This is a genomic window from Streptomyces sp. NPDC055243 (assembly GCF_044544025.1).
Lineage (GTDB): Bacteria > Actinomycetota > Actinomycetes > Streptomycetales > Streptomycetaceae > Streptomyces.
Genome location: NZ_JBITWR010000005.1, coordinates 1 through 55,631, shown reverse-complemented (window position 1 = coordinate 55,631; position 55,631 = coordinate 1). Strand labels below are relative to the sequence as shown.

Sequence of the window (55,631 nt, the reverse complement as noted above, 5' to 3'; positions counted from 1 at the left end):
AGCCCAGCGACTTCACTCTGCCGCGATGAGTTCCGGCCCCGTCACGAGTCTGTTCTGGTGACCGCCCGGAAACTGCGTACGACACTGCCCGGCACGCGACACCTTGGAGGACGCCGTGACGACCACGCCCAGTGACCCGACCAGCACGCACCCCGGCCGCCCGCCCGTCGTCGATCTGGCCACCTGGCAGGCCGCCCGTGACGAGCTCCTGGTCCGCGAGAAGGCCCACACCCGTGAGGGCGACGCGATCGCAGCGGCTCGCCGCCGACTGCCGATGGTGGAGTTCGACGGGACGGTCGAAATCGTCGGCCCCGACGGCCCGGTCCCATTCCTTGACCTGTTCCAGGGCCGCGACGAGCTCGTGATCTACAAGCACATGTGGTACGACGGCGCGCCGCACCAGGGGCAGTGCGAGGGCTGCACCACCACGGTCTGGCACCTGAAGGACGCCCTCTACCTCAACGCCCGCGGCGTCTCGTTCGCCGTCGTGACCACGGGCCCGTGGGACGAGGTGGCCTCCTTCGTCGAGTTCATGGGCTACACCCAGCCCTGGTACTCGGTGCGCGACGTGGACGAGCCGGTCGGCGGCAGCATGGGGTACCTCACCTGCTTCCTGCGCGACGGCGACCGCGTGTTCCTCACCTACTCCACGACGGGCCGCGGGACCGAGCCGGTCAACGGGTCCATGCGCCTGCTGGACATGACGCCCTACGGTCGCGGCGAGGCGTGGGAGGACAACCCCAAGGGCTGGCCGGTGATCGGCGACGTCCGCGCCGGGGACCCGTCCGAGGGCGGCCAGGCCTGCTGGTACTGGCGCTCGGACGCCGACGGCGTCGCCACCTGGGGCCCGACCAGCCGCCCCGTGCCGCAGTGGACCCGCCCCGGCGCGACTCCCGTGAAGACGCTGGGCCGGCACGGCGACTACCACTGACGCGCCTCCGTCAACGTGACAACACTTCTCGGCCGGGTCACCGGGTCAAGCGAAAACGCCATCCTTTGTGACTGTTTCTCGCAAGGAGAGGTAGTCGCGCGCCGAAGCACTGCAAGATGGGGTCTGTGGTAGGCAACCTTCCCGCAATGACGACCACCTTCGTCGGCCGCGACAATGAACTGGACGTCATCTCAACGGCGTTGACCGAACACCGCTTGGTCACCCTCACGGGTGGCGGCGGTGTCGGCAAGAGCCGTCTGGCGCTGCGCGTCGCCGAGCGATCACGGAACGCGTACGCCGACGGGGTGTGGTGGGCGGATCTGTCCACCCTGTACGACGACCGGTTGCTCACCGCCACGGTCTGCGATGCCGTCGGCCTCCTGGACCACAACCCGCGTGCGCCCATCGAGGGGTTGTGCGAGTGGCTGACCGGCCGGGAGGTCCTGCTTGTTCTCGACTGCTGCGAGCGGGTCCTGGTGCCCTGTCTGCACCTGGTGGGCGAACTCCTGGCCTCCGCTCCGCAGTTGACCGTCCTGGCCACCAGCAGGCAGCCTCTCGCCACTCGCGGCGAACACTGCATCGAGGTCGCGCCGCTGTCCACGGACGACGACGGGGAAGCGGTGCGCCTCTTTCGTGAGCGATGCGCCACGGCCGCCCCCACGGTGTCGCTCGACGCCCCCGGCGCCTCAGAGGTCGTCTCCGGTATCTGTCGCCGCCTGGAGGGAATCCCCCTTGCCGTCGAGCTCGCCTGCGCACGTCTGAACGAGAACAGCCTCGTGGAGATCGCCGAGCGGCTGAGTTCGCGGCTCGACACCCTGGTCGACGAGACGGTGTGGCCCACGCGCCACCGAGCCCTTCGCACCGCGATCGGCTGGAGCCACGAACTGTGCGCCCCGCTCGAACGCCTGGCGTGGGCCAGGCTCTCCGTCTTCCACGGCCCCGTGGAGGAGGCGGACGCCCAGTCCGTGTGCGCGGGCGGGCCCCTGAGCGCCGACGACGTCCCGTTGATCCTGGACCGGCTCGCCGAGCAGTCCGTCCTCCAACGGGACGGCACCCGCTACCGGATGCTCGACACCCTGCGCGAGTACGGAGCGATGTGGCTCGAAGAGCTCGGTGAGAAACGCATCCTCACCCAGATGCACGCCGTGCACTTCGCCACCGTGATCGCGCAGGCCGAGGCGGGCTGGCTCAGTGACCGGCAGGTCGCCTGGTACGCCCGCGTCTCCGTCAGCCACGCCGACGTACGCGCCGCACTCGATCACCTCATCGCCGAAGACCCGTACGCCGCCCTGGAGATGGCCGGACGAACGGGCCTGTTCTGGCCCTGCTGCGGGCACCTCCACGAGTCCCGCGACTACCTCGAACGCGCGCTCGCTCTCGACACCCCCGAGGGGCCTTCGCGCACCCGCGCGCTGTGGGCCCTGGGCATCACGCTCACCCTGCAGGGCGACCACCAGAGCGCCCTGCGCATCGGGGAGGAGTGCGCCCTGGCCGCGGAGAAGGACCACACCCCCGAATCCGCGCTCTTCGCCGCTCACACCCTTGGCCTCACCCATCTCATGGCCGGCCGCCCCCAGGCGGCGTACGACGTGAGCGACCACGCCCTGATCACCCACGGCAGTTCGCCCCCGGCGGGCGCGCCGCAGCTGTGCTGCATGGTGATCAGGATCTTCGCCCACTCCGCGCTGGGCCGGCTGGACGAGGCCTACGAAGGGGCCGCCGCCCTGCTGCGGCTCAGCCGTCAGTACGGCGAGCACTGGGCCCGGTCGTACGCCTTTCACCAACTCGCCTTCATCGACCTGCACCGGGGCCGCCCGCAGGCTGCCGAGAACCACGCCCGGGCCATGCTCACCAGCAAGCACAACCTCAACGACAACCTGGGCATCGCCCTGGCGCTCGATCTCCTCACCGGCGCGAACGCGGCGCAGGGCAACGGAATCCGGGCGGCACGCACCTCCGGCACCGGGCACACCTACTGGCGCATGCTCGGCCACCCCAATCACGGCACGCCCGAACTCTCCGAGATCCGCGAGCAATGGGAGCAACAGGCCCGTGAAGCGGCCGGGGCCAACGCCTACGACAGGGCCTTCCGCGACGCGTTGAACGACGACGCCGAGAGGGGCCTCACCCTCGCGCTGCAGGTGCCCCCCACCTCCTGACCGGCTGCCGGGTCCCGCACGCGCCGTGGCGGTCCGGGAAGCGCGGTGACTTCCCGGACCGCCGGGTGAAGCGTGCGGTGTCGCATCAGGCGGCGAGCACCGTGTGCTCGCGGGAGGCCAGCAGGCCGGCGACGAGCTGGACCGCCAGCACGGCTCCCAGGACGACCATGGGCGCCGTCCAGCCGCCGGTGAGGCTGTGGATCGCGCCGAGGCCGAACGGGCCCAGCGCGGCGACCAGATAGCCGGTGCCCTGCGCCAGCGTGGACAGCGCCGAGGCATGCGCGGCATCCGGTGCGCACCAGACGATGAGGCTCAGCGCCAGGCTGATCGCGGCCCCCTGCCCCAGGCCCAGCAGCACCATCCACAGGTAGGCGAGGGAGACCGGGGTGGTGGCCAGTCCCACGTAGGCCGCCCCGCACAGCACGACCGTGGCGATCACGGCCGGGAAGCGGCCGGCCGGGCGCCGCGCGAGCGCGGGCGTGAGCAGGGAGGCGACGACACCGGGAAAGGTGGAGAAGGACAGCATCCAGCCGGCCTGGCCGGCGGACATGCCCGAGTCCTGGAGCAGTGAGGGGATCCAGGACAGCAGGGCGTAGTAGCCAAGGCTCTGGGTGCCCATGAAGACGGTCACGGCCCAGGCGGTCCGGTCGTGGGCCAGCGCTCGCAGGCCGGGCCCGCGTCCCGCCGCACGGGCGCCGGGCGCTGCGGGACCCTCGGGCGCGGAACCGTCGGGGGCGAGCTGGTGGTCGGTTGCTTGGGCGGCCCGGCGGCTGCCGGTCTGCGGCAGCCAGAGCAGGAACGCGGCGATCGCCGGCAGCGCCCACAGCGCGAGGGTGTGCCGCCAGCCGGTGCCCAGGGCGTTCTCCAGCGGGACGGTCAGTCCGGAGGCCGCCGCCGCGCCGATGAACAGGAAGGTCGTGTACAGGCCCATCATCAGGCCCGAACGGTGTGCGAAGTCGTGCTTGATCAGCCCGGGCATCAGCACGTTGGCGACGGCGATCGAGGCGCCCGCGACCACGGTCCCGGAGAACAGTGCGGCTGTGGACGGCTGCAGGCGGACCAGCACGCCGGCCGCGAGCAGCAGCATCGTCACGCCCAGCAGCCGGTGCATGCCCCAACGGCGGACCAGTGCGGGGGTGACGAAGGCGAAGCCGCCGAAGCACAGGACCGGGATGGTGGTGAACACTCCGGCTGCCGTGGAGGACAGCGGCTGGCCGTGCTCGATGTCGTCCAGGACCGGGCCGACGCTCGCGATGGCGATGCGCAGGTTGAGCGCGGCCAGCAGCAGGCCCGCCGCCAGGAGGATCGGACCGCCGCGACGGCTCGGGGTGGAGCGGTGGCGCGGGGCGGCATTCGGTGCGGCGTCCGGTGCGAAGGAGACGGTCCGTGGTGGCGGGGGCGGGGCGGCGGTGGTGGTGGCGGGCCGGGTGAGGGTGCCGGGCGCGGTTTCGGGTTCGGGATTCGCGGACTGTTCGTGCATAGGGCCAGTTCAGCGGCGACCAGCACCAGCGGTCGACCGTTATTCTGCTCAATTATGCCGATCTTCCGCCACGCGGCCGGTGAGCAGACCCACGACCTGGAACACCGTGAGCGCACCCCGGTCCACCGCCACAGCCAGGGCCATCTGATCTATCCGGCGCGCGGGGTGCTGTCCGCATCCGCGTCCGGGCAGACCTGGATCATCCCGGCGAACCGCACCGCCTGGATCCCGGCGCACTTCGACCACTACCACCGTGCGCACGGCCGCACCGACATGCGGATCGTGTTCGTCACCGCATCGCTCGCGGTCCAACTCCCGGACCGCCCAGCCGTTCTGTCGACCACGCCGCTGGCCCGCGAGGCGCTGCTGTCGCTCACCTGCCCGCACCCCGTCGCACGTTCGCGCGAGGCCAGGGACCGGCTGCGGCACGTCGTCGTGGACGAACTGGGGCCGGCCCCCGAGGAACCGCTGCACCTGCCCGAGCCGCAGGACCCGCGGCTGCTCGAGCTGGCCCGGATCATGGAGAAGGATCCGGCGAGCACGGCCACACTCGCCGATCTGGGGCGGGCCATCGGAGTCGGCGAGCGGACCCTCAGCCGGCTGTTCCGCGAGGAGATGAGCACCGGATTCACTCGCTGGCGGACTCAGCTGCGGGTCCACCGGGCGCTGGTGATGCTCACTGAGGGCGCGGGGGTGCTGGAGACCGCACACGCGTGCGGCTGGTCCAACCCCAGCACGTTCATCAGCAGCTTCACCGCCCTGGTCGGCCAGACCCCTGGCCGGTACCGGCGCAACCTGCCCTCGGCGTGACTGGGCCAGGCGGCGTCCGGGGAGGCGCCGCGCAGGCTGGCCGAACGGCGAGGAGCGGCTCCGGTCGGCCCTTGCGAGGGTGACCGGAGCCGCTTCTTGAGGGCGAGTGGATCTGGCGACCGGCTCAGGCGACCGGCGTCGGCGCGGTGTCCTTGCCGGCGCCGTCGGGCCGCGCACCGCTCTCGTCGCTCTCCCTGCTCTCCTCGCTCTCCTCGCTCTCCTCGCTCTCCTCGCTCTCCTGGGCGAGCCGTTCCATGCCGCTCGTCGTCTGCAGCGGCTTCTCCTTGATGAAGATCACCGCGACCAGCGCGAGGGCCGCGAACGGAGCTGCCAGGAGGAAGAGGTCGGCGGTGGCCAGACCGTAGGCGTTCTCCACGATCTCCCGCATCGGAGCGGGCAGTTGCGTCATGTCGGGTACGGCGCCCTCGCCGCCACCGGAGTCGCCGGCGGCCGAACCTCCTGCCGCGCCCACGCTCTTGGAGATCTCCGAGGCCACGCGGTTGGCCAGGACGGCGCCGAGGACACTGGTGCCGATGGTGCCGCCCATGCTGCGGAAGAACGACAGGACGGAGGTCGCCGCGCCCAGCTCGGCGGCCGGTACGTCGTTCTGCGCGGCAAGGACCAGGTTCTGCATCAGCATGCCGACGCCGATGCCGAGCACGGCCATGTAGAGGCTGAGCAGTCCGAAGCCGGTGTCCGCGTCGATGGTGGACAGCAGGCCGAGTCCTGCGGTCATGATGACGGCGCCGGAGACCAGGTAGGCCTTCCACTTGCCGGTCCTGCTGATGAGCTGGCCCGCGACGGTGGAGGAGACCAGCAGGCCCAGGATCATCGGCAGGCTCATCAGGCCTGCCACCGTGGGCGACTTGCCCAGCGCGATCTGGAAGTACTGCGAGAGGAACACGGTGCCGCCGAACATGGCCACACCGACCAGCAGGCTCGCGACGGTGGTCAGCGTGACGGTCCGGTTGCGGAAGATGGCGAGCGGAATGATCGGCTCCGGCACGCGTGACTCCACGAACACCGCCGCCACCAGCAGAACCAGCCCCGTCGAGGTGAGCGCCGCGGTCTGCCAGGACGCCCAGTCGAACTGCTGGCCCGCCAGCGAGGTCCAGATCAGCAGCGCGCAGACGCCGGCCACGATCAGGAAGGCACCCAGGAAGTCGATCTTCACGTCGCGGCGCACGGTCGGCAGTCGCAGCGTGCGCTGCAGGATCAGGATGGCCAGCAGCGCGAACGGCACGCCGATGAAGAAGCACCAGCGCCAGCCCAGCCAGGAGGTGTCCACCAGGACGCCTCCGACCAGCGGTCCCGCCACCGTGCCCACGGCGAACACGGCACCGAAGATGCCCGCGTACTTGCCGAGCCTGCGGGGCGGGATGACGGCCGCCATGACGACCTGCGCGAGGGCGGTGAGGCCACCGGCGCCGATGCCCTGTACGACGCGGCTGAAGATGAGCAGCCCCACGCCCTGGGAGAACCCGGCGAGCAGGGAGCCGACGATGAACATGGCCAGGGACAGCTGCAGGAGCAGCTTCTTGTTGTAGAGGTCCGAGAGCTTGCCCCACAGGGGGACGGTCGCCGTCATGGCGAGCAGTTCGGAGGTGACGACCCAGGTGTAGGACGACTGGCTGGCACCGAGGTCGGCGATGATGCGCGGCAGGGCGTTGGCCACGACCGTGCCGGCCAGGATGGCGACGAACATGCCGGCCATCAGCCCGGACATGGCCTGGAGTATCTGCTTGTTGCTCATGGATGTGGGCGCCTGAGCGGGCGCCTCTGTTGTGCTCAAGGTGTCCTTCTCGGAAGTCGATCCGTGGATCGGGCAGGAACGGAAGTCGGGAGTGACGCGGGCTCAGGAGTCCGTTGCGGGGGCGGCAAGGCCTGCGGCCAGGTGCTCGAAGGTGAGGCGGAAGACGTCGACGAAGGCGATGTCCGTCGTCCGCCCGCACCAGTCCTCGATGGCGACCCGGATGGCGGTGGTGGAGACGGCGGCGACCAGTCGGGGGTAGAGCCCGACCGCCTCGCCCGGCGCTCCCCCCAGCCGCTCGGCGATCGCCTGGGCCAGCTCCAACTCCTCGGCCATGTGGGCACCCAGGCCGCGGACGAGGAGGTGCGGGGAGCGCTGGAAGACCTTGGCCCGCAGGCTCCAGATCTCGTGGCGCTCCTCGATGTCCACCAGTTCCGCGGCGAAGGCCTCGCGCAGCACGTCGAGGACGGGCAGCGCGGCGGGCGCTTGGCGCACGGTGCGCCGAAGGCGCTCGCCGACCTCCTCGTCGAGCATGAGGAAGGCATCGTCGTGGCTGTCGAAGTAGTTGAAGAAGGTGCGCGGTGAGACTCCCGCCGCGCTGCTGATCGCCTCGACGGTGACGTTCTCCGCCCCGTGTTCGGCGGCCAGCCGCACCGCCGCATCGGCCAACGCCGCCCGCGTGGCCCGCTTTTTGCGCTCACGGAGTCCGGGCGCGGGGTCTTTGCTCGTCACATCTTGCAGAGTACGCAAAGATGCAGAGCACGCAAAATTCTCCCCACCGGCCAGCGCGCCGACACGGCGGCCTCACCGACTGTTCCCACACCCCCGCTATGGGTTAGGTTAGGCATACCTAAGTTTGAGGCTTGGGACTCTTCAACGGCATGGAGCATTGGGATGCGCCCACACAGCACCCGCATCACGCGGCCGACCCCCGCCGAACGCGTGCACGCGATCCTGCACGCCGCACAGTCGATGACTGTGATCAGCGACGGGTGTCACACCGAGGTCCACCGGCTCGACGGCACCGGCGCGGGGCACATCCACCTGCACGCCCCCGACCAGGACACCCCGGCAGTCCCGCGGGAACGCCGCCCGGTGCGCCTGGAGTTCACCGACATCGCACCCACCGCCGTACGCGACCGTCTGCGCGCCCGCGTCACCGTCACCGGGCTGCTGACGGCCCCGTATAGCGACGAGTCGTCCCGGAGCACCTGCATGGAGTTCGGCCAGGCGCTCCTCAAGGACGCCCAGGGCCGCCACTTCGTCTCCCTGGACCAGCTCTGCTCGGCCACCCCGGATCCGATCACGGGCAACGAGGCGGACATGCTGACCCACCTCGTGGACAGCCACCAGGAGCTCGTCCCCCTCCTGGTGCGTCTGGTGCAACCGCAGCCCGCGAAGGGCATGTTGCGCGCGCTCCCGCTGGCCATGGACCGCTACGGAGTGACGTTGCGCCTGGAGTACCCCACCACGCATGTCGACGTCCGGCTGCCGTTCGCCACTCCCGTCAGCCACATCGACCAGGCGGGGCCGCAGATCCGCGGCCTGTTGGCCGCGGCCCGCCGCCTCTCCCACCGCGGTCGCCTGATCGTGTGACCGACGCGGTCCCGCACGATCGGGTCAGCGGTGGATGTCCGCGCCGGGGCCAAGAGGCAGGCCCAGCCCGTAGAAGAGGCCGAGGACCGCGAGCCAGGCGATCAGGAACGGGACCACGAACACCGAGAGCCGGGACAGGACCGTGCCCAGCTGCGCCCCGGGTTCATAGCGGCGCAGGATCGTCAGCATCAGGAAGACGTACGGATTGAGCGGCGTGATCATCTGGGTGGCGGAGTCGCCGATCCGGAACGCCGCCTGGGTGACGGCCGGTTCCATGCCGAGGAGCATGAACGCCGGGACGAAGACCGGCGCGACCAGGGACCAGAGGGCCGAGCCGGAGGTCACGAACAGGTTCAGGACGCAGACCAGCAGGACGAACAGGACCAGGCCGGTGAAGCCGGTCAGGCCTGCGGACTCCAGGAGGTTCGCGCCGTTGACCGCGAGCAGGGTGCCGACGTTGGACCAGTCGAAGACGCCGATGACCTGTGAGATCACCAGGATCAGCACGATGTAGCCGGACATGCCGGTGATCGATTCGGCCATCATGCGCGGCGCGTCCTCGGCGCGCTTGAGCGTGCCGACGGTACGGCCGTAGACGACCCCGGCCAGGACGAACGCGACGAACAGCAGGGGCACGATGCCGTCGAGGACCGGCGAGGGGACAAGGGCGCCACCCTCGCCGCGCAATGGGAAGCCCGGCAGCAGCCAGCAGGTGACCACGACGGTCGCGTAGAGCAGGACGGCCAGGCCCGAGCGCAGCAGGCCCGTGCGCTGCCGGGCGGTGACGGTGACCGTGACGGCGGAGGGCGCGGCGGCCGCGTCCGACGTCGCCTCGGACTCGATCGCGGGCTCGGTCTCGGTCCCGGCCCCCGGGTCCGGCTGGGGCAGCCGGGGTTCGAGGATGCGGGAGATCAGGAAGCCGCCGATGAGGGCGAGGATGCAGCTGGCGGCAGCGGTGAAGAAGTAGTTGATGAGGATGTGCGTGGGGGCGCTCTCGCCGCCGGGCACGACCGCGGCGGCCTGTTGCGTGATGCCGGTGTAGAGCGCGTCGAGCGCGCCGATGGAGAAGCCGGCCGCGTAGCCGGCGCAGACGCAGGCGAAGCCGCCGATGAGGCCCGCGATCGGGTTGCGGCCCGCGTTCTTGAAGGCGAGTGCGGCCAGCGGCGGGATCACCAGGATCGCCACGTCGCTCATCAGGTGCGCCTGGCAGGACACGAAGGCGACCAGGTAGGGCAGCAGCCGCCGGGGTGCCCGTGCGATGGAGGCGCGTACGGCCGTCTCCAGCAGGCCCGTCTTCTCGGCCACGCCGACCGCGGCCATCATCAGCAGGACGGTGCCCAGCGAGGGGAATCCGGTGAAGTTCGGGATGAAGTTCTCGAGCAGCCAGCGCACGCCCTCGCCGGTGAACAGGCCCTTGACCGCGAGGGTTTCGTCCTCGCCGGGCACCGTGACGGTGGTTCCGGCGACGGAGAGCGCCGTCGAGACGGTGCCGATGATCAGGAAGAGGCCGAGGAAGAGCAGCACCGGGTGCGGCAGTCTGTTGCCCGCGCGCTCGATGCCGTTCAGGACCTTGTCGAGCAGGGACCGCTGGGGCGGTCCGCCCGTCGGCGTCGTCGTCGGGGTGACCGAGGTGCTCATCCGGTGGCTCCTTCCGATGGCGCGCCGCCGCCTGCGGGGGCGCTCTGGGCCAGGCCGAGCGTGTCCTTGCGCACGGCGCCGCGCTGGGCGACGAGCACGATGCGCTCCGGGTCGGACAGGACCGCGATGTCCGCGAGCGGATCGCCGTCGCACATCACCAGGTCGCCGTGTTTGCCCGCCTCGAGGGTGCCGATCTCCGCGGAGAGGCCCAGGAGTTCGGCGGCGCTGCGGGTGCCCGCCTCGATGGCCCGCTCCGGGGTCATACCGAGGGACACGAGGTGGGCGAGCTCGCGCAGATTGCGGCCATGGGGCACCATCGCCGCGTCGGTGCCCATGGCGATGCGTACGCCGTCGGCGATGGCCGCGGCGATGTTCTCCCGGGTGATGCCGGACCAGCGGACCTTCTTCTCGTAGTGGAAGGGCTGCATGGTCGCGCGGTCGATGCCGTCGAAGACCGTCGACAGGGTCGGCACCACGAACGTGCCGTGTTCGCCTGCCAGTTCACGGGCCTGCGCGGTCAGGCCATAGCCGTGCTCGACGCTGCTCACCCCGCCGCGGATCGCGTTGACGATGCCCGCGGTGCCCTGGGCGTGGGCCGCTACGGGGCGGCCGCCGTGCCGGGCCACCTCGTCGACGACCGTGCGGATCTCCTCGACGGTCAGGCCCTCGTCGTCGGGCTGGTCGTAGGGACTGCTCATCCCGCCGGTCGCACACACCTTGATCACGTCGGCGCCGGAGCGCAGCAGCCGGCGCACCGCGACGCGTACCTCGTCCGGGGTGTCGGCGATCTCGCCCACCCCGGAGCTGGGGTCGAAGCCGCACTCCGAGCGGAAGTCCGCGTGGCCGCCGGTGTGGCTGAGGATGCGCACGGCCGTGTGCAGGCGAGGGCCGACGGTGAGGCCCGCGGCGACCGCGTCCCGGTAGCCGGCCGGCAGGCCGCCCAGGTCGCGGGCGGTGGTGATGCCCGCTTCCAGGGTGATGCGCAGCCGCTCGGCGGTGCGGAACGTCTCCAGGGTCGGGTCGCTCTCGTGGCGGCGGACCATCTGCCGGGGCGATTCGATGGCGAGGTGGACATGGGTGTCGATGAAGCCCGGCAGGACCGTGCGGCCGGCCGCGTCCACGGTCCGGGCCCGGGCGGGTGCTTGTGGTGCCGTGGCGGCCAGTCCGGCGTGGACGATCGTGCCGTCCTCGTCGATGTCGATGACGGCGTCGGTGACGGGGGCCGCTCCGGTGCCGTCGAGCAGACGGGCCCGGATGATGCGCAGGGAGGAGAACGGTGCGTGGCTCATGGCCGACGATCCTCGGTATCAGGGATCACGACTGTGTAAAATCGCCGGAATCCTTCACCGCACCGGCCTTCGACGCAGGATTCGGTACCTCTCATGGAAACGCAGCGGACGCACACCCTGGACGAGCTGGATCTGGCGATCGTGCACGCCCTCCAGATCCAGCCCCGGATGCCCTGGGTGCGCATCGGCGAGGTCCTGGAGGTGGACGCGGTGACGGTGGCCCGGCGCTGGGAGCGCCTGGTGCACGCGGGCGTGGCCTGGGTGGACGGCTATCTGTCGCCCGGTCACGACGAGGGCGTCTACGCGCAGCTCGAGATCGACATGGACGGGCGGCCGAGCGAGGACACGATCGGCCAACTCGCCCGCGACCCGCATGTGCTGAGCCTCAAGCAGACCTCGGGCGGGCGCGACATGCTGGCGATCGTCGCCGCCGCCGACCTCGACGGGTTGGCCCGGCTCTCCGGCGACCGGGTCTCGCAGCTGCCGGGCGTGCGGGCCGTACGCAGCCATGTCATCACCGCTGCACCCTTCGAGGGCGCGTCGTGGCGGCTGCGCAGCCTGACCCGGCAACAGCGCGGCGCACTCGCCATGGAGCGGCCCGCGCTGCCCGCCGAGCCGCTGCGGCCCCTGGACCGCCGGATCGCGCTCGCGCTGGGCACCGACGGACGGATGCCCCTGACGGAGCTGGCCGACACCGTCGGCGCCTCCGCCGCGACCGTCCGGCGCCGGCTGCGGGTACTGACCGGCACCGGACGGCTCTCGCTGCGCTGCGCGCTGGCCCGGCCGCTGACCGGATTCCCGGTCTCGGTGGTGTACTTCGGCTCGGTGCCCGCCCAGCATCTGGACGAGACCGTGAGCGCCCTGCGTACCCTGCCGGGCCTGCGCATGTGCAGCATCACGGCGGGCGCGCACAATCTGATGCTCGACATCTGGCTCCCGGCCCTGTCCGAGGTCCACACCACCGAGGCGCTGCTCAACAGCCGTCTCGCCCACCTGGACCTACGGATCACCGAGCGTGCCGTGGTGCTGCGCACGGTCAAACACGTGGGGCGGATCCTGGACCGCAGAGGACACAGCGTGGGCTCGGCGCCGCTCAACTACTGGGATACGTAAGAGCGTTCACGCCTTACAAGCTCCGGCTCCCGCCCGTCTCCCGCTCCTCTCCCGCGCTGCCGCACGTCAGTCGGCCCCGTGTCCGTTGGCCTTCGGGATCGTGCGGGCGCCGCCCGTGGTCCCGGCCTCCGAGCGAAGGGCGTACAGCCGGGTGAGCGGGTGGAAGCGGTAGCGGCCCGGGGCCGGGGACTCCAGGAGTTGCACGTCGACCAACTCCTCCAGGATCGCCTCGGTGGCCGAAGGGGCGCCGCCGGTCGTCGCTGTCGCCTGTTCCACCGTCAACTCGCCCTGCTCCGCCGCCAGCAGGGGCAGCGCCCGCGCCGCGTCCCGGCCGGTGGGGCCCCGGTCCAGCAGCCCGCGGCGGCCCGCTTCCAGGGCCGCCCGTACGTCCAGATCCGCGAAGGACAGTTCCGCCAGGCGCCGCGCGGGATCGGTGAGCCGGTCGGCGAGCGCCCGCACCGGCCAGCGGGGGCGTGCCGCCAGGCGGGCGCCCGCGATGCGCAGGGCCAGCGGGAGGTGGCCGCAGTGGTGCGCGATCGCCTCGGCGGCGCCGCGTTCGGCGCCGAGCCGTCCCGGCCCCGCCCACAGGCCGAGCACCTCGACGGACGCCGGGGGCGGCAGGGGCATCAGGTGGAGGTGGGCGGCGCCGTTCAGGGCGGCGAGGACCCCGCGGCTGGTGACCAGGACCGCACAGCCGTGTGCCGCGGGCAGCAGCGGGCGGACCTGGGCCGCGTCCAGCGCGTTGTCGAGGACGATCAGCACGCGGCGCTCGGTGAGCAGTGTGCGGTAGGCCGCCGCCGCGTACGCCTCGTTGCCCGGATGCGGCTCGGGCGCACCCAGCGCGTGCAGGAAGCGCCGCAGGACGACGACGGGCGGGACGGGGTGCGCGTCGTGGCGAGAGCCGCGCAGGTCGGCGTAGAGCTGGCCGTCGGGGTACCGCTCGGCAAGCCGGTGGGCCGCGTGCACGGCGAGCGCCGACTTGCCGACACCACCGGGGCCGTCCACTGCGACCACCGGAGGGCCGACGCCCCGCCGGGCCGGGCGCAGCGCGTCGAGCCTTTCCAGTTCCCCTGCCCGGCCCGGGAGTTGGGGGATGTCTGCGGGCAGCTGGCGCGGCACGGCGGGACGGCAACCCGCGGCGTCCGTGCCGGGCGCACTGTCCGTGCCGGGCACTTCGTCCGTGTCGGGCGGGTCGGCACGGCGGCCGGTAGCCGTGTGCGCGCGGCGCGCCTCCTCCACCCGGTCTCGGGCCGTCGCAAACAGTCTCAGCTCTTTGCCGGTGGCGCCGAGCAGCTGGACCAGGGTGTCGAAGCGGTCCGTCGGCGGCAGGGTCTTGCCCGCGAAGTAGTCGCCGATCGCCCCGTGCGCCCAGCCCGTTCTCGTCGCCAGCTGGCGGTAGGTGAGCTGGGTGCCCCCGTTCCTGCGTGCGGCGCGTCTGCGCAACTGCCGCAGCAGCGCGGCCAACGCCTGGACCGTGTCCACCGATTCGACCGGGCCGACGTCCGCTGCCGTCTCCCGCACTCCCCCGTCCGGCGGGTGTCCCGCCGCCCCCGTTCCTCCTGGCACCGTTCGCAACCTCCGCACCGGCCCGCACCGGGCGACCGCGTGTGACCGTCGCCTGGCCGAGGCCATCCGGACCTGTCCGGCGGCGCCCGATCCCGGGGATCTCCCTGGAACGCACTGCGAGCATCCCGCTACCGCTCGGATCCCCCGAGCCGGCGACCGGGCACCACACCGGCTGTCACCACGGCATTCGTGGAATATCGCCCTCCGGTTTGGTGCGGTTTCCCGCCGGGCGCCGGAGGCCGGGCTTCGCGAGACCGCGCGACCGACACCGCACGACCGCCGTCGGACAACCTGACGTCAGACAACTCGACGTCGGACGACCAAGGAGGCACGACCCATATGAGCAGGATCTGCAACAAGGCCCCCGCCCCGCCTGACGGCAGCGTGACCGACCAGTCTCTCCAGTCTCTGTACGAGCGCGTCGACGGCCCCATCGCCACCGGCTCGGCCCACTTCATGCGGGCGGGCAGCGAGCTGCACCTGATGCACTCCGACCTGGAACTGGGCGACGCGCGCAAGGCCGCCCTGCGGGTGCGCTGTGCTGCCGCCGCCGTACGGACCGCGCTGGTGGAGTACCGCACCTCGCACCGCGTCGCCCAGGAGCTGGGTTTCTACCCGGTCCACGACGAGCGGCTGCGGCTCGCGGGCGGCGGGGTCGCCCCGGTGCGCGAGACGCTCCGCGCCGCCCGGGAGGCGAACCTGGTCCAGCTGGATCGAGTATCCATCGAGGCTGTCGCGCGGCGTCACGAAGAGGGCGGGGACGAGGCGGCGTTCGGCCACTTCGTGTCCGAGCTGACCGCGTTCTCGGCGGAGCTCGAGGGCTTCGCCGCCCAGGCCACCCAAGCCGGCCCCGCCGACTGGCAGCCCCTGGCGTGGCAGTTGCTCACCGGTTTCGACCGTATCCGGATCTACGGTCAGGCTCTGGCCGTCGTCAACATCCTCGCTATGGGTTCGCCGAGGCCCGCGAGAACCCCGACGGCTTCTACGGCTTCTACCGCTCCATAACGGTTCCAGGTGTGCCGGAGGCCGTCGTCGCGCCGGTCGGTCAGCTGCCGGTGAGACCGCGCCGGCTCGCGTTGACGCCGGCCTGGAACCGCGAGTCGGCCTCCAGGGCGGTCATCAGCTCGGCGACCCGCCTGCGGTAGGTCCGCACGGACATGCCGACACGGCGCGCGCCCACGGCGTCGGTGAGCCCGTCCGCGAGTGCCCGCAGCACGGCGAGGGAGTCGGCGTCCAGGCCCTCGGCCTCGTGGCGCAGGTAGTCCGCGATGGGGGTGCCGGCGTCCCATGTGGCACACATCAGGGCGTGCACACCGCCGACGAGCGCCGGTGCGGTCGTGATCGTGAACTCACGGCCGCGGGCGCCGCTGCGGCCGGCGAGGATCATCACCCGCCGGTCGATGATGATCGTCTCGTGCGGCAGTGCCGCGGCACGGACGCGCACCTGCCCGCCTGCGGCCGCGATGTCGAACAGGTGCAACCGCTGTTCCTCGTCGGCCAGTACGGCCGGTGTGTAGAGCTTGCGTACGACCATGCCGTCAGCGGTCCGGGGGCGCAGGCTGCGCGCGATCGACGCTCTGGCCTCGGGCCGCGTCCAGGTGTGCAGGTCGTTGGCGGCGCAGAAGAACTCCCGCGTCGTCCCGCGGAACAGCTGGGCGGTCCGCGCGGCCAGCTCTCTCTCGCCGTGCACGATCAGCGTGCTGGTTTGGTCGGTCACCCTCCCAGTCTCCGTCATCGCCCGTGGCAACAGATTGCCATCCGGCCTGCCGCTGGCCCTCGCGGGTCGAGGGTGGGGTCATGACCACACAGATCACGGCCGCAGCGAGCGGCCAGTTCATGCTCGGTGGCGACCGCGGCGTCAACCGGCTCGGTTTCGGCGCGATGCGCCTGGCCGCAGGCACTTTCACCGGGCCGGCACGCGACCCGCGGACCGGTGCCGCGGTGCTGCGGCAGGCCGTCGATGCGGGTGTCGACCACATCGACACGGCCGGTTTCTACAACCGGGGGGAGGTACGTGCCAACGATCTGATCCGCACGGCGCTCGCGCCCTACCCGGCCGAGCTGTTGATCGCCACCAAGGTCGGCCCGCTGCTCGGAGCCGACGGCATGCCCACCGGCCAGGCCGGTCCGGAGCAGCTGCGCGGGCTGGTGACCGAAGATCTGCGCGCCCTCGGTCTCGACCGGTTCGACCTGGTCTATCTGCGGGTCGGGGGCATGCGGGAGCCGGGCGGCGAGAGTGTGGCCGACCGGTTCGCGGCACTGGCGGAACTGCGCGAGGAGGGTCTGATCCGCCACCTGGGGGTCAGCAACGTCGATGCGGCGCAGCTCGACGAGGCGCGGGGCATCGCGCCGGTCGTCGCGGTGCAGAACCAGTACCACGTGCATCGCCCCGATGACGCCGCCGTGCTCGCGCGCTGCGAGGAACACGGGATCGCCTACGTGCCGTTCTTTCCGCTCGGTGGCGGCTTCGATCCGATCGAGCACGGCCGCCTGGCACAGGTCGCCAAGAGGCACGAGGCGACCACCGCGCAGATCGCCCTCGCCTGGTTGCTCGCGAGCTCGCCGAACATGCTGGCCATTCCCGGCACGGGCTCGCCTGCCCACCTCGCCGAGAACCTCGCCGCGGCCGGACTGCGTCTCGACGCCGCCGACCTCGCCGAACTGACGGGCTGACGGGCTGACGGGCTGACGGGCTGACGGGCGCACGGCTACGAAGTGCTGCACCGGCTGGTGGCTCGTCGACTCACGGACAGGTCACCGGCCGGTGCGAGTGGGTGACTGACTGAGCCGCGGCGAAGTCCACGTCGGCCGCGGGCAGCACCCGGACGCTCCGCCCCGGGAAGCGGAGGTGCCGGAAGATCTCGTTGTGGTGGGCGATCGACTGCGCGGGCGCGGCGTACTCGCCGCTGTCGGGCCGGACGGACGTGGTGTGCCCATCGGCGACCACCACCAGGTCGTATCCGTGGCTCAGCGCCTGCCGGGCCGTGGTGTCCACGCAGATCTCCGTCGCGAACCCGGTGACGACCACCTCGGTGACGCCCAGCGTCTTCAGGGTCCTGTCGAGATCCGTGCCGAGGAAGCTGTCCGGGCTGGTCTTGCGGACGCCGAACTCGCCATCGGCGGGAGCCAGTTCAGCAACCACCTGCCACCCTTGGGTGCCCTCTTCCATCCCGTTGCCCTGATCCTGGATCGTCACCACCGGCACACCGGCGGCTTTGGCGCGTTCGCGCAGCTCGGCGATCACGGCGACGGTTTCGGCGGCCCGATACGCGATGGCCACCGGAGTGTTCTGCATGTCGATGACGAGGAGCGCGGAGGCGTGTGACATGGGCACACCGTAAAGGACCTTTACCCTTCACCCGGCACTGTTTTGGCGGCCGCGGGTCAGGCAGGTCTCGATCGTGCCGCGAACGCCGAGGATGTCCAGAACCGAGCGGGTGCCGACCGCTTGGACCTCCAAACACCTCACGCCGCGCCCTCTGCGGTGACGGAGGGCGCTCGCGCGTTGATCAGCCCGTAGCCGCTTGCCGTTTCCTCAGGGCCTCGCCGAGAGCCGTGCGGACCGGGTTCGGCAGCGGTTCGCCCTCTGTCGTGGCGATCAACTCTTCTGCCACCGCCCGCAGTTTGGTGTTGGAGTGCTGTGACACCTCGACCAGGATCTCCCACGCCTCCTCCGCGGTACACGGACCCAGCGTCATGAGCATGCCCCGCGCCTGGTCTATGCAGGGGTGGGAGTCCAACGCGCGATGGAGGTCGTTGACCTCGGTGCGCAGTGCCTTGATCTCGGCGACCTCGTCCGCGCATTCGCCGTCAGGAGCCGGCTGCTCGGGAACGGGGCGAGGGTTCAGTGCTGGGGTGTTGAGGGAGTCCGATGAGGAAGCCACCCGCTCTGCCTCTCGTTTACTCGCGCCGCCTCTGTCAAGTCGGCAGGACCGCTGATGAGGTGAGCATCGCAGATCCCGCACATCCATGGCCAGAGTTTGTTGTTTCCGCGCATGCGGCAGCGCCGGTGGCTGTCTGTCCCAACCGACCGGCGCCTACGTCGCACAGCGCTGTGCCTTCGCCGTGATCGAGTAGCCATCTCCGTTGATCTGAAACAGATGCAGCCCTATCAGCCTGTTCCAGGGGGGCTAGTCAGCCAATTACTCGCGGGCCGTCACGCGGTGCCCCCCCCTCACCGACTCACCGACCCGGCAGCGGGCACGGCCAGTGCGCGTGTTCGACTCCCCCCTGGCCCCACCCCGATTTCGAGCGTAGACCGCCCCAACTGCACCCCCGCGGGCCTGGGTGCACGCTAGCGTCGCCGCGACGCACTGTTTGGCGGGAGGGGCAGGGATGCGGCGCTCGGCCGGGCATTACGCGCTGCTGCAATACGTGGCTGACGTGCAGCGCACAACCGATGGATGGGCCACCGCAGGGCCCGGACTCGATGAACGCACCATGGGCCCCTTGGTGAGACTCGGGCTTGCCCGGGTGGCGTCCCGCGAGGACCAGGCGGAGCTCTCCGCGAAGGCGGGCCGACCGGTCCCGTGGGCGGTGCAGCTGACGGACGACGGGTGGGACGGGCTCCTGTACGCACAGGTGCGGGCTGCTCCTCCGGCCGTCGAGGCCCCCGCGCCCGGGCTCCAGCAGGTGGGCCTGCGCCGCTCGGAGCTGGATGCCCTGCGGCGGTTCCTCGCGTTGCGCGGACGGCTGCGGCGCGAGCCCGCGCCGGGTCTGGAGGCGGCGGTGGACGCGGCGCGCTTCAACGCGGCGTCCAACCGGTGGATCGTGTACGTGAGCGGTGAGCAGATGGACTCGATGGCGCGTGCGTTCTTTCTCGAGCGGCTCGGCGGCTCGGCAACGCTCGCCAACCGGTTCGCCCGTGTGTACGGGGTGAGCTATGCGCCCCCGCCTCTCCTCTACGCCTCCGAGTCGGAGCGCGGCGAGGCCGGCTAGCCGCCCGGCGGTCGCGGGAGCCCCGTCGTGCCGCCGCGCGGGGAGTGGGGGTGCGCCGGGGAAGGATCTATAGGCTGCGTGTGTGGCCAGTACAGAAGATTCAGCGTTGAGCGGCATTACGGCATCCGACCCGGCTCCGACAGATCTGCAGTCGTTCGCGGTGCAGCTGCGACGCATGAACGGCGAGATCAACCGGCTGATCCACGGCTTCGCGGCCGGCCACGATCTGCACGCGACCGACGTCCAGGCCCTCGCGGCGATTCTGGACTCGGACGCCCCGCTCACTCCGGGACGGCTGCGTGAGCATCTGGGGCTGACCTCGGGTGCCGTCACCGCGTGTCTGGACCGTCTGGAACGGGCGGGGCACGTTCACCGTACGCGGGACAGCGAGGACCGTCGGGTGGTGCACGTGCACTACGCCGCCACGGCGAAGTCGGCGGCGCGCACCTTCTTCCAGCCGCTGGCGGCGGCGACGGAGAGCGCTCGCGTGCGGTTCAGCGAGGACGAACTGGCCGTCGTGGTGCGCTTCTTGGCCGCCATGAACGAGGAACTCTCCGAGCTGCGGAGTCGTCAGCGCTGAGCTGACGCAGGGCCCCGCCGCGACAGGCCCGGGCGCGCGCCGGGCACCCGCTGGGCAGCTCCACCGGACAAGATGTTTCAATCATTGAGATTCTTATTTATTGAGCTATAGAAGTCCGCGAGGAGATCCATGTCCACAGGCACACGCGTGGCACGCTGGCTGGTCCCCGTCGTCCTGCTCGTCGCCTGGCTCGGCATCGGCGGAACGCTGGGGCCGTACGCCGGAAAGCTCGGCGAGGTCGCCACCAACGATCAGTCCGCCTTCCTGCCCCAGAACGCCGAGTCCACACAAGTCATCGACGCCCAGCGGAAGTTCCGTCAGGAGGAGACCCTTCCCGCGATCGTCGTCTGGACCACGGACGGTGACACGCGGGCCGACGGCATCGATCAGGACCAGAAGGACGCCGCCACCCGGGCGCTGGCAGCCCTGAACGACGCGTCGGGGGTCGCGGGGCCCGCATCCCCGGCGGTGCGGTCCAAGGACGGCCAGGCGCTGCAAGGGGTCGTCCAGCTGCGGCCCGACCTGGGCGAGGAACTCGAAGGAACCCTGGAGCAGGTCAGGAAGGCCGCGGGGCAGGTGCCCGGCACGAACGCCCAGGTGGCCGGCCCCGCGGCCAGCCAGGCCGACCTGTCCGACGCCTTCGGGGGCATCGACGGTCTCCTGCTCGGGGTTGCCCTGATCACCGTCCTGGTGATCCTGCTACTGGTCTACCGCAGCCTGCTGCTTCCGCTGGTGATCATCCTCGGGGCCGTCTTCGCCCTGGGGCTCGCCTGCGGCATCGTCTACGTGCTGGCCGACCACGACATCGTCCGGGTCGACGGCCAGGTCCAGGGCATCCTCTCCATCCTGGTCATCGGCGCCGCGACCGACTACGCGCTGCTGCTCACCGCGCGCTTCCGTGAGGAACTGGCCGCCGACCGCGACCGGGTCGCCGCCATGCGGGCGGCGCTGCGCCGTTCGCTCGGTCCCGTCGTCGCCAGTGGCGCCACGGTCGCCCTGGGGCTGCTCGCCCTCCTGCTGAGCGACCTCACCAACAACCGCGCGCTCGGGCCGGTCGGGGCCATCGGCATCGCCTGCGCCGTACTGAGCACGCTGACCTTCCTGCCCGCTGTCCTGATCCTCCTGGGGCGCGCGGCGTACTGGCCCGCCCGGCCCAAGTCCGCGACGGAGAAGTCCGCGGGGCAGGGCGTGTGGACCCGGATCGCCTCCCTCGTCGACCGCGCGCCGCGCAAGGTCTGGGCGGGCACCCTCGTCGGCCTGTTCGTCTGCGCCGCCTTCGCTCCCACGCTCAGTTCCAAGGGCGTGCCGCTGGACGAGATCTTCGTCAACGACGCGCCCTCCGTGGCCGCGCAGAAGACGCTCGGCACGCACTTCCCCGGCGGCTCGGGCAATCCGGCCGTGGTGATCGCGGACGCGGACCGGGTCGAGCAGGTGACGGCTGCCGCCGAACGCACCGAGGGGGTGTCATCGGCTGCGGCCGCGAGCGCCTCGGGCAGGCCGGGCGCGGGAGAATCGGGCGCGTCAGACCTGCTCGTCGTAGACGGCCGCGTACGCATCGACGCCACCTTGGAGGACGCCGCCGACAGCGACGCGGCGAAGGACACCGTGGCGCGGCTGCGGGACGCCGTCCACGCGGTGGACGAGGCCGACGGACTGGTCGGGGGCTACACCGCGCAGCAGTACGACACGCAGCAAACGGCCGAGGGCGACCGCCTGCTCATCGTGCCGGTCGTCCTCGCCATCATCCTCGTCATCCTGATCGGGCTGCTCAGGTCGCTGCTCATGCCGGTCCTGCTGGTCGCGACCGTCGCGCTCAACTTCCTTGCCACGCTGGGAGTTTCCGCCCTGGTCTTCCAGTACGTGCTGGGATTCAGCGGCACCGACTCCTCCGTACCGCTCTACGGGTTCGTCTTCCTGGTGGCCCTCGGCGTGGACTACAACATCTTCCTGATGTCCCGGGTCCGTGAGGAATCACTGCGCCACGGGACGCGCGAAGGAGTGCTGCGCGGTCTGACCGCGACCGGCGGGGTCATCACCTCGGCCGGGGTCGTGCTCGCGGCGACCTTCGCGGCGCTCGGCATCATCCCCCTGGCCTTCCTCGTACAGATCGCCTTCATCGTCGCCTTCGGCGTCCTGCTGGACACCTTGGTCGTACGGTCGCTCCTGGTGCCGGCCCTCGTCCGCGACATCGGGCCCAGGGCGTGGTGGCCCGGAGCCCTCAGCCGCACGGGGCGCGCCGGGGCGGAGTGATCCGGGCGGGCCTCGGCCGGGTCAGGTGCCCGCCGTCACCGGCGAGTCGGTCCGGTCGCCCACCGAGTCCCGCGTGGCGGACTTGGGGATGGGCCGGTCGTGGCGCAGGGCGGTCCACACCCGCTGCGAGGCCTTCTTCAGCGGCAGGACCCGTCCCGCGTCCTGGGAGTCGTAGGTGACGGGCATCGTGACCATGTCGGTGCGGTCGGGGCTGATGCCCTTCAGCTCCTTGGCCAGGCCGAGGAGTTTGTCCGCGGAGGCCAGCTCGGAGTCCGCGCTGATGGTCTTGGTCGCGGTGTCCGCCAGGTCGTAGGACTTGGCGGGGCTGCCCAGCGGATCGACGGTGTCCGCCTGGTGGATCAGCGCCTTGATGAATGCCTGCTGGAGCTGGATGCGGCCCAGGTCGCTGCCGTCGCCCACGCCGTGGCGGGTGCGCACCAGCTCCAGGGCCTGCTTGCCCTTGAGGGTGTGCTTGCCCGCGCTCAGGGCGAGACCGCTGTTGGGGTCGTGGATCGCCTTGCGGGTGGTGATGTCCACGCCGCCGAGCTCGTCGATGAGCTTCTGGAAGCCCTTGAAGTCGACCTCGAGGTAGTGGTCCATGCGCACGCCCGACATCTTCTCGACCGTCTTCACGGTGCACGCCGGTCCGCCCACTTGGTAGGACGAGTTGAACATGGCCTGCCGCGCGCCGGCCGCCGTGCCGCCGTGCGGCTCGGCGCACTGGGGCCGCTCGACCATCGTGTCGCGCGGAATGCTGACGACCGAAGCCTTCTTGTGGGTCTTGTCGACGTGCAGGACCATCGCCGTGTCGGCGCGGGCTCCGCTGACGCCGGTGCCGTACTTGCCATGAGTTCCCGCCCGGGAGTCGGACCCGAGCAGGAGGATGTTCATCGAGCCGTCCTTCTGCTGGCTGGGCCGGTCGTGCCCCAGGACGGCGTTCATGTCCGTGCCCTGAATGTTGCCGTTGAGGTGCTGCCAGGCATAGGCCGCACCGCCTCCGCCGATCAGGAACACTCCCAGCGCGCCCCACGTGGCGTAGCGCAGGGTCTTCTTCTTCGGCTTGCGCCGGGAGCGCCGTACCCGCGGGGGCCCGTAGCCGGGCACTGCGGGGCCTTCGGCCATGTGCGCCTGCTGCTCGTTGCTGCTCTCGTGCGGCATGCGCTGCCCCTTCTCTGTGACCGGTGGCTCAGTGGGTTGCTCGACCCACGGCTCAGTACGCGGAGTCGACGTTGTCGATCGAGCCGTACTTGTCGGCGGCGTAGTTGGCGGCCGCGGTGATGTTGGCGACCGGGTCGGTCAGGCTATTGGGGGTGCCCGAGACGTGGTAGGCGTCGAAGGTCGGCTGGATGACCTGGAGCAGGCCCTTGGACGGGGTGCCGTTCTGCGCGTTCACGTCCCAGCCGTTCTGGGCGTTGGGGTTGCCCGCGGACTCGCGCATGATGTTGCGGTGCAGGCCCTCGTAGGAGCCGGGGATGCCCTTGGACTTCATGATGTCCAGGGACTCCTTGATCCAGCCGTCGAGGTTGTCAGCGTAGTTCTTGTCGTCCGCGGCGGCCTGGGCTGCGCGGGTGCTCGCCGCGGTCGGCTCGGCGGCCTGGGCGGGCGAGGGGATCAGGGTGAGGGCCGCGGCGGCGGCACCGGCGGTGGCAATGCCCGCGACGGAGATCTTGCGCAGTCGGGTGGTGCGGCTGGTGCTGGTCTGCGTCTGGGTGGTGGCCATGCGGGGGTAACTCTCCAATGCGAAGGGTGTGGGGGCCCGGTCGACCCGAGCGGCATTCGCCCGGTGCGATCCCGGCTCCCCGGAACTTCAGCAAGGGTTAGCGGTGGCCGGAGCGGGACGCAACGATGTGACGTACTACCGCGGTACGCAGGACGCCCTGGTCAGGGCCTTCACAGGGGACGCGCGGCCTTCCGCGGGCGCCTTGAGCCATCTACTACCGTCGTTAGCATGTGACGTGGCTCCTATGGGTGGGCTCACAGCTTCGGCGGCGTTTGACTGCTCTGGGGGGCGTGGAAACGGCGTCCTGGGGAAGACGACCGAGCTCGACGCCACGGGCGACATTATTTGCCGCTTATTCGCCGCGAATGCGCAGGTCAGGACGGTTTCAGCGCCTTCGTGGCGCCGGTCGGGCGTCGATGCGGCCGATGGTGCTCGGCGGCGAAGCGGGACGGGGGCATGCCGAAGGCGCGGGTGAAGGCGGCGGTGAAGGCCGCGGGAGACGCATAGCCGATGCTGCCGCCGACTTCGCTGACCGATGCGGTGCGCAGCAGCGGGACGGCCGCGAGCAGGCGGGCGCGGCCCCGCCAGGCGGCGGGGCTCTCGCCGGTCTCGGAGCGGAAGCGCCGGGTGAAGGCCCGTTCGCTCATGGCCGTGCTTGCGGCCCAGGCGGCGTTGGTGGCGTCGCCGTCCGGGGCGGCCAGATACGCGCGGCACAGGCGCGCGAGGTCGGCGGAGGCGGGAATCCCGACGTGGAACGGGAGCGGGGCGCGCTCGGCGATCTCGTACAGGAGAAGCGCCGCGATGCTTCCCTCGCGCCCGGAGAGGCTGTAGTCGCTCTCGAACTCGACAGCGGCCAGGAGCAGCTCGCGCAGCAGCGGCGGCACGTCCACGACCGTGCAGGTGGCGGGCCACCAGGGGACGGCCGGCGGCTCGATGTACAGGCTGCGGGTGCTCACCCCCAGCATGTGGACCCGGTGCCGCGTGGCGGGCGGGATCAGCACGGCGCGTTCGGGCGGAACGGTCCAGGTCCCCTCGGCGGTGTCGACGACCATGACGCCGGTGGCGCCGTAGAGGAACTGCGCGCGCCGGTGCTCGTGCCAGTCCACGTGGCCGGGCGGGTAGTCGGTGCCGATCGGCAGGACGGCCCGGTCGACGTGGTCGACATCGGCCAGCGGGACGTTCTTCACCCGCACACCTTAGTGGCTGACACGCGAAAGAATGGTGCCGACCATCGCATGCGGGTAGATCGTCACGGCTGGTGGGGTGGGGCCATGGACTTCGCGATGTTGATCGGGGTCGGGCTCCTCACCGGGGTGACGACCGTGTTGTTCGGTTTCGGTGGAGGGTTCGTCGCGGTGCCCGTGGTGGTGGCGGCGGACGCCACACTGGGCGGCGACGCGATGCGGGTGGCGACGGCCACCTCGGCCCTGGTGATGGTGGTGAACGCGGGGTTCGCGACGGCCGTCACACCCCGGCGGATACTGCGCGCGCTGCGCGGCAGCGGCCGGCTGGTGCTCCTGCTGGCGGTCGGCGCCTCGGCCGGTGCGTTCGCCACGCGTCTGGCCCCGGCCGATCTGGCGCACTGGGCCTTCGTCGCGTACGTCGCGCTGACCATCGCCGACCTGCTCCTGCGCCCCGGCTTCCTGCGCCCGCGTCCCCCGGCCGGGCCGGCGTCCGAGGCTCCGCGTCCGCTGTCGACGTGCCTGGGCGCACCGATCGGCGCGGTGGCCGCCTTTCTCGGCGTGGGCGGCAGTGTGATGACCGTTCCCGCGATGCGGCGGGCCGGGCACCCGATGCAGGTGGCCACGGCCCTGGCCAACCCCCTGACCCTGGCCATCGCGCTGCCCGCCACCGTGGTGTCGCTGGGCGTGGCGGCGGTCCCCGCGGCTGGGGCCGCGCAGGTGCACCTGGTGGGCCTCATCGACCTCCGCGCCGCTGCGGCCCTGCTCCTGGGAGCGCTGCCGGTCATCGCCCTGCTGCGGCGCCGCCCGCCGCGCATACCCGACCGCGTCCACGCCTGGGCGTATGTCGGGCTGCTCGGCCTGGTGACGGTGGCGATGCTGCTCATGGCGTGACGGGGCGTTTCATGGCGAGACTGCTGCGCACGGGGTATTCCACGGCGAGGGCGCTCCGTTGCGGGAGATCGCCGTCGGCGACGTCAGGTCCGTACGCGCGTGGGACGGCTGACGAGCTGCCCGCCGCAATTGGGGCAGACGTCCTGCATGGCCTCGGCGCACGGGGTACAGAACGTGCACTCGTAGGAACAGATCTTCGCCGGCGCGTCCCACGGCAGCGCCGCACTCTCGCAGCGCTCGCAACGATCACGCATTTCCAACGCCATGATGTCCCCCGTAGCTGGCCGACCGGTGTCTGCGCGGTAATGATCTCGGGAGCGCGCAGCCGCAGCGACCGGCGCGGCGGCCATACATCGACACGATCGGGCCATGCCCCGGTGGCCGAGCGCCGCCCCGACCGGCCGGTACCGCCGATGGGCGGTACCGGCCGGTCAGGGCGGTCGTGCATCGGCCGCCTACCGTCTGCCGTCGGCCTGACCGCCCGGTCTCACTTCAGGTGCCGGGTGAAGAAGCGGCCCCCGTCCTCCACCTCGAACCACGGGGTGCCGGTGTGCCCGCCCAGGTTGGCGTGCAGCGTCTTCTGTCTGCTGCCGAAGGCGTCGAACAGGTCCAGGGCACGCTGGCGGGGGTTTCCCTCGTCGTCCCACTGCAGCAGGAACAGCAGCGGAACGGTGACCTGCCGGGCCTCCTCGCGCTGGGCGCGGGGCACGTACCCCCCGGCGAAGAGGCCGGCGGCCGCGATGCGCGGCTCGGTCGCCGCGAGGCGGATGCCCAGGGCGGTCCAGCCCGAGTACCCGACCGGGCCGCCGATCTCGGGCAGCGCCAGGAGGGCGTCCAGAGTGGTCCGCCAGTCCGGGACCGCCTTCTCGACCAACGGGCCGATCATGGATTCGAAGATCTCGTCGACCGGCTCGCCGGCCTGCATCGCCCGGCGGAGGTCGGTGCGGGCCTGCTCTTCGGCGGCGGAACGGGGCCGGTCACCGCACCCGGCGGCGTCGATGGTGGCCACCGCGTAGCCGTGCGCCGCGGTGTGCCGGGCCCGGGCCATCAGCCGGGCGTCCCTCTTGGGCAGGCCGTTGTTGTGGGCCATCAGGATCAGCGGGGCCGGTGCGGCGGGTCCAGGCTCCCCCGGTGCGGCGGACTCAGGCGTCCACAGCGTGCCGGGGATCTCGCCGAGGGTGAACTCGCGCTCGAGGACGCCGTCGTCGATGCGCTGTGCGGAAGTGAAATGCATGGTCATGCCTTTCGGGAGTGCTCACAGCGGCGCTCCCGGACGACCTACCGCCCGACCGTGACCCCGGAGGGGAGCACCCATGTCGATACTGCGTTCACGGGTACCACCTCCTCGTTCTCTCGCACGGCCTCCGGGAAAGTAGCAGGGGCCGCCGGGGTCCGCCAACGGGTTTTCGCGCGGGCTCGGCCCGGGGCGGTGGCGGCGATGAGTTCGGGGCGTCCGTCCGGTCTGCCGTGCGGCGGGAGCTTTCGCACCGGCGCGACGAAACGAGGAGCTCCGGATGTTGGACATCGAGCCGCAGCAGCCGCCGGGAAGGTCCTCCTGCACTTCAGCATGTCGCTGGACGGGTTCGTGGCGGGTCCGAACCACGCCACGGACTGGCTGGCCGGGGTCACCGGCCGCGACAGCGTGGAAGAGGAGTACATCGAGACCACCGGCGCGGTCCTGGGCAGGCGGGGCGGCTGGGACCGCGATCCGAGCGCCCGCCCCTACAGCGACGACTGGAACAGCTCGATCTTCGTCCTCACCCACCGCCCCGAAGACGCGACGCCCCCCGACGGCGTCACGTTCCTGAACCGCGACGTGGCCGAGGCGGTACGCATCGGCCTGGAGGCCGCCGGCAGCAAGAACCTCGAGGTCCTCTCCCCCACGATCGGCCGCCAACTGCTCGAACACGGCCTGATCGACGAGATCGATGTGCGTTACCGCCCGGCTGCCGGGGCGTAGGAAGCCCATGTGTCCGGGCCGCGCACCTAGCGCGTCGTGGTGAGCCAGTCCTCGTAGTGGGTGGGAGCCACGCGCGCGTCGGGGCCCGCGACAAGAACGTCGCCGCGGACGGCGGCGAACATGCCCGCCGTCTCGTCGGTGACGACGGTGCGGGGGTCCTTGCGGGCCGACAGCGTGAGGCGGCCGAGTTCGTCGAGCGGGAAGACGTCGGGGCCCGCGACGTCGAGCGTGCCGTTGCGCGGCGGGGCGGTGGCCACGTCCGCGAGGGCCTGGACCACCTCGGCGGTCGCGATGGGCTGGATGCGCGTCGCGGGCAGCCGGACGCTCTGTTCGTCGGCGGTCCACGTCATGACCGCGTCCATGAACTCGAAGAACTGGGTGGCGCGCACGATCGAGTACGCAGTGGGCCCCTGCCGCAGCAGCTCCTCCTGGAGGGTCTTCGCGCGGTAGTAGTCCAGCTGCGGCACCTGGTCGACTCCGACGATGGAGAGGATGACCTGGTGGCGGACGCCGGCGCGCTCCCCCGCGGCCAGCAGGTTCCCCGTGGTGGTGCGGAAGAAGTCCGGGGATGCTTCGTCGAACGTGGGCGAGTTCGACACGTTGACGACCGTGTCCGCGCCCTTGAGCGCCTGGTCGAGGCCCGTGCCGGTGAGCAGGTCGACCCCGGTCGACAGGGATGAGGCGACCACCTCGTGGCCTGCCTCGCGAAGCCGGGAGACGAGCTGGGATCCGATCAGTCCGGTACCGCCGATGACCGTGATGTTCATGATCGTGCCCTTCTGTGAACCGAGTCCCACTGCCGGGCAAACTCGGATATCCGATGTCCGAGATAATACTCGGATACTCTATGTCCGAGTCAACTGGGAGGGCGCATGAAACTGTCCGGCGGCGTGGAGTGGGCGCTGCACTGCTGTGTGGTGCTGACCGCGGCAACCGAGCCGGTCCCGGCTGCCCGACTGGCGCAGCTGCACGACGTCTCCCCCAGCTACCTGGCCAAACAGATGCAGGCCCTCTCCCGGGCGAACCTCGTCAAGTCCATCCAGGGCAAGACCGGTGGATACGTCCTGACCAGGGCGGCCTCCGACATCGCGGTCCTGGACGTGGTGCAGGCCGTCGACGGGGCGAGCCCGGCGTTCACCTGCACCGAGATCCGCCAGCGAGGCCCCTTCGGAACCCCGCCCCAGGACTGCGTCAAGCCGTGCCCCATCGCCCGCGCGATGGCCGCGGCCGATGCCGCCTGGCGCGCGTCGCTTGCGGCGGTCTCCATCGCCGACCTGGTCGGCTCGGTGGAGCAGGACAGCGGGCCCCAGGCCCTGCCGAGCATCGGCACGTGGCTCGACGCGGCGAACGGCTCCGACGGCTGAGGTGCCCGCACCCTGCCCCGGTCGCGCGCCCTAGCTGTCGCCGCTCGGCTGCTCGGCGGAGCGGGAGCGTCGATGGGCCGCCACGCGTTCGCGGGTCGCGCATCGGCGCGAGCAGTAGCGGCGCTCGGGACCGCTGCCCTGACTGATGAAGACGTCGTGGCAGCTGGGTGACGCGCAGACTCGGCCGGGCGGGCGTTGACGGTCCCAGACCAGGACGGTCAGGGCCATGCAGGACGAGGCCAGGAGCCACTCGTCCCAGCAGGCGTCGTCGGCGTGGTCGAGGTGGGGATGCCAGGGGGTGCTGCCGCCGTGCGAGGTCAGGCGGAGCGCTCCGGTGTGTTCCCGCAGGAGGCGGTTGAGCGCGGCTGCGGCGCCGTCGGCGTCCTCGGCGGCGAAGACCTGTCGCAGCAGGGCGGCGGCCGCACGCATCCCGGCGACGTCGCGCGCGGTGAGGTCGATGGGGTCCGCCTCGCCGTAGGCGCGGAGCACTGCGGCGACGTCGGCCGGGTCAGGGCAGTCGCCGGCGAGAGCGTTGACCAGGGCGGCGGTCCGCTGAGCCGTGGTCAGCACCGAGTGCCGGGTGGACCAGTCGTCGCTGTGGGAGGACACCTGTGGAATGTAACGCATCTTGCTGAGTTTTGAGTTACCTGCGTAACGTCCTGAAGATGAAAAGGCGTTACTCGCTCCCCCGCTATCTCGCCGGGGCATCGGCAGCTCGCGCCGGGGACGAGATGTCAGGACCGGCGCTGATGCTGGCGGGATTCGCCCTGACCGGATCGGCCACCGACGCCTCTTCCCTGCTCGCGGGCATCACGGTCTCCGCCGCGGTGGGAGGACCGGTGCTCGGGGCGCTTCTCGACAGGGCAGTGCGGCCCGGACGCGTACTGGCCGGGGCCCTCGTCCTGTATGCGGCGGGGCTGGGGACCGTCCTGGCGGGACTCGGCCGGTGGCCGCTGCCCGTCACCATCCTGATCGCCGTGGTGACAGGGCTCCTGGGCCCGGCCCTGTCGGGGGGATGGACGGCCCAACTGCCCCGCGTGGTGCCTGGCGAGCGCTTGCCCCGGGCGAACACCCTCGACGCCATGACGTTCGGCGGGGCGAGCCTGGCAGGACCGGCTCTGGCCGGCGGTGTGGCGGAGGCGCTGGGGGCATCGATGTCCGTGGTGGTCGCCGTGGCGCTGATCGCCTCGGCACTGCCCGCGGCGTGGCTGCTGCCCGCCCGTCCCGGCCGGGCGCGGGACGCCCGGACCACCTCGGTGATCAGCGACCTGACGGCCGGGATGCGGGTCATCGCCGGAAGGCGGCCCTTGGCCCGCGCGACCCTCACCTCGGTCGTCTCATGCGCCGCCCAGGGCATGCTGGCGGCGTGCGTCCCGCTCCTGGGCGAGCGCGTTTTGGGCGGGGCCGGCCGCGGCGCGCTGCTGCTCTCCTGCGCGGCGGTCTCCGCCCTGCTGGCCAACGCCGCACTCGCCCGGTTTCCGCGGTCGGTCGCCCCCGACACGATCATCTGGGGCAGTGCACTCGTCCAGGCCGTCGCGCTGGCCCTGGCCGCGTGGGGGCAGCCGGTCGTACTCATCGTGGCCGTACTCCTGGCGGGAGTCGGCGAAGGACCCCAACTGGCCGCCTTGTTCGCGGTCCGCCACCGGGAGGCACCCGACCACCTGCGCGGCCAGATCTTCACCACCGGTGCGAGCTTGAAGATCACCGGGTTCTCCCTGGGGGCAGCAGTCGCCGGACCGTTCGCGGCCTGGTCCCTTCCCGGCGCTTTGGCACTCGCGGCAAGTGTGGCCGCCCTCGCCGCAGCGGCCTTCTTCGCGATCCCCTCGGCACCCGTCGACTCGTCCGAGGACCGCGTCATGACGCGTTGATCAGGACCGCGGACACCGCTCACGAGGGCCGGGCCGCCCCGCGGCCGGCGGCAGCCCGGCCGCCCCGACCGTCACGGCCAGGGGATCGCGTCCAACAGCCAGGCCAGTAGGGCACCCACCGCTCCCGACACGGCTGCGGTGGCCATGGCGAGAACAGGGCGCTTGCCGACCTCTTCCTGGACCGGGCTCTTGCGGCTCATACGTGGCATTCTGGATGTCCCCTTGGTGAGATCGGCCTCGTTGCCGGGTGCTTCAACTCTGCGCGGCGGGCCCGGTGTTGCGGGGGTACGCACGCGTTGCGAGTCATCCCAACGCTGCGCGAGTCCGACGGGGGCGGGGCATGGACGAACTGGCGGAGCAGCCCGAGAGCGCGGCACGCGAAGAGCTCGTACCGGAACCGTGGGAGGAGGCCGGCGGGAGCGCCCTGAAACCGATCCCGCCTCATGTGGCGCCCCCGTGCCGCGAGTTGGCCGAGGGGCTGCGCAGCCTCTTCGCCGCTCTGCGGATCTCCGTCCGCCGCTACGCGGTCCGTACGCACTACGACCCCGGCACGGTCTCCCGCTACCTGAACGGCACGGCGGTCGCCCCGGCGGAGTTCGTCGAACGACTGCTGACCGATGCCGCCCAGGCGCTGCGACGGCCGATCTCCGTCCAGGTCACCGACCGAGTGACGGTCCTGCAACGGGCCGCGCTGAAGGCCACGAGCGCATTGGGCTACGAGCTTCAGGTCCTCAAGGACCAGCTGATCGAGGCCGACCGAAGATTCCAGTCCGCCGAGGCCAATGTCGAGGCGCTGTCGCAAGTGCTGCTGGACAAGAAGCGCCGCATCGCCGAGATGGATGCCGAGACGCAGCGGCTGCAGCTGTCGTACACCGCCCAACAGGACGAAGGCAGCCGGGCGTTGCAGGCCCTGCACACCGCGCACCAGCGATTACTGGAGGAGCGTGACCGTCTCCTGGGTGAGATCGCGCAGCTTCGACAGGCCCTGGATCAGGCACAACGCCAGGCCATCGAGGCGGAACAACGGTGCGAGGCGCTGGAGCACCAGATGCTCGCCGCGGAGGAGACCCTGGCCGCGGAGGTCGAAGCGCGCTCCGGCACCGACCCCGGCCGCTTCACCATCAGCTACGCGGGACCGGACCGGCCGTGGGCGGTGTGGATCAGGCACCGCCTCGAGACCATCGGCCACGACGCCGTCATCCAGGGTTGGGACCCGCCCGTCGGCCTGTCCCTCCAGGAGGCGCTGCGGTCGCTTCTGGTGGTGGACGGCACCCACATACTGCTCCTGAGTGAGGAGTTCGTGCTGGCCGGCGGCCACACCGAGGACGGCTGGGCGCAGGCCCTGCGCGGCGCCACCCCCTCGCCCCAGACGCCTCGGCTCGCCGCCTTCACCCTCACCGACCGCGAGTTCCCCCACCTGGTCGCCGTACTGCCGAGCACGCGCCTGCTCGGCGTCGACGCGGACGACGACGAGCGCCGCGTTTTGCAGCGCCTCAACATCGATCCGGACCTCGGTGGTGTCAAGACCGGTGCCAGCGCCCCTCGTTACCCCGCCGAGCCGCCACCGGTGTGGGGCGACGTGCCCCGGCGCAATCCGCACTTCACCGGCCGGGGCGTTCAGCTCGGACAGCTGCGCCATTGGCTGGACGAGGCGCCGTCGGGCGCGGCCATGGCCGCTCTGGTGGGCATGCCGGCCATCGGCAAGACGCAGTTCGCCGCCGAGTACGCCCATCGGTTCGCCGCTCAGTACGACGTGGTGTGGTGGGTCGCGGCGGGGACGCGGGAGGCGTTCCGCCAGGGGATCACCGCTCTGGCTCCGGCCCTGGGGGTGGACCAGGACGGCAACCGGATGGACCCGGTCCTCAAGGCCCTGCGCCGAGGAACCCCCTACGGTCGCTGGCTGCTGATCCTCGACGGCGCCGACGAACCCGCTGACATCGCCGGTTCCCTTCCGGGCGGCCCCGGCCACGTACTGATCACCTCTCAGAACAGCGACTGGGCGGAGCATCAGGTGGAGACCGTGCGGGTGCTCCCGCTCGACCGGCCGGAGAGCATCCGGCTGATCCACCGCAGGATTCCCCGGATGAGGCCCTCCCAGGCCGACCGCCTGGCCGACGAACTCGGTGACCACCCGCTGGCCGTCGCCCAGGCGCTCGCCTACCTCGATCACACCCGCATCGCCGTGCCGGAGTACCTCGAGCGACTGCGGGACACCTCATGGGAGAGGGCGCCCCTGCGGGTGACGGGCGAATACCCGACGACGTTCTCCCGCGCCCTGATGGCCGTCCTCGAGCGCCTCCGCGAATCGTCCTTCGAGGCGGTGGACCTCCTGCACGTCTGCGTACTGTTCGCCGACACCGGGGCCCCGCTGGGCCTGCTCAGGCTCAGCCTTCCCGAACCCTTGCGCGGACAGTCCCTGGACTCGCTCCGCTGGCAGGAGCTGGTCGGCACCATCGTGGCGCACTCGCTGGCCGACATGGAGGCCGGCGAGGAGAGCGACGAGACGATCGAGACGCCCAGCACCACCCTGCGCATGCACCCGCTGGTGCGCCGCGTGGTCCGCGACGACATGGCCGGCGGCTACCGTTCGACGCTCCTGCGGCGCGTGCGCCACGCCCTGGCCGCCGCGGATCCGCGTGACCCCGAAAACGTCCGCGTATGGCCCCAGTACGCCCAGATCGTGCCGCACCTGGAAGCTTCGGCGGCCCCAGGCGAGGCCATCGCGGAGGATTCGGGACTGATCCTCAACTGCGCGCGCTACCTTCACCTGCGCGGCGAGTCCCGGTCCGCGCTGTCGCTCGTCGAGCGCGTCGAGCGCGCGTGGACCAGCCGGCCGGGCGACGACGGCCCGCCCCAGGCACACGTCCTGGCGGCGCGTCGCAGCGAAGCCCTCAGGGCGCTGGGCCACTTCGGCCGGGCGCTGGACGCCGACCGCGCGGAGCAGGCGAGGCTGCGGGCGACCGCGCACCCCGCGGGCGCCGACCCGATCGAGACGACGGGTGACGTGGCCGCGGACCTGCGCGGCCTCGGTCGCTACGAGGACGCGCTGGAACAAGCCCGCACGGCGCGCAGGGGACGCGAGGACCTGCACGGTCCGAGCCATCCGTGCACCCTGGGAGCGGTCGTCGGCGTGACCGACTCGCTGCGGCTGCTGGGACGGTACTCCGAAGCGCTGCTCCTTGACCGCAGGGCGGTCGCGGGACATCAGCGCCTCGCGGAGCCCCCGACCATGGGCAGCCTGCTGGCCCAGGCACGCCACGCGATGGACCTGCGCCTGCTGGGCCACTTCGAGAACGCGCTGGCCCAACAGTTGCAGGCCACCCTCGGCCACCGTGAGCTGCTCGGTTTCGAGAACCCCGCCACCTTGTGCGCCGAGCACCATCTGGCGCTCTGTGAGCTGCGCACCGACGCCGTGGGAGAGGGCCTGACCCGACTGCGGGAGGTGCGCCAGGCCGCCGACGAACTCCTGGGCCCCGACACCCCGCTCGCGCTGAGGGCCGCAACGAGCCTGGCGGCCGCGGAGCGTTCGCACGGCGACTTCGACGACGGCACCGCGCTGTGTCAGCACGTGGCGAACCGCTACCGCGCACTGCTCGGACCCGAACACCCCTACACCGCAGGAGCGTTGACGAACCTCGCGGTGGCCGTGCGCATGGGAGGTGACACGCCAGGCGCGGTGACACTGGGCGAACAGGCGATGCGGTCCGCCGTGACCGCCCTCGGCGCCCGTCACCCCTGGACCCTGGGCATCGCGTACAACCTCGCATCGGACCTGGGCCACCACGGCCGCCATGAGGCGTCCCTGGCCCTGGCGAGGGACACGGCGCGCGATGCGGCGGCGACGCTGGGGCCCCGCCATCCGCAGACGCTGTTGGCGCACGTGGCCGTCGCCGCGGAGCTCGGGGCGGCGGGGGCCGGGGAGGAGGCGGACGCGATCCAGGCCCGCGCCCTGGCCGACCTCACGGAGACCCTGGGAGAGCAGCACCGCCTCACCTCGGCCGCCCACGCCCACGGCCATCCCGTCTGGACCTTCGACCCGCTGCCCACCTGATACGCGGATCACGGCCACCGCACGAGCGCGCCCACCGACGATGCCGTCGATGGGCGCGCTCACCTGCTCGGGTACGCCTAGCCGCGCGGGGCGGGCTCCCGGTTGGCCGCGGTCCTGAGACCGGCGACCGTGAACGCCACGACCAGCAGTGCGGCCAGCGCGGCGACCACCGCCGACACGGCCGGGATGGGCGCTGTCACCCCGTCAGGCCGCAGTACGTAGGCGAGCGTCCTGGAGTCGAACCGGTCGTCCACGAGATGGCCGACAGCCAGCGCACCGGCCACCAGCGTGCTCGCCACGGCCACGACCGGCGATCCGCTCAGGAACAGCGCCACGCCCGCCACGGCGCAGATGACGGAGACGCCGAGCGCGGCGGACAGCGCGAGGGTGGAGGCGTCCGACCAGTTCAGCGGGAAATGAGCCGCCGCACAGAGCAGGAGCAGGACGCCTGCCATCCGACGCAGCCACACCAGGGGCGTCGCGCCCTGGGCGTGTGCGGTCCCGGCAGCGGGGGCGGGAGCGGTTGCGGGTCGGGCGGCCTCGGCGGGCGGCGTGTTCGGCACGCGCGGCGCGTCCGGGATGTCGATTCCGGTGGTGTCGGCGGCCTTGTGGTCCCGCAGGCTGTCGATCAGCTGCATCAGATCCTCGACCGACCTGGTCGTGCCGGCGGCGTGCACCGCCTCGGCACCGCTGTGCGGATCGTGCGGGGGACGCGACAGGAGCTGGACCAGACGGCTCACCTCCGGAATGGGCCGCTCCTCGGCGGCGTGCCGGATGGCCTCGTCCATGTGGTCGACCGAGTGCTTCGGCGGGCCCAGCAGTTCCACCAGCCGGGTGACGTCGTCGACCGAGCGGGCCACGGCGGCCAGCCGGAGCACCGAGGCGGCGGTGGTCACGCCGTCGGGCGACTGCTCCAGGAGGGTGACGAGGTCGACGACATCGTCCAGCGGCCGGGACACGACGGCGACGCGTATGAGCTCGACCACCGCCTCGTCATCGGCGTCCGGCGCAGCCTGTTGCGAGGGGGCGACGTCGGGCTCGGGCGCCTGCCGCCCCAAGGGACCGTCGTCGGCTTCGTACGCGGTGTGTTCCTGGGGAACCTCGTCGGTGTCCTGGTCGGCTGTCTGCGGCCACGGTGCGGGCTGCTCCCGGGGTGGGGCGCCGAGCTGCGCGGTGCCCCAGTGAACCGACGTCGTAACCAGAGGTTCGCCGGTCCCGGAAGGATCCCCCGCGGCAGAGAATGACTCAGCGGCCATTTCAGTTCTCCATTTCAGCGGGACGTCCTCGTCCCACACGTGTACGTGTATCCCGTTCTATGCACGCTTCTTTCACCCCGCCACTGGAGGAGTCCTCCGGCGGCGCTTACTCGATCACTTCGGGCGCGAGGGAACCGAGGAGGGAAATCCCGCGAAAGGGCGGCGCCTGCCCGATCCGTGAAGAACGCGTTTGGGTCCGCCGAGGTGCCTGGACCGGAGATGTCGTGTATTCCCGCCTCAGGCAGACGGCCTCCGCCCGGCCGGATACCGCCCGCCGGCGAGAGCGGCCCGAACCCCGTTGTCGGTGAACGGAGTTGACGGCCCGTGGCCGTCGGCGCCCGTGGGTAGGATGATCCAATGAAAAATCGGGGGCGCACACTCAAGGTCACGGCAACACTGGTGCTGTCGGCACTCGCTCTGACCGGCTTCACGACCGGCCGGGGGCACGGCGGTGGCGGTCGCCACAGCGGCGGTGGCGGCGGAGGCGGCTGCAGCAGTTCGAGCCAGAACCACGACAGCGCCTCGTCGAGCGCCTCCGGGTCGTCCGGATCGGTGACATCGGGGTCGGGCTACGACGACGATGACGATGCGTACGGCAGCAGTGACGGCGGAAGCAGCACCAGCGGCGGCACCTACAACCGGCGACCGGGCAGCAATTCCACCTCCACCAGCTCACCCGGCGGTGAGCAAATGGAGGACGCGCAGGCCAAGTTGGTCAGCTGCGCGACCAAGGCGGCACCGTACGCGACGGTCAAGGTCACGAACGGCAACAAGAAGGCCGGCCGCTTCTGGGTGTCGGTCACCTTCGTGGACGCGGAGGGCATCACCATCACCGAGGAGAGCGAGGAGGTCAAGGTGCCCGGGAAGGGCAAGGCGACCGCCCGCCTGGAGATCGGTGGCGAGGGCCTGGTCGACTCCGTCGAGCACTGCGAGGTCGACCCGCACGCCATCCCCGTGTCCAGCTGAACTCCTGCCTCGGCGAGATCCTGGCCGGCACGGTCGGGCAGCGCGTTGCGTGTGAGTTCCTCCAGTTCGACACCTGGAATCTGGAGGCCCGGCTGTCCTTGCGGGCGCTACAGCCCGACCCGTTCCAGGACTTCGCGGACCGCACCGAGGTGGGCCGCCGCTTGGAGGATCAGGTCACCAAGCTGCTGCCGTTCGGCGCCTTCGTGCGGGTCGCCGACGGGATCGAAGGGTTGGTCCACCTCCGGGAACTGGCATGCACGCCCGTGGGGAGCCCAAAGGACGCCGTCGAGGTCGGTGACGAGATCTGCGTCGTCGCCACCGAGATCGACCGGGTGCGCCGCAGGGTGGCCCTGTCCCGACGACAGGCTCCTGCTGCCGGGTGAACCGCCCGTCGCAGACGGCGAACGAGGCGGAGACCGCGACCGGGGCCACGGTCGGACCGACAGGCATGCGCAGGGCCGCGCTCAGCGGCGGGCCGGTGCGGAGGAGCCGTTCTCGACGGTGTCGGCGAGGCGGGCGAGCATGCTGCGGTGGCGTAGCTGCAGGAGCGCGTCGAGTGCGGCGTTGTGCAGGGCGGCGCCCGGTCCGCGCAGGGGGTGCTCGTCGACGATGACCAAGGTCTGCCGGCCCCAGGGTCGCACCTCGATGGCGATGCGGGCGGTGCCGAGCTTCCCGCTGTCCGCCTCCAGTTCGATGCGGCGGGGCGGATCGACGTCACGCACGGTTGTCGTGTTGGTCCCCGTCCAGGGGCCCAGGCGGACGGCGTACTCGATCGAGGAGCCCAGCTGTGGCCAGTCGCTGCCGACCTCGCGGGACGAGTCCGGGCCGACCACCCAGTCGCCGTAGCGGGACCCGTCGGCAAGGACGGCCCACACCTCTGCGGGCGGCCTTCTGATCAGCCGGTGACGTACTGCCATGTCGGCTCCCTCGCCTGCGTCGGAACGGTCCAGAACCGGTGTGCCCAGCGTAGGACGGTCCACACACCGCCGCCTTCTCGCAGATGCTCCGGAAGCCGTGGGCGAGAACCCGGTCGCCTGCGGCAGCGTGCGCCTGCGAGGGTGTCGGCCATGGATTTCGCACCGGGCACCGGACCTGTCCGCCACCACGACACGGGGGCTTGGCTGGCCCGGTTCGCCGGCCGCATGCTCGTGGCCTGCCGGACGTGCGGTGGCCGCGCGGTCGTGGTCCCCCGGCCCGGGCTGCCCGCCCCCAAGTACTTCAGCGAGCTCCTGTTCCAGCCGCGGCGTCTGGCCTGCGGTGGGTGCGGGACCGTTGCCGACTGGTCGCCCCAGGTGCGGGGCGCCGGCCTTGTCGGTGCCGTACTGGGCGGCAGCGAGGATCCGTTCTTCCGGCGGCCGCTCTGGCTGCAGACCCGCTGCGTCGGCCACATCCTGTGGGCCTACAACGAGGAGCACGTCGACGAACTGTCCGCGTACGTGGGCGCCCAGTTGCGCGAGCGTGGCGGGGCGCAACCGGCGATGTCCATGGTCGCGCGGCTGCCGTCGTGGATGAAGAGAGCGGACCATCGCTCCGACGTCCTGGCCGGCCTGGAGACGCTGCGGGCGCTGGCCGAGCGGTCGTCGCCCGCCGATCGCTCCGATGCCGCGCACGAGCGCGGTGATCGTTCCCGAGCGCGCCGAAGCATGTACTTCCGGGGCGGGCCCTACTGAGCCGGGATGCTGGGCCCTGCCACTCGGTCCGGACACCGTGGCCGGCCGCACTGGCCGGGAAGTTGGTCCGGCGAGCGGCCGCAGCGGTTCCGTGGGACCAGCCCCTTGCGTCTTGACGTCCCTTCACCAGGCTCTCTACGGTCGCCGCATGGCCACCCGAGGATCTTGAGCCCGCTGTCCATCGGCCGAGCACCGGCCACGGCTCGCCGCGGCGGTGTCGGTGGCCGACTCCGTTGTGAGCCCGTCCCTTCCGGCCCGGCCGTCACGGCCCGCCCCGACGAGCAGGATCTCCATGGCTCCGCACACCACGCCCACGCCGTCCGACGACGAGCCGGCCGCCGCCGCCCACGACGACGCGTTCCACCCGGACCTCCCCGGCCACGACAGCAGCTCGCCGCCCCTGAGCGCCCGCCTTCACCACATCCGCTCCGACGCCCTCGACGGCGACACCGCGCAGACGGGCGGCATGCGGCGCTTCGCCGCGATCAGCGGTGGGAGCGTCGGGTCGGAGCGGATCTGGATGGGCCAGACCCACGTCGCCCCGGACACCGCCTCCTCCAACCACCACCACGGGGCGTCCGAGACGGCCATCCACGTCATCAAGGGGCACCCGGAGTTCGTCTTCCTGGACGACTCCGGCGGGACGCCCGAGGAGATCCGGATCCGCACGGCGCCGGGCGACTACATCTTCGTTCCCCCGTACGTCCCGCACCGCGAGGAGAACCCCAGCCCCGACGACGAGGCCGTCGTGGTCATCGCCCGCAGCACACAGGAGGCGATCGTGGTGAATCTGCCCGAGCTGTACGTCCTGGGCAGCGAGCCCGGCGCCGAGCGCGCGAAGGGCTGACGGCAAGAGGCGCCGCCAGGCTGCTCTTTGCGGTGCCCCTCGTCGCGCCTCAGGCCTGCCCGGACCGGCCGACCACACCGTGACTGCCGCAGCAGCCCGGGGCCGTCCACCAGCCCGACGGCGAGCATCCGCCCGTCCCGGCTCCACGTCCGCACCGCCGACCCGCACCCGATTTCTCACCGGCCCGCATGGCGGCGGGTTCGGGTCCTCGGGACGACGCCCGACGATCCCAGCGGCGGAACCTACTCCCCTCGCCCCTCATTGCTGCCGCCGTCTCCGATTTCGTACACGCGCCCCAACCGTGCCAGCGGGGCGCGCGGAACGTGCCCGGCCGGCCTCACCGTGTACGGGCCGACGCGAAACGGTGTCCGGAACACGCAGATGGCGGCCCAGATCCCCCAGGCGCCGGGCACGCCGGGCCTTCTCGTGAAGGTGCCTTCCATCGTGACGAGGAAGACCGGCTTCTGAGGGGCACTCACCCGGTCACTTTCCTGCAGGTGCTTTATCGCGGCGTCCTGAGTGGTCGCCACCGCCCTGAGGTTGCGCGGTGCGTCCTCGCCCCAGGGCCGGGCCCACTCGCGAGCCGCTGTGCGAAGACGGTCAAGCACATCGTCCGGGATGACGCCGTCGTCCATGTCCGCACCGTAGACGCGCCTCGATATCGCGCAAGGTCCCGCGCTGTACCGGGGGCGGGGCGTCCTTGTGCGCCGCGGGCAGCTGAACCGAGGGGCGGGAGACCGCGTACTTCTGTTTGGGGCGCGGCTGGATGGGGGACCACGTGGTAACTTCCGTATACAAGGTGTATGCGATCTCTGGGGGTAGTGGTGGCATCGGGTCGGGAGAAGGCGTACGCGTACCTCAAGGACACGGTGCTGACGGACCCCGCGATGCAAGGGGAGTTCCTCTCCGAGCAGGACATCGCCGATCGGATCGGTGTCTCGCGCACGCCGATCCGCGAGGCGCTGCTCCTGCTGGCCGCCGAGGATCTGGTCGAGTTGGTGCCCAAGCGCGGTGCGCGGGTGGCGCCGCTGTCTGGGCGTGAGATCACCGAGCTGATGCAGCTGCGCGGGATCGTCGAGCGGTTCGCGGCGCAGCACGTCATCGACACGGGGCGGGCCCCGGTGCGGGAGTTGGGCGAGTTCCTGGAGCAACAGCGCGTGCTGAGCGGCCCCGAGCAGGCCAAGGAGTTCATCGATGTGGATCATCTGTTCCACTCGTCGCTCGTGTCGGCCGTGGGCAATGCGCTGCTGGACCGGCACTACGAGGGGCTGCGCAGCCGTCAGGTGCGGGCCGGTGTCGTGGCCCTGTACAACCAGCAGGGTCGGCAGGACGCGGTGCTCGACGAGCACCAGGCGATCGTGGACGCGCTCGCGGCCGGTGACGCGCAGGCCGCGTGCGCGGCGATCGACAGTCATCTGGAGTCGACGCTGAAGGTGTTGCTGGCCGGATAGCCGGGTGCGGTGGAGGGGTTACAGCGGCGCGCCGCCGGGCCGGGGGCCCTGGCGAGAGCCCACCGGCCCGGCGGGGAGAGGCAGTTGCGGGGCCGGACTGCTCAGCCCGGCTCCCCCAGTCGGCGGTTGGCCAGCACCGGGATCTTCTTGCGGACCGCCGCGACCTCGTCGGCGTCCACCTCGGTCACGATGAGTTCCGGTTCGGCGCCCAGGCGGTGGCGCACCGTCCCGTCGGGGCCGACGAGCATGCTGTGCCCCACTCCGGTGGGCGCCGCGCCCACCGGCTCGATGCCGCCGGTGGCCGGGTCGGCCTGACCGACGGCCGCGACCCACAGCGTGGCGTCCAGGGCCCGGGCCCTCACCAGCAGCTCCCACTGATCGACCTTGCCGGGGCCCGCGCCCCAGGACGCGGCCAGCAGGGTCGCGGTGGCCCCGGCGTCGGCGTGGGCGCGGAACAGCTCCGGGAAGCGCACGTCGTAGCAGGTGGCAAGGCCCAGGCGGACGCCGTCCACGTCGATGGTGACGACCTGCGATCCGGCGGCGACGGTGTCGGACTCCGCGTAGCCGAACGCGTCATAGAGATGGATCTTGTCGTACGTGGCTTCGGTGCCGCGCCCGGTGGCCAGCAGGGTGTTGGCCACCCGGCCGCCGGAGGCGGGGGTGAACATGCCCGCCACGACGGTGATGCCCGCCGTCTCGGCGATGGCGCGGACCCCGGTGGCCCAGGGGCCGTCCAGGGGCTCGGCGAGCGGCGCCAGAGGGGTGCCGAAGCAGGCCATCGACGCTTCGGGGAAGACGACGATGTCCGCGCCGGCGTCGGCTGCGCGTCGGGTCCATTCCTCGATGAGGGCGAGGTTCTTGCTGGGCTCGGGTCCGGTGGTGAGCTGGCTCAGTGCGATGCGCACGGTGGGCCGCCTTTCGGCGTCGGGAGGGGTGGGAAGGGCGGAGGTCTCGGAGGTCAGGGAGCGGCGGCGGGCACGGTCACGGGACACGGGCGGCGGGCACGGTCTGCGGTGTGTCCACCCCCGCGAGCTGTGCGTCCTCCTTCTCGGCGTGGGCGGCGTCGCGGCCCAGGCAGAGCCCGATGAGCGTCACGGCCGCCGCGGCGGCGAGGTAGAGCGCCAGCGGGATCCAGCTGTCGTAGGAGCTGAGCAGGGCGGTGAACAGCAGCGGGGCGATCGCTCCGCCGATGAGGCCCGCGAGAGTGTAGGCGAGCGAGGACCCGGTGTAGCGCAGGCGGGGCGAGAACTGTTCGGCGACGAAGGCCGCCTGCGGGCCGTACATGAAGGAGTGGATGGCCAGGGCCACCACGACGCCGCACACCAGCAGGATCCAGCTGTCGCCGTCGACCACGAGGAAGAACACGAACGGCCAGGCTCCCGCGGCGAGGGCGGAACAGCCGTACAGCAGGCGGCGGTTGACCCGGTCGGAGAGGGCGCCGGCCAGAGGGATGAGGAAGATCTGCAGGAAGGAGCCGAGCAGGACGGCCGTCAGAGCGGAGCCGCGTGTCATGCCCAGTTCGTCGGTGGCGTAGGTGAGGACGAACACGGTGAACATCGCGTAGAGCACGTCGGGGGCGACCCGGCTGAGGATCGCGGCGCACAGGGCGCGGGGCTGGGTGGTGAAGACTGCGCGGATGGGGGCTTCGGGCCGGGACTCCTCGGCTTCCATGGCCTTGAAGACCGGGGTCTCCTCCAGCTTCGCCCGGATCCACAGGCCGAAGGCGACCAGGACGCCCGACAGCAGGAAGGCCACGCGCCAGCCCCAGGAGAGGAACTGCTCCTCGGTCAGGAGCACGCCCAGGGCGGCCAGTACGCCGTTGGCCAGGAGGTTTCCCGCGGGCGGTCCGATCTGTGCGGCGGAGGCGTAGAAGCCGCGGCGGCGCGGGTCGCCGAACTCGCTGGAGAGCAGGACCGCGCCGCCCCATTCGCCGCCGACCCCGACGCCCTGGGCGAACCGCAGCACGACCAGGGCGATGGGGGCGGTGACGCCCGCGGTGGCGTGTGTGGGCAGGATCCCGATGAGGAACGTGGCCGCGCCGATGAGGACCAGGGTGGCGATGAGGACCTTCTTGCGGCCGATCACGTCGCCGAGGCGGCCGAAGACGAAGCCGCCCAGCGGGCGTGAGACATAGCCGACGGCGTAGGTGGAGAAGGCCAGCAGGGTGCCGGTGAGGGGATCTTCCGAGGGGAAGAAGAGATCACCGAAGACGAGTGCCGCGGCGGCGGAGTAGACCGCGAAGTCGTACCACTCCAGAGCGGTCCCGGTGAGGCTGGCGAAGAAGGCCCGGCGGACGCCGGAGCGGTCCGGCGAAACCGCCGGTGGGCCCTGAGGGGTGTGCTGCATGCTTCCCGATCCTTGCGTCGAGGGACATCGACCTGGACATCGACCTTCCGGCATACTTCTTGTATACAGGTCGTATGCGCAACCCCCTCGCCGGAAGTTGACCGTGTCGAGACCCGCCCCCTCTCCTGGAGTGCCCCATGACCGTGCTGACCTTCGAACTCCCCGACGGCTCCACCCGTGACGTCGACGTCGTACAGGTGCTCAACGCCGGATACGCCGGGCGCCAACAGGCCGACGTCGCCGCGCACGTCGCCGAACTCGCCCAGCTCGGGGTGCCCGCGCCGTCGGTGACCCCGGCCCTGTACCCCGTCTCCCCCTACCTGGCCCAGCAGACCGACCGGGTCGCCGCCCCGCACGCCCGCACGTCGGGCGAGGCCGAGTGGGCCCTGGTCGTGGCGGACGGCGGCGAGCTGCTCCTCACGGCCGCCTGCGACCACACCGACCGCGACCTCGAGGTGCACGGCGTGGCCTGGAGCAAGAACGCGGCACCCGATGTCCTGGCCCGCCAGGCCTGGCTCCTGGCCGATGTCGAGGGGCGCATCGACGAGCTGACCCTGCGCGCGTGGGTCACCGCCGAAGACGGCCGGGAGACCGAGATCCAGCACGGCACCCTCGCCGAACTGCTCACTCCCGCCTACTGGGCCGGCGTACTGCGCGAACGCGGCGGCCTGACGCCCGGCACCGTTCTGATCTCGGGCACGATCCCCATGGCCGAGGGCGTGGACCAGTTCGCCGAGGGCTGGCGCGTGGAGCTGGGCGATCCCGCCACCGGCAACACGATCCGGCTCGCCTACCAGGTGGTCCCTCTGCCCCAGCCCATCGGCTGAGCGGGCGTCGTCGACCGGCCGGGACGGCTCGCGGCGGGGATGCGACGCGGCTTCTCGACTCGGGGTGCCTCCGGGCCGGTTGAGGTCCAGCCCCTACGGGATCGTTCAGGGGCGTCCCGGCATTGCGCCACCCACGGCTGCCCCCTCACGGCCGCCCGATGCACCTAACGGGGCCGCAGGGCAGACCGGGTGACGTTCTTGAGGAACAGCACCGGCGTGGCCGCGGTAGCCACCGCGAACACCCCGAAGGCCAGCCGCATGCCGCCCAGTTCGGCCAGCAGGCCCACCAGGGCCGCGCCCAGCGGCATGGCACCGAAATTGAAGAGGCGGGCCGCCGCGCCGTAGCGGCCGAGCATCCCGTCGGGGACCATGCGCTGGGTGATGGTGCGGGCGTTGACCGACCAGAGCGTGCCGCCCATGCCGCCGACGAAGGCACCGGCCGCCACGGCCCAGATGTTGGTGGTCAGGGCGGGCAGCGCCACCATCGCGATGGTGCCGATCAGATCGGCGAACATCGCCCGGCGCGCGCCGAGCAGCCGGTTCACCCAGGTCACGGCCACCGTGCCGGCCAGACCTCCGATCCCGAGGGCACTGAGCAGGATGCCGTACTGCTGCGGCCCGAGCTCCATGACCTGCTTGGCGTAGAGCGGCATGAGTGCCAGCCAGGCGCCCCAGACGGCGGAGAGCACGGCGACGACCACGGACAGCGTGCGCAGCAGCCGGTCCCGCCACAGGAAGCGCAGCCCTTCGGCGATGCGGCTGTTGACCGAGACACGAGCCGCGTCCGGGGCGGGCCTGCCGGGCCGGAAGGACCCCACCAGCAGGAGCAGGGCGAGGGCGGCGACCGCGTAGGACACACTGATCACGCCCAGCGCCAGGCCTGTTCCGGCGGCCAGCAGCAGCCCGCCGACGAAAGGCCCGGCGAATTCCTGCCCCACGGTCTCGGCCCCCACCATCCAGGTGTTGGCGCGCTCCCGCCCTGCCTCCGGCACCGCGGCCGGGACCAGCGCGGAGCCGGAGGTCGAGGCCAGTACGTCGGCGACGCCGAGAATCACTCCGGCGGCGAAGAGCCGGCCGAGCGTGATGCCGTCGGTCACGGCGGAGAGGGTGAGCCAGCCCATGGCGGCCAGCCGCATGGCACTGGCTCCCCAGAGCAGCCGCCGCCGGTCGAACCGGTCGACGAGCACGCCGACGTGCAGGGCGACGAACAGCCAGGGCAATGTGAGGGTGAGCGAGACGGCGGTGACCTGGGCGGGAGATCCGGTGAGTTGGGCGGCGAGCAGCGGGAGGGCCATCTTCATCACGCCGTCGGCGAGGTTGGTCGCTGCGGTGAAGCCGACCAGGACAGCGGTGTTGCGACGACCGGGGTCCGGTGGCGAGCTCCCCTCCAGCGCCAACGCGCCGCCGCTCGCTGCGGCTTCCGTCCGTTCATGCACCGTCGTGGCCATGCCCATCCCCCTAACTGGCTAACGCTTTAGCCGGTGAGATCACCTTGGCGCACACCTCCCGTCGGCCGCAACCGGTAAAACGGTTAGACGGTAGAATGGCGGAAACCCGCGGGAGGTGACGCGCCATGCTGGAACCGCCGGTCTCAGCCGTCCTGGTGGAGGCATTCGCCAACACGGTCGACGTGGAAGAGGCGAGCGACGAGATCGCCACCCCGGTCGGCCTGTCCGGCTGGCTGAAGGGCAGCGGCCTGCTCGACGCGCCCGGCGAGATCCCCACCGAGGTCCACACGCGCTACCTGACCCTTCGCGCGGGCATCCGCGAGGAGCTGGGCGCCCATGTCGGCGAGACTCCCGACCCGAAACTGCTGGCCGCAGCGGACCGCGTACTGGCCGAACACCCGGTGCTGGTCACCGCGGGCGGCCGCCTGATCCCCGCGGCGGGGCTGCCACCGCAGCGTGCACCACTGGCCGCGCTGGCGATCGCATGGAGCGAGCTGGTCACGACCGGGGACGCCGCCCGGCTCAAGCGCTGCGCGGAGCACACCTGCGGCTGGGTGTTCTGGGACGTGTCAAAGAACCGCAGCCGCCGCTGGTGCTCGATGAAGGTGTGCGGCAACCGCAACAAGTCCCGCTCGTACGCGTCCCGGCAGCGGGAGGCGACCTAGGCGGTGCCCGACCGGCAGGCACGGCTGGTCACCCTGGCCACCGAGGAACCACAGGTGGCTGCCCGGCGTCGGAAGCGGCCGATACGCTGCGCGCACAGGTCATGATCATGGCTATGCCGGCAGGTCACGGGGATTGGGTTCAGCATGTCGTTTGGGAACGAGCACCGGTTGCCGTCGGACATAGGGATGGCGCTGGCGCGTAAAGAGCGTGCGCGAACCGAGCACTTGGCGCTGCCAGGACTGACAGCGGTCCTGGTCGCCGTAGCGGCCTTCCTGCTGCTGGTGCCGGTGGACTTCAACGAAACGGTCGTGCGCCCCAGCGGAATGGAGCGCAGCCTCTCTCTGGAGTGCGGCTCCGTCATCTCCCCCAAGGCGAAGGTGACGGACGAGGGTTTCTCCAGCTACCCCGGCCAGTGCACCGCGCAGCGGACCCAGTGGGCCGGCTACGCCGGGCTCGCGCTCGCGGGCGCTCTCGTGGTCATGACGGTCGGCGCCGCCGTCCAGCGCAGGAAGCCGAGTCCGGCCGCGCCCTAGCGGTCGCCGCCATTTCCCAGCAGCGCAGCCCGACCATCCCCCAGCCCCGTCGGTCAGCCTCTTCCACCACCTCGCCCCACCCCCTGAGGAACGCGGCGAACGACGCGAAGTCGCATATCCAGCCGGTCGGTACCGCCGCGTGCCGGGCGAACGGCTCTCGCAAGGTGTCCAGGTCAGGGGCTGCCTGGTGCCAGAAGGTCTGGTACGCCATGCATGCCAGACCCTCCCAGAACAGCGCGTCCGCGAACCGGTCCAGAGCGGTTCGCAGACCGGGCCCGGCGAAGTCCCTGACGTGCTCCCAGCGTTCACCGGCCCAGAAGTGCGGCTTGTAGGAACCGAGGGTGCCTTCGATGCACACGCCCATTCCGCAAGGTCAGGCTCCCTGATCAAGCCATCCCGGGCCGGCCGGACCGCTGCGACGCATCACGTTGACAGGCTTGTGTCGACATGTTGCTATAAGGCGCTGCTCAACCGGACTTGCGCATGTCGCAGGCCGTTCGGGCACCGGATCGACAGCCACTTGACCGGGGGTGGCGCCCCCGAACCCAGAGCGAGGAACCATGCCGCAGCGCGCCGCGACCATCGTCGGCGGCGGGATCGGCGGCCTCGCGGCGGCCATCGCCCTGCACCGGCGCGGATGGCGCGTCGAAGTGCTGGAGCGCGCCCCGCGGTTCACCGAGATCGGTGCCGGTATCTCCCTGTGGCCCAACGCGCTGCGCGCCCTTGAGGCGCTCGGACTGGCCGACGCCGTGCGGGCACTGGGCGCCGTCGAGGCCTCTGGTGGGGTACGCGATCGCCGGGGCCGCTGGCTGTCCCGTACGGACAACGGGGAGCTGGCCCGCCGGTTCGGTCATCCTCTGGTGGTCCTGCACCGTGCGGACCTGTTGCGGGTGCTCGCCGAGGCGTTGCCCGCCGACCGTCTGCGGTCGGGCAGTGAGGTGCGCGCGGTCCGCGACGACGGCCAGGGTGTGGTCGTCGAGCATTCTGGGGGCGCGTCGCGGCCCGATCTCGTGGTCGGCGCGGACGGATTGCGCAGTGTGGTCCGCGGTGCGCTGTGGCCCGATGCCGCCGGTCCTCGGTATGCCGGGTACTCCGCCTGGCGCATGGTCACCGAGCCCCTGGCCGAGCCGCCCGCCGAGGGGGCGGCGACCTGGGGTCGCGGAGAGAGGTTCGGTCATACGGCGTTGCCGGGCGGGCGGATGTACTGCTTCGCGACCGCCTCGCTGCCGGCGGGCACAGCCGTCGGCCCGTCCGAACACGCCGAGCTGCTGCGCCGGTTCGGGGCCTGGCCCGATCCCATCCCCGCCCTGCTGGCCTCCGTCCCCGAGGACGCGGTGCTCCGCCACGACCTGTACGACCTGCCGCCGCTGCCCACCTTCGCCCGTGGCCGGGTGGCGTTGCTGGGCGACGCGGCCCATGCCATGACCCCGAACCTGGGCCAGGGCGCGTGCCAGGCCCTGGAGGACGCGGTCACGCTGGCCCACTGCCTCGACGGCGCCCCGGACGTGCCCGACGCGCTGCGCTCGTACGACCTGCTGCGCCGCCCGCGGACCCAGGCCATCACGCGCCGCTCCGCCCGGCTCGGCGCGCTCGGCCAGCTGTCGTGGCCGCCGGCGGTGCTGGTGCGCGACACGGCCGCCCGGCTGATGCCGGCGCGGGTGACGCTGCGTTCCATGGCTCCGGTGCTCGGCTGGACCGTGCCCGGTGACCGGGTGACCGCGGCGGGGAGCGGGAGCAGCTGATGCCGGACTGGACCTATCACCCGCTGCGTGGCGCGGCCGCCGCCGTCCTGGGCCTGCGCCGGTCGCAGCGGGCGGCGCTGCGGATGCTGGCCGCGGTCGGCTCCCGTCCTGCCGGTGCGCGGTTGATCGCCCGGGGGTTCGGCCACCGCCATCCGCCCCGGCGTCTCGCCGGTGAGATCGCCGGTGTGCCCGTGGCCGTCCGGCTCGGCATATCCGTGCCGCCCTCACTCGCCCGCGAGACGGTCCGCGCCATGCCCCCGCTGGGGGCGGGTGTCGTCGAGGTCGCACCCGTCTCGGCGGCGGACGTGCACGCCGTACGCGAGGCCGCCGTGGGCCGCTCGATCCCGCTGGTCGTCCGCACCTGCGACCCGGAGGTCGAGGCCGCTCTCAAGCCGCATGTCGACGGGTTCACCAGCAGCGACGACCCGCACATCAGGCAGGTGACCGATCCGTCGGTCACCGCCGCGGCAGCCGCGCTCGAAGAGCCGGGCGCTGTCGTGCTCGCCCGGCCGCAGGTCCTGGTGGCGGCCGGGCCCGGCTGGTTCGCGCGGGTCACCGAGGCAGCCACACCCACCGCGCCCGCACCGGAGCTGCGGGACGTCGGCCGCGACCCGCGCCGCTGGCCCGCCTGGTGGTGGGCGCTGCTCGTCGGGCTCGGCATGACGGGGGCCGGACTCGGCGCAGCGGCGATCACGCTGGGGCCGGTGCTGCTCTGGTACGACCGCGACTACCTCGGCATGACGCTGCACGAACTGCACGCCGCCAACCACCATCTCGTGCACTTCCTCCAGCACGACCGGATCACCATGGCCGGCACGATGGTGGCGATCGGCGCCCTCTACACGGGCCTTGCCGTGGGCGGGATCCGGCGCGGCTGGCCCTGGGCCCGCGAGGTGTATCTCCTCTCGGGGGCGGTCGGCTTCCCCACCTTGTTCTACTTCCTGGCCACCGGCTTCGTGGAACCCCTGCACACCGCGACCGCCCTCGTACTGTTCCCGATGTTCGTGATGGGAGTCCGGCGCACCCCGCACGCGGCGCGGTGGCGTCTGGCGCCCGAGGGGCCGGAGCCGGAGCGCCGACGGGCGCTGGTGGGCCAGCTGTTGATGATTCTCACGGGAGCGGGACTGTTCGTCGGCGGGGCGGTGATCTCGGTGGTCGGTCTGACCGACGTCTTCGTCCCGACCGACCTGACGTTCCTGGGCACCGACCCGCACACGCTGGAAGCCGTCAATCCGCGCCTTGTGCCGTTCCTGGCCCACGACCGTGCGGGGTTCGGCGGCGCCCTGATGTCGGCGGCGGTGGCGATCGTGCTGCTCAGCGCGTGGGGCTGGCGACGCGGTGAGGCATGGGTGTTCTGGAGCCTGGCCGCGGCGGCGGCCGCCGGGTTCCTGCCGGCTGTCGTGGTGCACGGCTCGATCCACTACACCGACTTCATCCACCTCGCGCCGGTCTACTTCGGCATCGCCCTGACCGGCACCAGCCTGCTCCTGGCGCGTCCCTACCTCTGCGCCAAGGCGTCGGCGAACCCGGCGAACTGACGGTCCGCTCCGCGACCGCGCCGCCCCTTGCGCCGGCGGGAGCCGTCCGCGCGGGTCAGGTCTCCGCGCCGCCGCCGATGCCGATCTCGTTGCCGTCCGGGTCGCGGAAGGTCGCCTTGCGGACGCCGTTGGAGTACGTCTCGCGCGTATCCGGTTTCAGGCCCCGCTCGGCGATCTGCGCGAGGCGGGCGTCGAAGTCCCCCACGAAGACGGTGTGCAGGGCGTGCCCGGCGTGCTCGGGCCGTACCTCGATGAAGACGTACCGGTGTTCGGCGAGCTCCCACACCGCCTCGGTGTCATTGGGCAGGAAGGCCGGCGGCGTACCCAGGAGCCGCTCGTACCAGGCCACCGCCACGGTGTAGTCGCTGACAGGAATTCCCGCGAACAGGTCTACGGACATATCGCCATGCTAGTGGCGCGCGGGGGTTTGATCCGGTCGGTGCGACGGGCCATCCGGGCCACGGTCTGGGCCACGCCCCGGGCAAGGAGATCACTTTCCCCCGCACTCTCAACGTATATCCCGCCAGGGGGCTTGCGGCAAGACCCGGGTGGTGGCGCAAAATCATCGACCAAGGCCACAACCTGCGGAAATGAGGGCACGACGTGCGTGTGTTGTCGACAGAGCCGGTGGCACCGGTGATCCGATCGGGCACCGCCGTGCGACGGAGCACGGCCGCCTCGGAGGTATCGCAGTGAGCGAGCAGTACGTGCTGAACCTGCAGGACATCGACGACACGCAGGTCGCGGTCGTCGGCGGCAAGGGCGCGCACCTGGGCGAGCTGTCGCGGATCGACGGCATCCGCGTGCCGGGGGGCTTTTGCGTGACGACGGACGCCTTCCGTCGGGTCATGGCCCAGGCCCCGTCGATCGACGGACATCTCGATCAGCTGGCGCGCCTGGACCCGGACGACCGGGAGGCGATCCGCACGCTCAGCGCGCAGATCCGCCGGACCATCGAGGAGACCGCCGTCCCGGGCGATCTCGCGGCGGCGGTCACCCGCACGCTCACGCAGCTCGGCGAGCAAGCCGCGTACGCCGTGCGATCCAGCGCGACGGCGGAGGACCTGCCGACGGCCTCCTTCGCCGGCCAGCAGGACACGTACCTGAACGTCGTGGGAGCGGCGGCGATCCTCCAGCACATCAGCCGGTGCTGGGCCTCGCTGTTCACCGAGCGGGCCGTGACCTACCGCCGGCGCAACGGCATCGACCACCGTACGGTCCACATGGCCGTGGTCGTGCAGCAGATGGTCCTCCCGCATGCGTCCGGCATCCTGTTCACGGCCGACCCCGTCACGGGCAACCGGAAGGTCGCCACCGTGGACGCCGGCTTCGGTCTCGGCGAGGCCCTGGTCTCGGGCCTGGTGAACCCGGACGTCTACAAAGTGCGCGACGGCGCGATCATCGAGAAGACGATCGCCGCCAAACAGCGTGCCGTTCACGCCGTGCCCGCCGGCGGTACGCGGGAAGTGGTGATCGACTCACGGCAGCAGGAACAGCCGGCGCTGACGGACGCGCAGGTGGTGCGGCTCGTACAGCTCGGCCGGCGGATCGAGGCGCACTTCGGCCGTCCGCAGGACATCGAATGGTGTCTGGCCGAGGGGGACTTCCAGGTCGTACAGAGCCGTCCCGTCACGACGCTGTTCCCGATCCCGGAGGCCGACGACCAGGAGAATCACGTTTACGTCTCCGTCGGCCACCAGCAGATGATGACCGACCCCATGAAGCCTCTGGGGTTCTCCATGTGGCAGCTGACGGCGATGGTGGCGATGCACGAGGCCGGCGGACGACTGTTCGTCGACGTCATCGAGCGGCTGGCCCAGCCCGCGAGCCGCGCCGGGCTCCTGGACCTCATGGGAAGGGGCGATCCGCTGGTCAGGGACGCGCTGGAGACCGTCATCGACCGTGACGACTTCATCCCCTCGCTGCCGGATGCGGGTCCCGGCGGGCCGCCGGGAGGTGGCGCGTCGGCCAGTGGTGCATCGGCCAGTGGTGTGTCCGTCCCGGTCGAGGCCGATCCGGCCATCGTCACCGAGCTGATCGAGCGCAGCCAGGTGTCCGTCGCCGCTCTGCGGCGCGACATCCGGACGAAGACCGGACCGGCGCTGTTCGACTTCCTCCTGGAGGCCTTCGAGGAGCACAAGCGGGTCCTCGGCGATCCGCTGAGCATGCGGGCCATCATGGCGGGGATGGAGGCCACGTGGTGGCTCAACGACAAGCTGCTGGAGTGGCTGGGCGAGAAGAACGCGGCGGACACGCTCACGCTGTCCGCCCCTGACAACATCACCTCGGAGATGGGCCTCGCGCTGCTCGACGTCGCGGACGTGATCCGCCCGTATCCGGAGGTGGTGGCCTTCCTCCAGAGCGTCGAGGACGAGGACTTCCTGGACGGGCTGGCGAAGCTCACGGGCGGGACCGAGGCGCGCGCCGCCATCGAGTCCTATCTCGACCGGTACGGCATGCGCTGCGTCGGCGAGATCGACATCACCCGGCCGCGGTGGCGCGAGCGCCCCACCACGCTCGTGCCCGTGATCCTCGACAACGTCAGAATCTTCGAACCGGGCGCAGCCGAGCGGCGCTTCGAGGAAGGCCGGCGGAAGGCGCGGGAGAAGGAACAGGACGTGCTGTCGCGCTTGCGGGCCCTGCCGGACGGGGACCAGAAGGCCGACGCGGCCAAGCGGATGATCGACCAGGTACGGGGCTTCGCTGGGTACCGGGAGTACCCGAAGTACGGCATCGTCAGCCGCTCCTTCGTCTACAAGCAGGCCCTGTTGGAAGAGGCCGAGCGCCTCGTGCGGGCAGGGGTTCTCCGGGAGAAGGAGGACATCTTCTACCTCACGTTCCACGAACTCCACGACGTCGCGCGCTCGAACCAGGTGGATGACCGGCTCATCCAGCAGCGCAAGGAGGCGTTCCGCTCGTACCAGGCGCTCACACCGCCCCGGGTGCTCACCTCCGACGGTGAGGCCGTCACCGGGTCGTACCGGCGCGCGGACGTGCCGGCCGGGGCCCTGGTCGGCGTGCCGGTGTCGGCCGGGACCATCGAGGGACGCGCCCGCGTCATCCTCGACATGGCGGAAGCGGATCTCGAAGCGGGCGACATCCTGGTCACGGCCTTCACCGACCCCAGCTGGTCGCCGCTGTTCGTCGGCATCGCGGGCCTGGTGACGGAGGTGGGCGGTCTGATGACCCATGGCGCGGTGATCGCCCGGGAGTACGGCTTGCCGGCCGTCGTGGGCGTGGAGCAGGCCACCCGGCTGATCCGGGACGGGCAGCGGATCCGCGTGCACGGAACCGACGGGTACGTCGAGCTCCTGCCGTGACCGCCGGGCCGTCCCAGCGGCCCTTCGGGAGCGCGGCCACAGCCCTCCGCCTGGCGGGCGTGTCGATCCAGAGGCCTCGGGCCGCCGCGCTCCCCCACCTCGTCCGTGCACCTCATCCGTGCCGGGCGAAGACCTCCCGGACCGTGCCGAGTGCCGCGTCCTTCTCCGCGGGATCGTCGTACCAGCCCTCGGCGTCCCGATAGGCGATGAAGGACTCGGCGGTGAACTCCTGGCCGAGCAAATAGTCCTCGAGGCAGTAGTCGAAGCCGGATTCGCTCATGGGGTCCAGATCCGCCTGGTCGCAGTGGTCCAGGAACCCTTCGGCTGCCCGCCACTGTGTGCCGTCGAACCAGAACACGCCGCCCGCGTAGTGGATCGTCTCGTCCGTCCCGTGTTCCGTGAGGTTCAGGGATTCGTAGTTCTCAGGGCGGTTGCGCACCAACTGGACGAGATCCGCGGGAACTCCGCGATAGAGCGACTCCTGCTCGGCGAAGGTGCCTTCGGCGTAGAGGTTCAGATCCGTCTCGTGATCGAAGGTCAGCAGCATCGCCCGGCCGTCGGGCGTGAAGTACCACACGGCCGACTGCCCGCCGCTGTCGTTCCAGGCGAACCGCTCGGCGCCCTCCACCGTCACCGGCGAGACATCGACAATCGTGTGGAGGATCGCGGCGCGTCGCCGTATCTCCGCGATCGGGGCCGCCTTCAGGGCGTCCCAGGTTTCGTCGTTCATGGGGCTCAGATTAATGAACTCCCGCCACCACTCGGCGACAGGGCCGGAAAAGGATGCGCTGCTTTGCGACCACGGGCTGGAGGTGGCACGAAAGTCTCTATTTCGCGCTTGTCCTGTAGATCGTTCCGTTGGAGGCTACGTCCATGCAAAATCAGCCGACATTCGTATTTGTCCATGGTGCCTTCGCCAACTCCTTCTCGTTCGCGCCGCTTCAGGCCGAGCTCGGCCTGCTCGGGCACCGCTCGGTGGCCCTCGATCTTCCGGGGCACGGGTTCGAGGCGACCTTCCCCGCGGCCTACCAGGCTCCTCAGGATCTCGGCGCGCTCGCCGCGGAGCCAGGGAGAATCAAGGGGGTGACCCTTGCCGACAATGTCGCCCGCGTCATCGAGGTCCTGGAGCGGGCGAAGCAGAACGGGCCGACCATCCTCGTCGGCCACAGCAGGGGCGGCGCCACGATCACCGCGGTCGGCAACGCCCGGCCCGACCTGATCGACCGGATCATCTATGTCTCTGCCTGGTGCCCCGTCGACCTGGACGTCAACGACTACTACGCCGAGCCGGAGATGGCCACGGTCGACCCGAGTACGTTCGCTGCAGCGCTCGCCGGCAACCCGGCCGAACTCGGTCTGCTGCGGGTCAACTTCCGTACCGCCGACCCGGAGACGCTCGCCGCGATGAAGCAGGCCTTCGCCGCCGACCTCAGCGATGACGAGTTCCGCACGTTCCTGGGCACTTTCCAGCCCGACGAGAACCTCGACGTCGGCACGTCCGCCGACCGCACGCAGGCCGCCACGTGGGGCCGGATCCCCAAGTCCTACGTGCGGTTGACCGACGATGTCAGCATCCCGCTGGCCATGCAGGACCGCATGATCCGCGAGGCCGACGCGCTCACGCCCGACAACCCCTTCGACGTCGGGACCCTCGGTGGGAGCCATCTGAGCTGGCTCGTCCATCCGAAGCCCGCCGCCCAGTTGCTCGCCGAGCTCGCCACGCGCTGACGGTTGCCTTCTGGTCATCGCGCTACGTGCGGCGGGGGGGGGGCGGGGCGGGGGGGGGGGGCCCCCCCGCCGCGCCCCCCGGGGGGGGGGGGGGGCCCGCGCCCCCGGCGGGGGGGGGGGGGGGGGGGGGTTGGACGACCCACCCCAACCCCCCC

At 71.4% G+C, this 55,631-nt stretch carries 52 protein-coding genes; 27 read left to right on the top strand and 25 right to left on the bottom strand.

Annotation, left to right across the window (positions count from 1 at the left end; all coding sequences use genetic code 11):
• Window positions 1-115 precede the first annotated feature (115 nt).
• Both ACIGXX_RS16140 and ACIGXX_RS16135 read left to right on the top strand, forming a co-directional pair.
• Entirely contained in the window at window positions 116-931 is an 816-nt protein-coding gene (locus ACIGXX_RS16140) for a DUF899 domain-containing protein (RefSeq protein ID WP_351166454.1), read from the top strand.
• 146 nt (window positions 932-1,077) lie between these two features.
• Entirely contained in the window at window positions 1,078-3,090 is a 2,013-nt protein-coding gene (locus tag ACIGXX_RS16135) for an NB-ARC domain-containing protein (protein ID WP_351166452.1), read from the top strand.
• A gap of 85 nt (window positions 3,091-3,175) precedes the next feature.
• Here the strand turns inward: ACIGXX_RS16135 and ACIGXX_RS16130 are convergent, their stop codons facing one another.
• On the bottom strand, window positions 3,176-4,570 hold the full coding sequence (locus ACIGXX_RS16130; protein WP_399976107.1) for a CynX/NimT family MFS transporter: 1,395 nt from the start codon (window positions 4,568-4,570) through the stop codon (window positions 3,176-3,178).
• Window positions 4,571-4,624: 54 nt separating this feature from the next.
• Between ACIGXX_RS16130 and ACIGXX_RS16125 the strand changes: the two genes are divergently transcribed.
• A complete protein-coding gene (locus tag ACIGXX_RS16125) occupies window positions 4,625-5,380 on the top strand; it encodes a helix-turn-helix transcriptional regulator (RefSeq protein ID WP_351166448.1) in 756 nt (251 codons plus the stop codon).
• A 124-nt stretch (window positions 5,381-5,504) separates the two neighbouring features.
• Here ACIGXX_RS16125 and ACIGXX_RS16120 read toward each other — a convergent pair whose 3' ends face one another.
• A complete protein-coding gene (locus ACIGXX_RS16120; protein ID WP_366464810.1) occupies window positions 5,505-7,133 on the bottom strand; it encodes an MDR family MFS transporter in 1,629 nt (542 codons plus the stop codon).
• Window positions 7,134-7,235: 102 nt separating this feature from the next.
• Window positions 7,236-7,871: a TetR/AcrR family transcriptional regulator gene (locus ACIGXX_RS16115; RefSeq protein WP_351166796.1), complete on the bottom strand. Its 636-nt coding sequence runs from the start codon at window positions 7,869-7,871 to the stop codon at window positions 7,236-7,238.
• A gap of 153 nt (window positions 7,872-8,024) precedes the next feature.
• Here ACIGXX_RS16115 and ACIGXX_RS16110 point away from each other — a divergent pair, with 153 nt between their 5' ends.
• Complete coding sequence (locus ACIGXX_RS16110) at window positions 8,025-8,726, top strand: DUF2470 domain-containing protein (RefSeq protein WP_351166444.1); 702 nt, start codon at window positions 8,025-8,027, stop codon at window positions 8,724-8,726.
• A gap of 24 nt (window positions 8,727-8,750) precedes the next feature.
• Here ACIGXX_RS16110 and ACIGXX_RS16105 read toward each other — a convergent pair whose 3' ends face one another.
• Together ACIGXX_RS16105 and ACIGXX_RS16100 are read right to left on the bottom strand one after the other, a co-directional pair.
• Complete coding sequence (locus tag ACIGXX_RS16105; RefSeq protein WP_399976101.1) at window positions 8,751-10,364, bottom strand: AbgT family transporter; 1,614 nt, start codon at window positions 10,362-10,364, stop codon at window positions 8,751-8,753.
• Window positions 10,361-11,653, bottom strand: a complete 1,293-nt coding sequence (locus tag ACIGXX_RS16100) for an amidohydrolase family protein (RefSeq protein WP_399976098.1) — start codon at window positions 11,651-11,653, stop codon at window positions 10,361-10,363. Before ACIGXX_RS16100 ends, ACIGXX_RS16105 begins: the two co-directional genes overlap by 4 nt.
• A 93-nt stretch (window positions 11,654-11,746) precedes the next feature.
• Between ACIGXX_RS16100 and ACIGXX_RS16095 the strand changes: the two genes are divergently transcribed.
• Entirely contained in the window at window positions 11,747-12,766 is a 1,020-nt protein-coding gene (locus tag ACIGXX_RS16095) for an AsnC family transcriptional regulator (RefSeq protein WP_351166438.1), read from the top strand.
• 66 nt (window positions 12,767-12,832) lie between these two features.
• On the opposite strand, the gene ACIGXX_RS16090 is transcribed toward ACIGXX_RS16095, so the two are convergent.
• A complete protein-coding gene (locus ACIGXX_RS16090) occupies window positions 12,833-14,332 on the bottom strand; it encodes a helix-turn-helix domain-containing protein (RefSeq protein WP_399976093.1) in 1,500 nt (499 codons plus the stop codon).
• A 339-nt stretch (window positions 14,333-14,671) separates the two neighbouring features.
• On the opposite strand from ACIGXX_RS16090, the gene ACIGXX_RS16085 reads away from it, so the two are divergent.
• Window positions 14,672-15,337, top strand: coding sequence for a hypothetical protein (locus tag ACIGXX_RS16085; protein ID WP_366464814.1), 666 nt, complete (start codon window positions 14,672-14,674; stop codon window positions 15,335-15,337).
• 40 nt (window positions 15,338-15,377) lie between these two features.
• Here ACIGXX_RS16085 and ACIGXX_RS16080 read toward each other — a convergent pair whose 3' ends face one another.
• The gene (locus ACIGXX_RS16080; RefSeq protein WP_361468838.1) at window positions 15,378-16,049 is read right to left on the bottom strand and encodes a DNA-binding response regulator; all 672 of its coding nucleotides are present in this window, start codon (window positions 16,047-16,049) and stop codon (window positions 15,378-15,380) included.
• A gap of 80 nt (window positions 16,050-16,129) precedes the next feature.
• On the opposite strand from ACIGXX_RS16080, the gene ACIGXX_RS16075 reads away from it, so the two are divergent.
• The gene (locus ACIGXX_RS16075; protein ID WP_351166430.1) at window positions 16,130-17,005 is read left to right on the top strand and encodes an oxidoreductase; all 876 of its coding nucleotides are present in this window, start codon (window positions 16,130-16,132) and stop codon (window positions 17,003-17,005) included.
• Window positions 17,006-17,075: 70 nt separating this feature from the next.
• Here ACIGXX_RS16075 and ACIGXX_RS16070 read toward each other — a convergent pair whose 3' ends face one another.
• The gene (locus ACIGXX_RS16070; RefSeq protein ID WP_383824762.1) at window positions 17,076-17,660 is read right to left on the bottom strand and encodes an isochorismatase family protein; all 585 of its coding nucleotides are present in this window, start codon (window positions 17,658-17,660) and stop codon (window positions 17,076-17,078) included.
• Window positions 17,661-17,841: 181 nt separating this feature from the next.
• Window positions 17,842-18,216 carry an ANTAR domain-containing protein gene (locus ACIGXX_RS16065; RefSeq protein WP_351166426.1) on the bottom strand — a complete coding sequence of 125 codons (375 nt, stop codon included), beginning with the start codon at window positions 18,214-18,216 and terminating at the stop codon, window positions 17,842-17,844.
• 568 nt (window positions 18,217-18,784) lie between these two features.
• Here ACIGXX_RS16065 and ACIGXX_RS16060 point away from each other — a divergent pair.
• From ACIGXX_RS16060 to ACIGXX_RS16050, 3 genes are all read left to right on the top strand, one after another.
• The gene (locus tag ACIGXX_RS16060; RefSeq protein ID WP_399976882.1) at window positions 18,785-19,270 is read left to right on the top strand and encodes a DUF6417 family protein; all 486 of its coding nucleotides are present in this window, start codon (window positions 18,785-18,787) and stop codon (window positions 19,268-19,270) included.
• Window positions 19,271-19,376: 106 nt separating this feature from the next.
• Window positions 19,377-19,850 carry a MarR family winged helix-turn-helix transcriptional regulator gene (locus ACIGXX_RS16055; RefSeq protein ID WP_351166422.1) on the top strand — a complete coding sequence of 158 codons (474 nt, stop codon included), beginning with the start codon at window positions 19,377-19,379 and terminating at the stop codon, window positions 19,848-19,850.
• A 129-nt stretch (window positions 19,851-19,979) separates the two neighbouring features.
• Window positions 19,980-22,100 carry an MMPL family transporter gene (locus ACIGXX_RS16050; RefSeq protein ID WP_399976086.1) on the top strand — a complete coding sequence of 707 codons (2,121 nt, stop codon included), beginning with the start codon at window positions 19,980-19,982 and terminating at the stop codon, window positions 22,098-22,100.
• 21 nt (window positions 22,101-22,121) lie between these two features.
• Here ACIGXX_RS16050 and ACIGXX_RS16045 read toward each other — a convergent pair whose 3' ends face one another.
• The 3 genes from ACIGXX_RS16045 to ACIGXX_RS16035 all read right to left on the bottom strand — a co-directional run bounded on the left by ACIGXX_RS16045 (window position 22,122) and on the right by ACIGXX_RS16035 (window position 25,007).
• A complete protein-coding gene (locus ACIGXX_RS16045; protein ID WP_399976083.1) occupies window positions 22,122-23,258 on the bottom strand; it encodes an LCP family protein in 1,137 nt (378 codons plus the stop codon).
• Window positions 23,259-23,310: 52 nt separating this feature from the next.
• The gene (locus tag ACIGXX_RS16040) at window positions 23,311-23,820 is read right to left on the bottom strand and encodes a transglycosylase SLT domain-containing protein (protein WP_351166416.1); all 510 of its coding nucleotides are present in this window, start codon (window positions 23,818-23,820) and stop codon (window positions 23,311-23,313) included.
• 374 nt (window positions 23,821-24,194) lie between these two features.
• Window positions 24,195-25,007: an AraC family transcriptional regulator gene (locus tag ACIGXX_RS16035; protein ID WP_399976080.1), complete on the bottom strand. Its 813-nt coding sequence runs from the start codon at window positions 25,005-25,007 to the stop codon at window positions 24,195-24,197.
• Between the two features lie 84 nt (window positions 25,008-25,091).
• Between ACIGXX_RS16035 and ACIGXX_RS16030 the strand changes: the two genes are divergently transcribed.
• Window positions 25,092-25,895 carry a sulfite exporter TauE/SafE family protein gene (locus ACIGXX_RS16030; protein ID WP_399976077.1) on the top strand — a complete coding sequence of 268 codons (804 nt, stop codon included), beginning with the start codon at window positions 25,092-25,094 and terminating at the stop codon, window positions 25,893-25,895.
• An 83-nt stretch (window positions 25,896-25,978) separates the two neighbouring features.
• On the opposite strand, the gene ACIGXX_RS16025 is transcribed toward ACIGXX_RS16030, so the two are convergent.
• Together ACIGXX_RS16025 and ACIGXX_RS16020 are read right to left on the bottom strand one after the other, a co-directional pair.
• Entirely contained in the window at window positions 25,979-26,161 is a 183-nt protein-coding gene (locus ACIGXX_RS16025) for a DUF1272 domain-containing protein (protein WP_351166410.1), read from the bottom strand.
• Between the two features lie 221 nt (window positions 26,162-26,382).
• Window positions 26,383-27,129: an alpha/beta hydrolase gene (locus tag ACIGXX_RS16020; protein ID WP_351166408.1), complete on the bottom strand. Its 747-nt coding sequence runs from the start codon at window positions 27,127-27,129 to the stop codon at window positions 26,383-26,385.
• A gap of 333 nt (window positions 27,130-27,462) precedes the next feature.
• Here ACIGXX_RS16020 and ACIGXX_RS16015 point away from each other — a divergent pair, with 333 nt between their 5' ends.
• Entirely contained in the window at window positions 27,463-27,855 is a 393-nt protein-coding gene (locus ACIGXX_RS16015; RefSeq protein ID WP_399976073.1) for a dihydrofolate reductase family protein, read from the top strand.
• 26 nt (window positions 27,856-27,881) lie between these two features.
• On the opposite strand, the gene ACIGXX_RS16010 is transcribed toward ACIGXX_RS16015, so the two are convergent.
• Window positions 27,882-28,622: an NAD(P)H-binding protein gene (locus ACIGXX_RS16010; RefSeq protein ID WP_361468861.1), complete on the bottom strand. Its 741-nt coding sequence runs from the start codon at window positions 28,620-28,622 to the stop codon at window positions 27,882-27,884.
• A gap of 105 nt (window positions 28,623-28,727) precedes the next feature.
• Between ACIGXX_RS16010 and ACIGXX_RS16005 the strand changes: the two genes are divergently transcribed.
• On the top strand, window positions 28,728-29,219 hold the full coding sequence (locus tag ACIGXX_RS16005) for an Rrf2 family transcriptional regulator (RefSeq protein WP_351166405.1): 492 nt from the start codon (window positions 28,728-28,730) through the stop codon (window positions 29,217-29,219).
• Window positions 29,220-29,249: 30 nt separating this feature from the next.
• Here ACIGXX_RS16005 and ACIGXX_RS16000 read toward each other — a convergent pair whose 3' ends face one another.
• Window positions 29,250-29,846: a CGNR zinc finger domain-containing protein gene (locus ACIGXX_RS16000; RefSeq protein ID WP_351166403.1), complete on the bottom strand. Its 597-nt coding sequence runs from the start codon at window positions 29,844-29,846 to the stop codon at window positions 29,250-29,252.
• 38 nt (window positions 29,847-29,884) lie between these two features.
• Here ACIGXX_RS16000 and ACIGXX_RS15995 point away from each other — a divergent pair, with 38 nt between their 5' ends.
• Window positions 29,885-31,087 carry an MFS transporter gene (locus tag ACIGXX_RS15995; RefSeq protein WP_351166401.1) on the top strand — a complete coding sequence of 401 codons (1,203 nt, stop codon included), beginning with the start codon at window positions 29,885-29,887 and terminating at the stop codon, window positions 31,085-31,087.
• Window positions 31,088-31,158: 71 nt separating this feature from the next.
• On the opposite strand, the gene ACIGXX_RS15990 is transcribed toward ACIGXX_RS15995, so the two are convergent.
• Window positions 31,159-31,287: a hypothetical protein gene (locus ACIGXX_RS15990; RefSeq protein ID WP_351166399.1), complete on the bottom strand. Its 129-nt coding sequence runs from the start codon at window positions 31,285-31,287 to the stop codon at window positions 31,159-31,161.
• A 140-nt stretch (window positions 31,288-31,427) separates the two neighbouring features.
• Here ACIGXX_RS15990 and fxsT point away from each other — a divergent pair, with 140 nt between their 5' ends.
• Complete coding sequence (gene fxsT / locus ACIGXX_RS15985; RefSeq protein WP_399976067.1) at window positions 31,428-35,138, top strand: FxSxx-COOH system tetratricopeptide repeat protein; 3,711 nt, start codon at window positions 31,428-31,430, stop codon at window positions 35,136-35,138.
• 77 nt (window positions 35,139-35,215) lie between these two features.
• On the opposite strand, the gene ACIGXX_RS15980 is transcribed toward fxsT, so the two are convergent.
• A complete protein-coding gene (locus ACIGXX_RS15980) occupies window positions 35,216-36,394 on the bottom strand; it encodes a hypothetical protein (protein ID WP_351166395.1) in 1,179 nt (392 codons plus the stop codon).
• Window positions 36,395-36,751: 357 nt separating this feature from the next.
• Here ACIGXX_RS15980 and ACIGXX_RS15975 point away from each other — a divergent pair, with 357 nt between their 5' ends.
• Window positions 36,752-37,360: a hypothetical protein gene (locus tag ACIGXX_RS15975; RefSeq protein ID WP_399976064.1), complete on the top strand. Its 609-nt coding sequence runs from the start codon at window positions 36,752-36,754 to the stop codon at window positions 37,358-37,360.
• 98 nt (window positions 37,361-37,458) lie between these two features.
• Window positions 37,459-37,743 carry a S1 RNA-binding domain-containing protein gene (locus ACIGXX_RS15970; protein WP_366464679.1) on the top strand — a complete coding sequence of 95 codons (285 nt, stop codon included), beginning with the start codon at window positions 37,459-37,461 and terminating at the stop codon, window positions 37,741-37,743.
• An 81-nt stretch (window positions 37,744-37,824) separates the two neighbouring features.
• Here the strand turns inward: ACIGXX_RS15970 and ACIGXX_RS15965 are convergent, their stop codons facing one another.
• The gene (locus tag ACIGXX_RS15965) at window positions 37,825-38,277 is read right to left on the bottom strand and encodes an SRPBCC family protein (protein ID WP_351166389.1); all 453 of its coding nucleotides are present in this window, start codon (window positions 38,275-38,277) and stop codon (window positions 37,825-37,827) included.
• Window positions 38,278-38,427: 150 nt separating this feature from the next.
• Between ACIGXX_RS15965 and ACIGXX_RS15960 the strand changes: the two genes are divergently transcribed.
• Complete coding sequence (locus ACIGXX_RS15960) at window positions 38,428-39,030, top strand: hypothetical protein (RefSeq protein WP_399976060.1); 603 nt, start codon at window positions 38,428-38,430, stop codon at window positions 39,028-39,030.
• A gap of 292 nt (window positions 39,031-39,322) precedes the next feature.
• Entirely contained in the window at window positions 39,323-39,877 is a 555-nt protein-coding gene (locus tag ACIGXX_RS15955) for a cupin domain-containing protein (protein ID WP_399976057.1), read from the top strand.
• A 242-nt stretch (window positions 39,878-40,119) separates the two neighbouring features.
• On the opposite strand, the gene ACIGXX_RS15950 is transcribed toward ACIGXX_RS15955, so the two are convergent.
• On the bottom strand, window positions 40,120-40,512 hold the full coding sequence (locus ACIGXX_RS15950) for a hypothetical protein (protein WP_366464676.1): 393 nt from the start codon (window positions 40,510-40,512) through the stop codon (window positions 40,120-40,122).
• Window positions 40,513-40,701: 189 nt separating this feature from the next.
• Here ACIGXX_RS15950 and ACIGXX_RS15945 point away from each other — a divergent pair, with 189 nt between their 5' ends.
• Window positions 40,702-41,328, top strand: coding sequence for a GntR family transcriptional regulator (locus tag ACIGXX_RS15945; protein ID WP_361468934.1), 627 nt, complete (start codon window positions 40,702-40,704; stop codon window positions 41,326-41,328).
• A gap of 101 nt (window positions 41,329-41,429) precedes the next feature.
• Here the strand turns inward: ACIGXX_RS15945 and ACIGXX_RS15940 are convergent, their stop codons facing one another.
• Window positions 41,430-42,233 (bottom strand): carbon-nitrogen hydrolase family protein, encoded by an 804-nt coding sequence (locus ACIGXX_RS15940; RefSeq protein WP_399976053.1) that lies wholly within the window; start codon window positions 42,231-42,233, stop codon window positions 41,430-41,432.
• A 76-nt stretch (window positions 42,234-42,309) separates the two neighbouring features.
• Complete coding sequence (locus ACIGXX_RS15935) at window positions 42,310-43,674, bottom strand: MFS transporter (RefSeq protein WP_399976050.1); 1,365 nt, start codon at window positions 43,672-43,674, stop codon at window positions 42,310-42,312.
• Between the two features lie 137 nt (window positions 43,675-43,811).
• On the opposite strand from ACIGXX_RS15935, the gene ACIGXX_RS15930 reads away from it, so the two are divergent.
• Window positions 43,812-44,501 carry a DUF2848 domain-containing protein gene (locus ACIGXX_RS15930; protein ID WP_351166379.1) on the top strand — a complete coding sequence of 230 codons (690 nt, stop codon included), beginning with the start codon at window positions 43,812-43,814 and terminating at the stop codon, window positions 44,499-44,501.
• Window positions 44,502-44,665: 164 nt separating this feature from the next.
• Here the strand turns inward: ACIGXX_RS15930 and ACIGXX_RS15925 are convergent, their stop codons facing one another.
• Entirely contained in the window at window positions 44,666-45,949 is a 1,284-nt protein-coding gene (locus ACIGXX_RS15925; RefSeq protein ID WP_399976045.1) for an MFS transporter, read from the bottom strand.
• A gap of 125 nt (window positions 45,950-46,074) precedes the next feature.
• Between ACIGXX_RS15925 and ACIGXX_RS15920 the strand changes: the two genes are divergently transcribed.
• The 4 genes from ACIGXX_RS15920 to ACIGXX_RS15905 all read left to right on the top strand — a co-directional run bounded on the left by ACIGXX_RS15920 (window position 46,075) and on the right by ACIGXX_RS15905 (window position 50,428).
• Window positions 46,075-46,614 (top strand): CGNR zinc finger domain-containing protein, encoded by a 540-nt coding sequence (locus ACIGXX_RS15920; RefSeq protein ID WP_351166375.1) that lies wholly within the window; start codon window positions 46,075-46,077, stop codon window positions 46,612-46,614.
• A gap of 144 nt (window positions 46,615-46,758) precedes the next feature.
• A complete protein-coding gene (locus ACIGXX_RS15915; protein WP_361468890.1) occupies window positions 46,759-47,148 on the top strand; it encodes a hypothetical protein in 390 nt (129 codons plus the stop codon).
• A gap of 560 nt (window positions 47,149-47,708) precedes the next feature.
• Window positions 47,709-48,890, top strand: coding sequence for an FAD-dependent monooxygenase (locus ACIGXX_RS15910; protein ID WP_399976041.1), 1,182 nt, complete (start codon window positions 47,709-47,711; stop codon window positions 48,888-48,890).
• A complete protein-coding gene (locus ACIGXX_RS15905) occupies window positions 48,890-50,428 on the top strand; it encodes a hypothetical protein (protein ID WP_399976038.1) in 1,539 nt (512 codons plus the stop codon). Before ACIGXX_RS15910 ends, ACIGXX_RS15905 begins: the two co-directional genes overlap by 1 nt.
• A gap of 55 nt (window positions 50,429-50,483) precedes the next feature.
• On the opposite strand, the gene ACIGXX_RS15900 is transcribed toward ACIGXX_RS15905, so the two are convergent.
• A complete protein-coding gene (locus ACIGXX_RS15900) occupies window positions 50,484-50,828 on the bottom strand; it encodes a VOC family protein (RefSeq protein WP_351166365.1) in 345 nt (114 codons plus the stop codon).
• Window positions 50,829-51,120: 292 nt separating this feature from the next.
• Here ACIGXX_RS15900 and rph point away from each other — a divergent pair, with 292 nt between their 5' ends.
• Window positions 51,121-53,748, top strand: coding sequence for a rifamycin-inactivating phosphotransferase (gene rph / locus ACIGXX_RS15895; RefSeq protein WP_399976034.1), 2,628 nt, complete (start codon window positions 51,121-51,123; stop codon window positions 53,746-53,748).
• Window positions 53,749-53,860: 112 nt separating this feature from the next.
• On the opposite strand, the gene ACIGXX_RS15890 is transcribed toward rph, so the two are convergent.
• Window positions 53,861-54,478 carry a hypothetical protein gene (locus ACIGXX_RS15890; RefSeq protein WP_399976031.1) on the bottom strand — a complete coding sequence of 206 codons (618 nt, stop codon included), beginning with the start codon at window positions 54,476-54,478 and terminating at the stop codon, window positions 53,861-53,863.
• A gap of 143 nt (window positions 54,479-54,621) precedes the next feature.
• Here ACIGXX_RS15890 and ACIGXX_RS15885 point away from each other — a divergent pair, with 143 nt between their 5' ends.
• A complete protein-coding gene (locus ACIGXX_RS15885) occupies window positions 54,622-55,476 on the top strand; it encodes an alpha/beta fold hydrolase (RefSeq protein WP_351166359.1) in 855 nt (284 codons plus the stop codon).
• Window positions 55,477-55,631 lie beyond the last annotated feature (155 nt).

Coding starts and splice junctions, on each gene's coding strand:
- ACIGXX_RS15955 (WP_399976057.1), top strand. CDS start 39,323: ATGGCTCCGCACACCACGCCCACGCCGTCCGACGACGAGCCGGCCGCC.
- ACIGXX_RS15930 (WP_351166379.1), top strand. CDS start 43,812: ATGACCGTGCTGACCTTCGAACTCCCCGACGGCTCCACCCGTGACGTC.
- ACIGXX_RS16000 (WP_351166403.1), bottom strand. CDS start 29,846: ATGCGTTACATTCCACAGGTGTCCTCCCACAGCGACGACTGGTCCACC.
- ACIGXX_RS15905 (WP_399976038.1), top strand. CDS start 48,890: ATGCCGGACTGGACCTATCACCCGCTGCGTGGCGCGGCCGCCGCCGTC.
- ACIGXX_RS15910 (WP_399976041.1), top strand. CDS start 47,709: ATGCCGCAGCGCGCCGCGACCATCGTCGGCGGCGGGATCGGCGGCCTC.
- ACIGXX_RS15965 (WP_351166389.1), bottom strand. CDS start 38,277: ATGGCAGTACGTCACCGGCTGATCAGAAGGCCGCCCGCAGAGGTGTGG.
- ACIGXX_RS15980 (WP_351166395.1), bottom strand. CDS start 36,394: ATGGCCGCTGAGTCATTCTCTGCCGCGGGGGATCCTTCCGGGACCGGC.
- fxsT (WP_399976067.1), top strand. CDS start 31,428: ATGGACGAACTGGCGGAGCAGCCCGAGAGCGCGGCACGCGAAGAGCTC.
- ACIGXX_RS15915 (WP_361468890.1), top strand. CDS start 46,759: ATGTCGTTTGGGAACGAGCACCGGTTGCCGTCGGACATAGGGATGGCG.
- ACIGXX_RS16040 (WP_351166416.1), bottom strand. CDS start 23,820: ATGGCCACCACCCAGACGCAGACCAGCACCAGCCGCACCACCCGACTG.
- ACIGXX_RS15975 (WP_399976064.1), top strand. CDS start 36,752: ATGAAAAATCGGGGGCGCACACTCAAGGTCACGGCAACACTGGTGCTG.
- ACIGXX_RS16105 (WP_399976101.1), bottom strand. CDS start 10,364: ATGAGCACCTCGGTCACCCCGACGACGACGCCGACGGGCGGACCGCCC.
- ACIGXX_RS16010 (WP_361468861.1), bottom strand. CDS start 28,622: ATGAACATCACGGTCATCGGCGGTACCGGACTGATCGGATCCCAGCTC.
- ACIGXX_RS15995 (WP_351166401.1), top strand. CDS start 29,885: ATGAAAAGGCGTTACTCGCTCCCCCGCTATCTCGCCGGGGCATCGGCA.
- ACIGXX_RS15900 (WP_351166365.1), bottom strand. CDS start 50,828: ATGTCCGTAGACCTGTTCGCGGGAATTCCTGTCAGCGACTACACCGTG.
- ACIGXX_RS16070 (WP_383824762.1), bottom strand. CDS start 17,660: ATGTCACACGCCTCCGCGCTCCTCGTCATCGACATGCAGAACACTCCG.
- ACIGXX_RS16095 (WP_351166438.1), top strand. CDS start 11,747: ATGGAAACGCAGCGGACGCACACCCTGGACGAGCTGGATCTGGCGATC.
- ACIGXX_RS16030 (WP_399976077.1), top strand. CDS start 25,092: ATGGACTTCGCGATGTTGATCGGGGTCGGGCTCCTCACCGGGGTGACG.
- ACIGXX_RS15885 (WP_351166359.1), top strand. CDS start 54,622: ATGCAAAATCAGCCGACATTCGTATTTGTCCATGGTGCCTTCGCCAAC.
- ACIGXX_RS16075 (WP_351166430.1), top strand. CDS start 16,130: ATGACCACACAGATCACGGCCGCAGCGAGCGGCCAGTTCATGCTCGGT.
- ACIGXX_RS16025 (WP_351166410.1), bottom strand. CDS start 26,161: ATGGCGTTGGAAATGCGTGATCGTTGCGAGCGCTGCGAGAGTGCGGCG.
- ACIGXX_RS15890 (WP_399976031.1), bottom strand. CDS start 54,478: ATGAACGACGAAACCTGGGACGCCCTGAAGGCGGCCCCGATCGCGGAG.
- ACIGXX_RS16050 (WP_399976086.1), top strand. CDS start 19,980: ATGTCCACAGGCACACGCGTGGCACGCTGGCTGGTCCCCGTCGTCCTG.
- ACIGXX_RS16100 (WP_399976098.1), bottom strand. CDS start 11,653: ATGAGCCACGCACCGTTCTCCTCCCTGCGCATCATCCGGGCCCGTCTG.
- ACIGXX_RS16005 (WP_351166405.1), top strand. CDS start 28,728: ATGAAACTGTCCGGCGGCGTGGAGTGGGCGCTGCACTGCTGTGTGGTG.
- ACIGXX_RS16085 (WP_366464814.1), top strand. CDS start 14,672: ATGAGCAGGATCTGCAACAAGGCCCCCGCCCCGCCTGACGGCAGCGTG.
- ACIGXX_RS15935 (WP_399976050.1), bottom strand. CDS start 43,674: ATGCAGCACACCCCTCAGGGCCCACCGGCGGTTTCGCCGGACCGCTCC.
- ACIGXX_RS15950 (WP_366464676.1), bottom strand. CDS start 40,512: ATGGACGACGGCGTCATCCCGGACGATGTGCTTGACCGTCTTCGCACA.
- ACIGXX_RS16015 (WP_399976073.1), top strand. CDS start 27,463: ATGTCGCTGGACGGGTTCGTGGCGGGTCCGAACCACGCCACGGACTGG.
- ACIGXX_RS15960 (WP_399976060.1), top strand. CDS start 38,428: ATGGATTTCGCACCGGGCACCGGACCTGTCCGCCACCACGACACGGGG.
- ACIGXX_RS16125 (WP_351166448.1), top strand. CDS start 4,625: ATGCCGATCTTCCGCCACGCGGCCGGTGAGCAGACCCACGACCTGGAA.
- ACIGXX_RS15920 (WP_351166375.1), top strand. CDS start 46,075: ATGCTGGAACCGCCGGTCTCAGCCGTCCTGGTGGAGGCATTCGCCAAC.
- ACIGXX_RS16110 (WP_351166444.1), top strand. CDS start 8,025: ATGCGCCCACACAGCACCCGCATCACGCGGCCGACCCCCGCCGAACGC.
- ACIGXX_RS16020 (WP_351166408.1), bottom strand. CDS start 27,129: ATGCATTTCACTTCCGCACAGCGCATCGACGACGGCGTCCTCGAGCGC.
- ACIGXX_RS16045 (WP_399976083.1), bottom strand. CDS start 23,258: ATGCCGCACGAGAGCAGCAACGAGCAGCAGGCGCACATGGCCGAAGGC.
- ACIGXX_RS16135 (WP_351166452.1), top strand. CDS start 1,078: ATGACGACCACCTTCGTCGGCCGCGACAATGAACTGGACGTCATCTCA.
- ACIGXX_RS16130 (WP_399976107.1), bottom strand. CDS start 4,570: ATGCACGAACAGTCCGCGAATCCCGAACCCGAAACCGCGCCCGGCACC.
- ACIGXX_RS16120 (WP_366464810.1), bottom strand. CDS start 7,133: ATGAGCAACAAGCAGATACTCCAGGCCATGTCCGGGCTGATGGCCGGC.
- ACIGXX_RS15925 (WP_399976045.1), bottom strand. CDS start 45,949: ATGGCCACGACGGTGCATGAACGGACGGAAGCCGCAGCGAGCGGCGGC.
- ACIGXX_RS15990 (WP_351166399.1), bottom strand. CDS start 31,287: ATGAGCCGCAAGAGCCCGGTCCAGGAAGAGGTCGGCAAGCGCCCTGTT.